Annotated in this window: 68 protein-coding genes, 1 tRNA gene and 1 other RNA gene; 11 read left to right on the top strand and 59 right to left on the bottom strand. The window is 60.7% G+C overall.

What is annotated here, in order from left to right:
* The first annotated feature begins 92 nt into the window (after positions 1-92).
* The gene (locus CKO11_RS07040; RefSeq protein WP_223635210.1) at positions 93-299 is read left to right on the top strand and encodes a cold-shock protein; all 207 of its coding nucleotides are present in this window, start codon (positions 93-95) and stop codon (positions 297-299) included.
* 111 nt (positions 300-410) lie between these two features.
* On the opposite strand, the gene CKO11_RS07035 is transcribed toward CKO11_RS07040, so the two are convergent.
* From CKO11_RS07035 to purU, 5 genes are all read right to left on the bottom strand, one after another.
* The gene (locus CKO11_RS07035; protein WP_223635207.1) at positions 411-686 is read right to left on the bottom strand and encodes a helix-turn-helix domain-containing protein; all 276 of its coding nucleotides are present in this window, start codon (positions 684-686) and stop codon (positions 411-413) included.
* Positions 687-843: 157 nt separating this feature from the next.
* Positions 844-1,173 carry an arsenate reductase family protein gene (locus CKO11_RS07030; RefSeq protein WP_223635204.1) on the bottom strand — a complete coding sequence of 110 codons (330 nt, stop codon included), beginning with the start codon at positions 1,171-1,173 and terminating at the stop codon, positions 844-846.
* Positions 1,170-1,853: an ABC transporter ATP-binding protein gene (locus CKO11_RS07025; protein ID WP_223635202.1), complete on the bottom strand. Its 684-nt coding sequence runs from the start codon at positions 1,851-1,853 to the stop codon at positions 1,170-1,172. Before CKO11_RS07025 ends, CKO11_RS07030 begins: the two co-directional genes overlap by 4 nt.
* On the bottom strand, positions 1,846-3,138 hold the full coding sequence (locus CKO11_RS07020; protein ID WP_223635199.1) for a lipoprotein-releasing ABC transporter permease subunit: 1,293 nt from the start codon (positions 3,136-3,138) through the stop codon (positions 1,846-1,848). The genes CKO11_RS07025 and CKO11_RS07020 overlap by 8 nt, the downstream gene beginning before the upstream one ends.
* A gap of 271 nt (positions 3,139-3,409) precedes the next feature.
* Entirely contained in the window at positions 3,410-4,294 is an 885-nt protein-coding gene (purU, locus tag CKO11_RS07015) for a formyltetrahydrofolate deformylase (RefSeq protein WP_223635196.1), read from the bottom strand.
* A 247-nt stretch (positions 4,295-4,541) separates the two neighbouring features.
* Between purU and CKO11_RS07010 the strand changes: the two genes are divergently transcribed.
* Together CKO11_RS07010 and CKO11_RS07005 are read left to right on the top strand one after the other, a co-directional pair.
* Positions 4,542-5,135 (top strand): L,D-transpeptidase, encoded by a 594-nt coding sequence (locus CKO11_RS07010; protein ID WP_223635193.1) that lies wholly within the window; start codon positions 4,542-4,544, stop codon positions 5,133-5,135.
* A gap of 348 nt (positions 5,136-5,483) precedes the next feature.
* A tRNA-Met gene (locus CKO11_RS07005) sits at positions 5,484-5,560 on the top strand.
* A gap of 232 nt (positions 5,561-5,792) precedes the next feature.
* Here the strand turns inward: CKO11_RS07005 and CKO11_RS07000 are convergent.
* The 53 genes from CKO11_RS07000 to CKO11_RS06740 all read right to left on the bottom strand — a co-directional run bounded on the left by CKO11_RS07000 (position 5,793) and on the right by CKO11_RS06740 (position 44,283).
* Complete coding sequence (locus CKO11_RS07000; protein ID WP_223635190.1) at positions 5,793-6,413, bottom strand: histidine phosphatase family protein; 621 nt, start codon at positions 6,411-6,413, stop codon at positions 5,793-5,795.
* Positions 6,410-7,039, bottom strand: a complete 630-nt coding sequence (locus CKO11_RS17615; RefSeq protein ID WP_223635187.1) for a hypothetical protein — start codon at positions 7,037-7,039, stop codon at positions 6,410-6,412. The genes CKO11_RS07000 and CKO11_RS17615 overlap by 4 nt, the downstream gene beginning before the upstream one ends.
* On the bottom strand, positions 7,036-7,857 hold the full coding sequence (locus tag CKO11_RS06990; protein ID WP_223635184.1) for a hypothetical protein: 822 nt from the start codon (positions 7,855-7,857) through the stop codon (positions 7,036-7,038). Before CKO11_RS06990 ends, CKO11_RS17615 begins: the two co-directional genes overlap by 4 nt.
* Positions 7,827-8,294: an NUDIX hydrolase gene (locus CKO11_RS06985; protein ID WP_223635181.1), complete on the bottom strand. Its 468-nt coding sequence runs from the start codon at positions 8,292-8,294 to the stop codon at positions 7,827-7,829. The genes CKO11_RS06990 and CKO11_RS06985 overlap by 31 nt, the downstream gene beginning before the upstream one ends.
* Before the next feature lie 300 nt (positions 8,295-8,594).
* Positions 8,595-11,102 carry a hypothetical protein gene (locus CKO11_RS06980; protein WP_223635178.1) on the bottom strand — a complete coding sequence of 836 codons (2,508 nt, stop codon included), beginning with the start codon at positions 11,100-11,102 and terminating at the stop codon, positions 8,595-8,597.
* Positions 11,102-14,500, bottom strand: a complete 3,399-nt coding sequence (locus CKO11_RS06975; protein WP_223635175.1) for a phage tail protein — start codon at positions 14,498-14,500, stop codon at positions 11,102-11,104. Before CKO11_RS06975 ends, CKO11_RS06980 begins: the two co-directional genes overlap by 1 nt.
* Positions 14,497-14,937 carry an NlpC/P60 family protein gene (locus tag CKO11_RS06970; protein WP_223635173.1) on the bottom strand — a complete coding sequence of 147 codons (441 nt, stop codon included), beginning with the start codon at positions 14,935-14,937 and terminating at the stop codon, positions 14,497-14,499. The genes CKO11_RS06975 and CKO11_RS06970 overlap by 4 nt, the downstream gene beginning before the upstream one ends.
* A 2-nt stretch (positions 14,938-14,939) precedes the next feature.
* Positions 14,940-15,467, bottom strand: coding sequence for a hypothetical protein (locus tag CKO11_RS06965; protein ID WP_223635169.1), 528 nt, complete (start codon positions 15,465-15,467; stop codon positions 14,940-14,942).
* On the bottom strand, positions 15,464-15,889 hold the full coding sequence (locus tag CKO11_RS06960; RefSeq protein WP_223635166.1) for a hypothetical protein: 426 nt from the start codon (positions 15,887-15,889) through the stop codon (positions 15,464-15,466). The genes CKO11_RS06965 and CKO11_RS06960 overlap by 4 nt, the downstream gene beginning before the upstream one ends.
* On the bottom strand, positions 15,886-18,930 hold the full coding sequence (locus CKO11_RS06955; RefSeq protein WP_223635163.1) for a phage tail tip lysozyme: 3,045 nt from the start codon (positions 18,928-18,930) through the stop codon (positions 15,886-15,888). The genes CKO11_RS06960 and CKO11_RS06955 overlap by 4 nt, the downstream gene beginning before the upstream one ends.
* Position 18,931: 1 nt before the next feature.
* Positions 18,932-19,159, bottom strand: a complete 228-nt coding sequence (locus tag CKO11_RS06950) for a DUF1799 domain-containing protein (RefSeq protein ID WP_223635144.1) — start codon at positions 19,157-19,159, stop codon at positions 18,932-18,934.
* A 125-nt stretch (positions 19,160-19,284) separates the two neighbouring features.
* A complete protein-coding gene (locus CKO11_RS06945; protein ID WP_223635141.1) occupies positions 19,285-19,662 on the bottom strand; it encodes a hypothetical protein in 378 nt (125 codons plus the stop codon).
* Positions 19,663-19,672: 10 nt separating this feature from the next.
* A complete protein-coding gene (locus CKO11_RS06940; RefSeq protein ID WP_223635137.1) occupies positions 19,673-20,599 on the bottom strand; it encodes a phage tail tube protein in 927 nt (308 codons plus the stop codon).
* 2 nt (positions 20,600-20,601) lie between these two features.
* Positions 20,602-20,805 (bottom strand): hypothetical protein, encoded by a 204-nt coding sequence (locus CKO11_RS06935; RefSeq protein ID WP_223635134.1) that lies wholly within the window; start codon positions 20,803-20,805, stop codon positions 20,602-20,604.
* Positions 20,806-20,807: 2 nt separating this feature from the next.
* Positions 20,808-21,239 (bottom strand): hypothetical protein, encoded by a 432-nt coding sequence (locus CKO11_RS06930; protein ID WP_076486093.1) that lies wholly within the window; start codon positions 21,237-21,239, stop codon positions 20,808-20,810.
* Positions 21,233-21,664 (bottom strand): gp436 family protein, encoded by a 432-nt coding sequence (locus CKO11_RS06925; RefSeq protein ID WP_223635131.1) that lies wholly within the window; start codon positions 21,662-21,664, stop codon positions 21,233-21,235. The genes CKO11_RS06930 and CKO11_RS06925 overlap by 7 nt, the downstream gene beginning before the upstream one ends.
* On the bottom strand, positions 21,664-21,966 hold the full coding sequence (locus CKO11_RS06920; RefSeq protein WP_223635128.1) for a Gp49 family protein: 303 nt from the start codon (positions 21,964-21,966) through the stop codon (positions 21,664-21,666). Before CKO11_RS06920 ends, CKO11_RS06925 begins: the two co-directional genes overlap by 1 nt.
* Positions 21,967-22,035: 69 nt before the next feature.
* Positions 22,036-22,263 (bottom strand): hypothetical protein, encoded by a 228-nt coding sequence (locus CKO11_RS06915; RefSeq protein ID WP_223635125.1) that lies wholly within the window; start codon positions 22,261-22,263, stop codon positions 22,036-22,038.
* Positions 22,264-22,327: 64 nt separating this feature from the next.
* Positions 22,328-23,284 (bottom strand): major capsid protein, encoded by a 957-nt coding sequence (locus CKO11_RS06910; RefSeq protein WP_223635122.1) that lies wholly within the window; start codon positions 23,282-23,284, stop codon positions 22,328-22,330.
* An 11-nt stretch (positions 23,285-23,295) separates the two neighbouring features.
* Positions 23,296-23,640: a hypothetical protein gene (locus CKO11_RS06905; RefSeq protein ID WP_223635119.1), complete on the bottom strand. Its 345-nt coding sequence runs from the start codon at positions 23,638-23,640 to the stop codon at positions 23,296-23,298.
* A 12-nt stretch (positions 23,641-23,652) separates the two neighbouring features.
* Positions 23,653-24,768 (bottom strand): hypothetical protein, encoded by a 1,116-nt coding sequence (locus tag CKO11_RS06900; protein WP_223635115.1) that lies wholly within the window; start codon positions 24,766-24,768, stop codon positions 23,653-23,655.
* A 271-nt stretch (positions 24,769-25,039) separates the two neighbouring features.
* Positions 25,040-25,594: a phage virion morphogenesis protein gene (locus tag CKO11_RS06895; protein WP_223635112.1), complete on the bottom strand. Its 555-nt coding sequence runs from the start codon at positions 25,592-25,594 to the stop codon at positions 25,040-25,042.
* A 103-nt stretch (positions 25,595-25,697) separates the two neighbouring features.
* On the bottom strand, positions 25,698-27,206 hold the full coding sequence (locus tag CKO11_RS06890) for a PBECR2 nuclease fold domain-containing protein (protein ID WP_223635095.1): 1,509 nt from the start codon (positions 27,204-27,206) through the stop codon (positions 25,698-25,700).
* A gap of 65 nt (positions 27,207-27,271) precedes the next feature.
* Positions 27,272-28,648, bottom strand: coding sequence for a DUF935 domain-containing protein (locus CKO11_RS06885; protein WP_223635092.1), 1,377 nt, complete (start codon positions 28,646-28,648; stop codon positions 27,272-27,274).
* The gene (locus tag CKO11_RS06880) at positions 28,645-28,872 is read right to left on the bottom strand and encodes a hypothetical protein (RefSeq protein WP_223635089.1); all 228 of its coding nucleotides are present in this window, start codon (positions 28,870-28,872) and stop codon (positions 28,645-28,647) included. The genes CKO11_RS06885 and CKO11_RS06880 overlap by 4 nt, the downstream gene beginning before the upstream one ends.
* A complete protein-coding gene (gene terL, locus CKO11_RS06875) occupies positions 28,872-30,530 on the bottom strand; it encodes a phage terminase large subunit (protein ID WP_223635086.1) in 1,659 nt (552 codons plus the stop codon). The genes CKO11_RS06880 and terL overlap by 1 nt, the downstream gene beginning before the upstream one ends.
* Entirely contained in the window at positions 30,527-31,030 is a 504-nt protein-coding gene (locus CKO11_RS06870; RefSeq protein WP_223635083.1) for a DUF1804 family protein, read from the bottom strand. Before CKO11_RS06870 ends, terL begins: the two co-directional genes overlap by 4 nt.
* Positions 31,017-31,277, bottom strand: a complete 261-nt coding sequence (locus tag CKO11_RS06865) for a hemolysin XhlA family protein (RefSeq protein WP_223635080.1) — start codon at positions 31,275-31,277, stop codon at positions 31,017-31,019. The genes CKO11_RS06870 and CKO11_RS06865 overlap by 14 nt, the downstream gene beginning before the upstream one ends.
* Entirely contained in the window at positions 31,274-31,786 is a 513-nt protein-coding gene (locus CKO11_RS06860; RefSeq protein WP_223635077.1) for a hypothetical protein, read from the bottom strand. The genes CKO11_RS06865 and CKO11_RS06860 overlap by 4 nt, the downstream gene beginning before the upstream one ends.
* Positions 31,786-32,718, bottom strand: a complete 933-nt coding sequence (locus CKO11_RS06855; RefSeq protein ID WP_223635074.1) for a glycoside hydrolase family protein — start codon at positions 32,716-32,718, stop codon at positions 31,786-31,788. Before CKO11_RS06855 ends, CKO11_RS06860 begins: the two co-directional genes overlap by 1 nt.
* 73 nt (positions 32,719-32,791) lie before the next feature.
* Entirely contained in the window at positions 32,792-33,160 is a 369-nt protein-coding gene (locus CKO11_RS06850; protein ID WP_223635071.1) for a helix-turn-helix domain-containing protein, read from the bottom strand.
* Complete coding sequence (locus CKO11_RS06845; RefSeq protein WP_223635068.1) at positions 33,144-33,812, bottom strand: hypothetical protein; 669 nt, start codon at positions 33,810-33,812, stop codon at positions 33,144-33,146. The genes CKO11_RS06850 and CKO11_RS06845 overlap by 17 nt, the downstream gene beginning before the upstream one ends.
* Positions 33,812-34,189: a hypothetical protein gene (locus CKO11_RS06840; RefSeq protein WP_223635065.1), complete on the bottom strand. Its 378-nt coding sequence runs from the start codon at positions 34,187-34,189 to the stop codon at positions 33,812-33,814. Before CKO11_RS06840 ends, CKO11_RS06845 begins: the two co-directional genes overlap by 1 nt.
* On the bottom strand, positions 34,189-34,404 hold the full coding sequence (locus tag CKO11_RS06835) for a hypothetical protein (protein ID WP_223635062.1): 216 nt from the start codon (positions 34,402-34,404) through the stop codon (positions 34,189-34,191). The genes CKO11_RS06840 and CKO11_RS06835 overlap by 1 nt, the downstream gene beginning before the upstream one ends.
* A gap of 100 nt (positions 34,405-34,504) precedes the next feature.
* On the bottom strand, positions 34,505-34,954 hold the full coding sequence (locus CKO11_RS06830) for a phage protein GemA/Gp16 family protein (protein ID WP_223635059.1): 450 nt from the start codon (positions 34,952-34,954) through the stop codon (positions 34,505-34,507).
* A complete protein-coding gene (locus CKO11_RS06825; protein ID WP_223635056.1) occupies positions 34,951-35,169 on the bottom strand; it encodes a hypothetical protein in 219 nt (72 codons plus the stop codon). The genes CKO11_RS06830 and CKO11_RS06825 overlap by 4 nt, the downstream gene beginning before the upstream one ends.
* A 1-nt stretch (position 35,170) precedes the next feature.
* Positions 35,171-35,980, bottom strand: coding sequence for a hypothetical protein (locus CKO11_RS06820; protein ID WP_223635052.1), 810 nt, complete (start codon positions 35,978-35,980; stop codon positions 35,171-35,173).
* A gap of 105 nt (positions 35,981-36,085) precedes the next feature.
* Positions 36,086-36,158: hammerhead ribozyme type II (locus tag CKO11_RS06815), an RNA gene on the bottom strand.
* Positions 36,158-36,439 carry an HU family DNA-binding protein gene (locus CKO11_RS06810; RefSeq protein WP_223635049.1) on the bottom strand — a complete coding sequence of 94 codons (282 nt, stop codon included), beginning with the start codon at positions 36,437-36,439 and terminating at the stop codon, positions 36,158-36,160. Before CKO11_RS06810 ends, CKO11_RS06815 begins: the two co-directional genes overlap by 1 nt.
* A gap of 73 nt (positions 36,440-36,512) precedes the next feature.
* Positions 36,513-37,163 carry a DUF3164 family protein gene (locus tag CKO11_RS06805; RefSeq protein ID WP_223635047.1) on the bottom strand — a complete coding sequence of 217 codons (651 nt, stop codon included), beginning with the start codon at positions 37,161-37,163 and terminating at the stop codon, positions 36,513-36,515.
* A complete protein-coding gene (locus CKO11_RS06800) occupies positions 37,156-37,347 on the bottom strand; it encodes a hypothetical protein (RefSeq protein WP_223635044.1) in 192 nt (63 codons plus the stop codon). Before CKO11_RS06800 ends, CKO11_RS06805 begins: the two co-directional genes overlap by 8 nt.
* Positions 37,340-37,567: a hypothetical protein gene (locus CKO11_RS06795; RefSeq protein ID WP_223635041.1), complete on the bottom strand. Its 228-nt coding sequence runs from the start codon at positions 37,565-37,567 to the stop codon at positions 37,340-37,342. The genes CKO11_RS06800 and CKO11_RS06795 overlap by 8 nt, the downstream gene beginning before the upstream one ends.
* The gene (locus CKO11_RS06790; RefSeq protein WP_223635038.1) at positions 37,560-37,925 is read right to left on the bottom strand and encodes a MarR family transcriptional regulator; all 366 of its coding nucleotides are present in this window, start codon (positions 37,923-37,925) and stop codon (positions 37,560-37,562) included. Before CKO11_RS06790 ends, CKO11_RS06795 begins: the two co-directional genes overlap by 8 nt.
* Positions 37,916-38,515 carry a hypothetical protein gene (locus tag CKO11_RS06785; RefSeq protein WP_223635035.1) on the bottom strand — a complete coding sequence of 200 codons (600 nt, stop codon included), beginning with the start codon at positions 38,513-38,515 and terminating at the stop codon, positions 37,916-37,918. The genes CKO11_RS06790 and CKO11_RS06785 overlap by 10 nt, the downstream gene beginning before the upstream one ends.
* Positions 38,515-39,282: an AAA family ATPase gene (locus tag CKO11_RS06780; RefSeq protein WP_223635032.1), complete on the bottom strand. Its 768-nt coding sequence runs from the start codon at positions 39,280-39,282 to the stop codon at positions 38,515-38,517. The genes CKO11_RS06785 and CKO11_RS06780 overlap by 1 nt, the downstream gene beginning before the upstream one ends.
* Before the next feature lie 29 nt (positions 39,283-39,311).
* Positions 39,312-41,537, bottom strand: a complete 2,226-nt coding sequence (locus CKO11_RS06775; protein ID WP_223635557.1) for a Mu transposase C-terminal domain-containing protein — start codon at positions 41,535-41,537, stop codon at positions 39,312-39,314.
* Positions 41,538-41,542: 5 nt separating this feature from the next.
* Positions 41,543-42,010 carry a hypothetical protein gene (locus tag CKO11_RS06770; RefSeq protein ID WP_223635029.1) on the bottom strand — a complete coding sequence of 156 codons (468 nt, stop codon included), beginning with the start codon at positions 42,008-42,010 and terminating at the stop codon, positions 41,543-41,545.
* A 1-nt stretch (position 42,011) separates the two neighbouring features.
* Positions 42,012-42,851: a ParB/RepB/Spo0J family partition protein gene (locus CKO11_RS06765; protein WP_223635026.1), complete on the bottom strand. Its 840-nt coding sequence runs from the start codon at positions 42,849-42,851 to the stop codon at positions 42,012-42,014.
* 22 nt (positions 42,852-42,873) lie between these two features.
* Complete coding sequence (locus CKO11_RS06760) at positions 42,874-43,071, bottom strand: hypothetical protein (RefSeq protein ID WP_223635023.1); 198 nt, start codon at positions 43,069-43,071, stop codon at positions 42,874-42,876.
* Positions 43,071-43,274, bottom strand: a complete 204-nt coding sequence (locus CKO11_RS06755) for a Lar family restriction alleviation protein (protein WP_223635020.1) — start codon at positions 43,272-43,274, stop codon at positions 43,071-43,073. The genes CKO11_RS06760 and CKO11_RS06755 overlap by 1 nt, the downstream gene beginning before the upstream one ends.
* Positions 43,274-43,555: a hypothetical protein gene (locus tag CKO11_RS06750; protein ID WP_223635016.1), complete on the bottom strand. Its 282-nt coding sequence runs from the start codon at positions 43,553-43,555 to the stop codon at positions 43,274-43,276. The genes CKO11_RS06755 and CKO11_RS06750 overlap by 1 nt, the downstream gene beginning before the upstream one ends.
* A gap of 129 nt (positions 43,556-43,684) precedes the next feature.
* On the bottom strand, positions 43,685-43,993 hold the full coding sequence (locus tag CKO11_RS06745) for a hypothetical protein (protein ID WP_223635013.1): 309 nt from the start codon (positions 43,991-43,993) through the stop codon (positions 43,685-43,687).
* Entirely contained in the window at positions 43,990-44,283 is a 294-nt protein-coding gene (locus CKO11_RS06740; RefSeq protein ID WP_223635010.1) for a helix-turn-helix domain-containing protein, read from the bottom strand. Before CKO11_RS06740 ends, CKO11_RS06745 begins: the two co-directional genes overlap by 4 nt.
* 112 nt (positions 44,284-44,395) lie before the next feature.
* Here CKO11_RS06740 and CKO11_RS06735 point away from each other — a divergent pair, with 112 nt between their 5' ends.
* Positions 44,396-45,187: a helix-turn-helix transcriptional regulator gene (locus CKO11_RS06735; RefSeq protein ID WP_223635007.1), complete on the top strand. Its 792-nt coding sequence runs from the start codon at positions 44,396-44,398 to the stop codon at positions 45,185-45,187.
* A gap of 76 nt (positions 45,188-45,263) precedes the next feature.
* Positions 45,264-45,680 (top strand): hypothetical protein, encoded by a 417-nt coding sequence (locus CKO11_RS06730; protein ID WP_223634989.1) that lies wholly within the window; start codon positions 45,264-45,266, stop codon positions 45,678-45,680.
* Positions 45,681-45,697: 17 nt separating this feature from the next.
* On the opposite strand, the gene CKO11_RS06725 is transcribed toward CKO11_RS06730, so the two are convergent.
* The gene (locus CKO11_RS06725) at positions 45,698-46,000 is read right to left on the bottom strand and encodes a hypothetical protein (RefSeq protein ID WP_223634987.1); all 303 of its coding nucleotides are present in this window, start codon (positions 45,998-46,000) and stop codon (positions 45,698-45,700) included.
* 693 nt (positions 46,001-46,693) lie between these two features.
* Between CKO11_RS06725 and CKO11_RS06720 the strand changes: the two genes are divergently transcribed.
* From CKO11_RS06720 to CKO11_RS06695, 6 genes are all read left to right on the top strand, one after another.
* Entirely contained in the window at positions 46,694-47,572 is an 879-nt protein-coding gene (locus CKO11_RS06720; protein WP_223634984.1) for a hypothetical protein, read from the top strand.
* Between the two features lie 277 nt (positions 47,573-47,849).
* Positions 47,850-49,145, top strand: coding sequence for an extracellular solute-binding protein (locus CKO11_RS06715; protein WP_223634968.1), 1,296 nt, complete (start codon positions 47,850-47,852; stop codon positions 49,143-49,145).
* A 61-nt stretch (positions 49,146-49,206) separates the two neighbouring features.
* Positions 49,207-50,163 (top strand): carbohydrate ABC transporter permease, encoded by a 957-nt coding sequence (locus CKO11_RS06710; RefSeq protein ID WP_223634965.1) that lies wholly within the window; start codon positions 49,207-49,209, stop codon positions 50,161-50,163.
* A 4-nt stretch (positions 50,164-50,167) separates the two neighbouring features.
* A complete protein-coding gene (locus tag CKO11_RS06705) occupies positions 50,168-51,010 on the top strand; it encodes an ABC transporter permease subunit (RefSeq protein WP_223634962.1) in 843 nt (280 codons plus the stop codon).
* Complete coding sequence (locus CKO11_RS06700) at positions 51,010-52,083, top strand: sn-glycerol-3-phosphate import ATP-binding protein UgpC (protein ID WP_223634959.1); 1,074 nt, start codon at positions 51,010-51,012, stop codon at positions 52,081-52,083. The genes CKO11_RS06705 and CKO11_RS06700 overlap by 1 nt, the downstream gene beginning before the upstream one ends.
* Positions 52,080-53,060: an endonuclease/exonuclease/phosphatase family protein gene (locus CKO11_RS06695; protein WP_223634956.1), complete on the top strand. Its 981-nt coding sequence runs from the start codon at positions 52,080-52,082 to the stop codon at positions 53,058-53,060. Before CKO11_RS06700 ends, CKO11_RS06695 begins: the two co-directional genes overlap by 4 nt.
* The last annotated feature ends 591 nt before the right edge of the window (positions 53,061-53,651 follow it).

Below are 53,651 nucleotides of genomic sequence, written 5' to 3'. Positions count from 1 at the left end.
TACCGCTCCCTCTTGGGGCAGCCGGGGAATTGAAAGTCAGGGCTGCACGTCTCGCGGCAATGAAGCCGCGGGATTACTACGAGGAGAGAACTATGGCTACCGGAACCGTCAAATGGTTCAACACCACCAAGGGCTACGGCTTTATCGCCCCCGATGATGGTGGCAAGGACGTTTTCGTCCATATCTCGGCAGTTGAACGCGCCGGGCTGAAGTCGCTGAGCGACAACCAGAAGATCAGCTATGAACTGATCTCGGGCCGCGATGGCCGCTCGTCGGCCGGTGAGCTGAAACTGCTCTGAACGGCGGGTAGTGTCGTCGAAGGCCCGCGGCGCCCACGCGGGCTCTTCTTTTAGCTATTCGTTTGTTCCTTTTTGAGGCTGGCCGGTGCCCTGCTGGCCAGCCTCATTCTTTCAATCTTCCAGATCGCCCGGGCTTAGCCCCAGCGCGCGCGCCAAGACGGAGATTTCCTCGGCGCTAAGGGGATGTCTGCGCGCCTCGGCGGCGGTGATCGTCACCGCTGAAACCCCAGAAATTTCGGCCAGATCTTGCACGCTGAACCGCGCCGCACGGCGCCATGCCATCAAGGGAGAGGCCCCTGCATTCAGCCAGGCCACCTGCGTCCAGTAATCCGGTTCTACCGCGGTTCGTTCTACCCGTTCGGGCAGGCGCGCTTGCAAAGCGGTCATCGTGCCTCCTGCACGTCCCCGGCTTGGTGCAGGGATCATGCCTCTGATCATGCCTCTTGCGGACTATGATAGAGTTAAGACAGTCCCGAAATTTGTTGGAATCGCGGCGTTTTCAGGGTTAACGCCCCATTTTAGTCCGTTCGTTTATGCAAAGCGCCTATGCGCTGCGCAATTGCGTGGCCTGTGCGTCCTTCGTCCAGCCCAGCGTCAGCCCATTGCCGCGAATGACCGGGCGTTTCATCAATGTCGGATGGGCGGCAATCAGATCGGCGACGGGCAAGGCGCGCTCTTCTTCGGACAGTTTGCGCCACGTCATCGAGGCACGATTCACAAGCTTGTCGCCAAAGGCCGCCTCGAATTCTGCAATCTCTTCCGCGCTGAGGGGCTCTTTGCGCACATCGCGCAAGACCGGGTCTTTGCCGGCCTCATGCAGCGCGGCCAGCGCCTTTTGCACGGTGCCGCAGGTCTTGATGCCGTAAACGATCATGTCGCCTCCACCAATTGTCCGTCGTCCAGCCGCAAAACACGGTCCATCCGTGCGGCAAGTTCAAGGTTATGCGTCGCAATAAGCGCCGAAAGCCCGGTGGCGCGGACTAGTTCCATCAGCGCATCAAAGACCGTGTCGGATGTCGCTGGGTCAAGGTTGCCCGTCGGCTCGTCCGCCAGCAAAAGGGCAGGGGCATTGGCTAGCGCTCGGCAAAAGGCCACCCGCTGTTGTTCGCCGCCCGACATTTCGGAGGGCCGATGCCCGGCGCGTTCGGCCAGTCCCACGCGGGCCAGCAAGTCGCGCGCCCGCGCCTCGGCCGCCTTGCGGGGGGTAGCATTGGCAAGTTGTGGCAGCACGATGTTTTCCAGCGCGGTGAATTCGGGCAGCAGATGGTGGAATTGATAAACAAAGCCAAGCGCTTGCCGCCGCGCTGCCGTGCGTGCACCGTCTTTTGCCCCGGTCATATCTTTGCCGTTCAACATCACGCGGCCCGCATCGGGCGTGTCCAAAAGCCCGGCAATATGCAAAAGCGTGGATTTCCCGGCACCAGAGGGCGCCACCAGCGCCACCACCTGCCCGCGCGGGATCACCAAAGATGCCCCCCGCAGCACGATGATTTCATTCGGCTTACCGCGATGATAGCCCTTTTCCAGACCGTCGAGCCGCAACACCTCATTCATAGCGCAGCGCCTCCACCGGGTTCATGCGTGCGGCGCGGCGCGCCGGGAAAATGGTCACGATGAAGCTTAGCCCCAGCGCGAGCCCGACCGCACGGGCGACATCATAGGCTTGCAGCTTGGCGGGCAGTTCATAAATGCCCCGGATCGACGGGTCCCACGCGCCGCCACCGCTGATCCAGTTTACCGCTGACATGATGCCGTCGATATTCAGCGCCAAAAGCACCCCTAGCCCGACGCCAAGCGCGGTGCCAATCACGCCCGTAAATGCGCCACACAGGAAAAAGACCCGCATCACCGCGCCCTCGGTCAGCCCCATGGTGCGCAAAATGCCAATGTCGCGGCCCTTGTTTTTGACCAGCATGATCAGGCCCGAGGTGATGTTCATTGTCGCGATCAAGACCAGCACCGACAAAATCACGAACATCACATTGTCTTCCATCGTCAGCGCGCGCAAAAAGCTGCTTGACGCATCGCGCCAACTCCACAGCATTGTGCCTGCGCCCCCCGCTTGAAGCAGCGCCAAGGTGTATTCATCGACCTGTTCAGGGTCTTTCACCATCACCTCGATTTCATCGGCGCCGCCTTCGCGGTTGAAATAGCTTTGCGCCTCGGCAAAGGGCATGTAGATCCGCGTGCGGTCGATGTCCCAGCGCCCGGCGGTGAAAATATAGACCACCTCATAGGCATTGACGCGCGGGCTGGTCCCGAAGGGCGTTTTTACACCATTGGGCGAAATTAGCTTGACCTTGTCTCCCAAGGTCACCCCCAATTCGCGCGCCAGCTCAGAGCCCATGGCGATGCCTTGGCCAAAGCTTTCCAGATCGCCCACCGCCTGCGGCGATTGCGCGACGCGGGGAATGGTTTCAAGATTTTCGCGCGTGATCCCATAGACTTCGGCGACATTCGCCCGCTCGCCCCAGGTTGCCATGACTTGGCCGCGAATAAGCGGCGCGGCGCGGGTGACGCCGGGAATGGCGGCAATCTTTTCGGCACGTTCGGCATAGTCGGCCATCAGGTTGGAATAGATGCCGGTGCCGGGTTCGACCTCCATCTGCGCGGAATACACCGTCACATGGGCATTCGAGCCCAAGATCGTATCGACAAATTCGGCCCGAAAGCCCGCGCGCACGGCCAGCGTGATGATCAGCGCGGCAACGCCCAGCATGATCCCGATGAGGGAAATCCATGTCATCACCGACACGCCGCCCTCGGCGCGGCGCGCGCGCAAATAGCGCCAGGCAATCAGGAATTCAAAGCCGGAAAACGGCGCGGTACTCTTGGCCATGTAGGGCGCTCCCAAAGGTGGGCGCAAGCTGGCCCGGGGGCGGGTAAAGGTCAAGGGCGGTGGTGGTGTGCCCCGATAAAACCGGCGCGAGCGGGGTAAAGCAGGGCAGGGCACGCGGCCCCCCCTCCGCACGCAGAGCATTCAGACGAAGGTGAAGGGGCGAAACGGCTTTGCCTTCGACTTTGTTGAAATATCCCTGGGGGGCTGCAAAGCAGACGGGGGGCAGAGCCCCCCGCGCGGTTGATCTTTGCGCTTGCGCGCCGGGCGCCTATTAGCCCATCCGTTCCGAGGTGTAGCCGCCGGGCGAGGCGGGGAAGACCACGGTCTTATTGCCATTGATGAAGGTGCGGTGCTGCACATGGGCGTGGATCGCGCGGGCCAGCACCAGCGCCTCCACATCGCGGCCAAGGCTTACGTAATCCTCGGGGCTTTGCGCATGGGTGATGCGGACGGTCTCTTGCTCGATGATCGGGCCTTCATCAAGGTCGGCTGTCACATAGTGCGAGGTCGCGCCAATCAGTTTCACGCCGCGCTCATAGGCTTGCTTATAGGGGTTCGCGCCTTTGAACGAGGGCAGGAATGAATGGTGGATATTGATGATCCGCCCCGACATTTTCTGGCACAGCTGATCCGACAGGATCTGCATATAGCGCGCCAGCACCACAAGCTCGGCACCCGATTCCTCGACCACCTCCATCAGCCGGGCTTCGGCTTCGGGTTTGTTGGCCTTGGTCACTTTGATGTGGTGGAAGGGAATGTCATTGTTCACCACGACCTTTTGATAGGTCATGTGGTTCGACACCACGCCCACAATCTCCACCGGCAGCGCGCCAATGCGCCAGCGATAAAGCAGGTCGTTCAGGCAGTGCCCGAAATTCGACACCATCAAAAGCACCTTCATCTTGGCGCTGGCGTCGCGCATCGCCCAGTCCATCTTGAATTCGGTCGCGACCGGCTCAAAGCCTTTTTGCAACGTGGCCAGATCGGACCCGGTTTCCGACGCGAAGCTGACGCGCATGAAAAACTGCCCGGTCGCCAGATCGTCGAACTGGTTCGAATCTGTGATGTTGCAGCCATTGTCGGCAAGATAATTGGCGATTGTGGCCACGATCCCGCGGGTCGTGGGGCAGTTCACCGTCAGCACATAGTCGGTCATTAAGGCTCCCTTTCGTCGCCCCCGGGCTGCGGGGCGTTGCAAGCATATTCACTGCCGATTGCGAAAGCTCCAGCCGGGATGCGACGACGCGCGGGCGAAAAACGTCAGTCACGGTGTCGTAAATGCGGTGCCTGTTTCCGATAGTGGAGCCGCGCCGCCCCGCCCCGGGAACCCGGCGCGGCCTTTTGTCGTTGAGTGGATAGGGCCGCTTTGCTAGCCTGATTTGACCGTGACATCGGAGAACCGCATGGACCGCCGCACTTTTCTTGCCAGCTTTGCCGTTTTGCCGCTGGCAGCCCAAGCGCGTCGCGCGCAGGCCGCCCCCGCCGCCGAGGCAGAGGGCATGATCGCGCCGCAGCCGAAATGGCCGATCGCGCCGCAATTTTACCCCACCCCGGTCGATGTGAAACCCGATATTGCGGTAGGCACGATCATTGTCGTGTCGGAAAAATTCTATCTTTATCATATCACCGCACCGGGCAAGGCGATGCGCTATGGCGTGGCGGTTGGCAAGGCAGAGCTGAAATTCCGTGGCCAAGCGGTTGTCGGGCGCAAGGTCGAATGGCCAAGCTGGAAGCCGACGCCCGAGATGATTGCCCGGTCCCCCAACACCTATGCGAAATATGCCGATGGCATGCCGGGCGGGCCCAAGAACCCCTTGGGCGCGCGGGCGCTTTATCTTTATCAAGACGGGCGCGATACGGCGATCCGCATTCATGGCACGACGGAGCCCTCGTCGATCGGGCATGCGGTCTCCAACGGGTGTTTGCGGATGGTCAATGATCATGTGATCGCGCTTTACGATGCGGTGGCGCTTGGCACGCCGGTGACGGTTTACTGATGCGGCTTTGCGCGGTCCTATAGCCGAACTGGCCGTGTTCGACGCTTTCATCGAAACGCGCGCGTGGCAGGTGGCCGCGATCCTCTGCCGGGACGCTTAACCGGACGATTTAGGCCAAGGCCGGTCGCGCGCGGCGCGGTTTGATATGGCAGGGCAGGGGCCTTTGTCGCGCGGGTCTAAGCCGAATGCCGCATCATGCCCCCCGCCGCAAGCCAAGCCGCGCGCCCAAGGCCTTGGCGGTTTTGGCCTGCCAGATGGCCCCTGCGGCACCGCCCCTTCTGAGTGGTGCAGATTTTGCCGATTTCACCCTTGACGCCCCGCGCGGCATCGCTTAGTCACCCCGCCAGTGGCTAGGTAGCTCAGCAGGTTAGAGCACGTGACTCATAATCACGGGGTCGGGGGTTCGAGTCCCCCCCTCGCCACCAAATAAAACCAATCCCTGATATCGTTAAAAATTACACATCGCTGATGTGTCTGTAGCGCGCGACCAGCTTCCGGACGGAATCGCACCAGCTTCCGGACGAAAATTTTTCCGAGCGGGCGATCCTGACGGCGGGACGGGCGTTGCGCGCCACGAAGTTTTGCAGAGCGTGCCACACTTGTTTGCAGCATAGCGGTTTCGGTGACGCACCCTTTGAACGGGGGTAAAGGCTCTGTTCAATGGCGGTTATAGGTCGAAGACATCTGCATGACCCGCTCCCATTCAACGTGGAAGGCCTCGCAATAGTCAAACGTGATGGACTTGTAAGTTGGCATCAAGGGTGTGATGCCGGAACTCAGGTGTTTGAAGAGTATCATGTGTGATGTCGTACACACGATCAGGGCGCTCGCGGTGGTTAGACGAAGCGGCGAAAGTACGTTTTCAACGGCGCTGACGGACCTACGCATGAAAGCAGTGCCATCTTCCAGTCCATATATGTTCAGCTCTGAGAATGAGGCCGCGCCGCTTCTCCATCGATCCATGTGCGCATTGTCTTCTGGGTATCTAACGCGGGCCTCATCGATGGGCACCCCGCTCAACCTCCCCAGAGAAATCGAATGAAGGCCATCGACGAGCGTGCAGCTGGCTCCCAGCTTTTGGGCCGCGATCTCTGCAGTCTGCTTCGTTTGCGTATGGGCCGTGTGGAAGACGTGAAACGGATCAGCATCGGCGCAAAGCCGTTCGCCCAACATTTCTGCTTGAGAAATGCCCGACGTGGTGAGCTCTGTCCCATCGCCGCCGGGTATTCCGATCAGGTTTTTACGGCATTCAGCGTGCCGCGCAAAATGGACAATCATCGCAAAATCTTCGCTGGTGCCCCGATATAAACGCCGGGCGCGGTGATCGATTTTGTCACCGCAGTAAGGGAACCGATCTTCGTTCCACCCACCACCCTGCATAGGGGATTAACGACTGCCCCCATCCCGATATGGCAGCCTGCTTCAAGCGTACTCTCTGCCCCGATGTTACACCCTGAGCCGAGTGTGACGTAGTCAGCGATGACTGCGCAGGCACCTATCGTGCAGTTGGATCCTATGATGCAATGCGCGCCAATCTGGCATTGCGGTCCGATCACCGCGCCCGGCAGAACAATGCTCCCCACCCCTAAAGTGGAACCTGCCGCAACATGTGCGCCGGGGGAAATGATCGCCGCACATGGGGTTAAACGTCCGTCCAGAACCGTCGATATCCTGAACCGATCCTCGGTCCGGCCAATTGCTACGATACCAGAACTGGTCCGCAGTATTTCTGCGGTGTCAGCGCTTTGCGTCCCAACAAGCAATCGCACGCCCTCGACGGGGCTAGTGGTCTTGCGATCATCCACAAATACCAAGGGAGAGAGGCCAAGGTTCTCAGCGACGGCGTGAACGGTCACTCCGAGCGATGAAGCCCCGATGATGACCAAACCGCAGGGATCAGTCACTGGATTGATCCGCTCGCGATAACCTCATCGGTGGTTCGATCGACACCGCTGAACGAAAACTTCAGCAAGCACCACAACCCATCACCGGGAGCATCGAGAAAGCGCCTCTTGTTATTCCGAACGTATCTGACGGCCTCTTGGGTTCCCATACCGCGTAATCCAAAGGCCAAGAGAACGGGGCCGCTCGTCGCAACGTCTGGATCAATTCGTTTCGTGTATAGGATCAGCGCGTAGTCTGTCTTCACGTAGTTATCTTCAAGTTCGGCGGACAAATCCTGTCCATCATATCGAAGGATCGCTTTAGAGGCGCCATGCAATGGGCTGGTCTTATCGACAAGCTCCAAAGAAACTGGCACCTGCGCACTAAATCTCGCGATCAAAGATCTGGAAAGAGTGTTGGCTATTGGGCCTCCGAGGCAGATCAAGCCAGATTCCGTAAACTGATGAAGGGTTGGATGTTGTTGGGGGGTCACCATGACCGTCTTGATCCGCAGCACATCGAGCTCCGAAATGATATCGGAATACGCCTGAACGTCCGTCAAGCTCACCTTCGCCAAGCTTCCCGCGCTGCCTTCCTTTGCGACAATCGCCGTCCTGACGCATCGTCCTGGTGCGGATGACGCGAATGGTTTCCAAAAACGCCGCTCGAAGCGGAAGTCATATCTATCCTTAAGCCCGCGGGCAAAATAACCCAATACGCCGAAAATTGCGGCAGCGATTACGCCCGTCGCGATGGATGATGCGCATATGTAATCTATGAAACTCTCAATGGACACTGCTCTAAGTCCTACGGGTTGGTGAAAGACCTTTTGTTGCATGCAAGGCGTTCAATTGCGGCGACGGTCGGCGCATGGGTAATGGCACCGCTGTTGATCTTCGCCAGTGCTTCTTCCATGGAAGTCAGCACGACACTGCTCGAGAGATGAGGCGGGATGGTCGCCCGAGCGACAAAGATATGTGTTTTGTGAATGGACACAGATAGATCCATGTCAAGTGTGAACAGATGCTTTGGCTTCGATGCTTCAAGCCCGGTTTCCTCCATGAATTCGCGGGCGGCCGCTTCGGCAGGCGCCTCTCCATCCATGACCTTGCCGCCCGGGAGCTCGATGGTTTCGATCGCATGAACAGAACGAAACTGTCGCACAAGTATGATCTGGCCGATGTCGGTCAGGCACGCGAGGCAAGCCGATTCAGGAAACCGGTAAACTGTATCTGATTTGATCTTGTGCTCGACCACGACTCTCTTTGCCATCATGTTGATCTCCTTGAATGTCGATGAGTTCGTCGCCGCTCGCAAGCGTTTGCTGGTCGGCAGAGGTGGGTAACAGCTGTTAAGGCAGGGGTGACATTCTTCGCGAAGAACCCTGCCAAACGTTCAAGGCAACGTTCGCTTCACAGCGAACGGGATTTGGGTCTCGGCGCTGATTTGCCTCATCAGATGCGCGGATCGCGCAAAAGGGACAAGTTGTGGCGCGCGAAGTCGTCGTTTTTGTCGGAGGGGGTTGCCGCCCCCTCTGGCCTCCCTTGAGGCCGCGATCCGAAGCTCGTGTGTTTCCTAGAGGATGTTCAGATCGCGGAACACGCGGCCAAGCATGTTGCCGATGACCGTCTTGGTGGCGCCTGCGTAGTGCACGCCGTCCACTGTCAATTGGGGAGCAATCTCCCCATCAGCTGTGGCATCCAAGTCTGCCTGCGTGGGGGTGAGCCCGGCGTCATCCAAGCCATAGCTGCTGACGATGGTGGTGCCGTCCGCCGCATAGATGGGGGTTGCGAGATACTCTCGCAGGCTCACAAAATAGCGCCCGAAGGCGGTCCGCATCGCTGCCTCATAGGCCGCGCGCTCCGCCGCAGACCCGGTGGACATCCCGATGATCACGTTATGCGACGCCCCAGCGTGGGCGATCATCATCTTATGCTGCCACACTAGGTCATCGACATCTGCATAGCCCCCATTCGTCCCCATGAAGATGATCTGGATGCCGCCGTTGCGATGCATGTCATAGGCTGTCCGGAGCGCGGTCGGGCGATCAATGACCACCTCAGACCCGGCCGCCGAGCGGGTGAATGTCCAGGTGCCGTTCTCATCGGCGTAATTGGCACCGGTCCACGCCAATGTGCCCTCAACATCCCCAATCCGGCAGGGGTTAACATGCCCGGAGCCGCCTTGGAGCAGGGGCGTCGCTTTCGCGCCAGAGGCCGTTTTGATGCCCCAATCCGCAGCCCGCGAGGCAATCAGGACCGGTGTCGTGGCTGCCGGGATCGTGATGTTATTGACCACCATCGCATCTGCACCTTGGCGGGCCATGATTGTTCGAGATGTTTCTCCGCCCGTGCCCGCATTGTAGACCGCAAGCCCCGTGAGCGTTTCAAGCACGGCCGTCCACCCGCCCTGAGCTGTCAGGCTATCCCCCCAGCACGTGATGTATGTATCTGCGGCAGCACCAGACTTCAGTTCGGCCACGTCGGCCTGCAAGGCGTCCACGTCAGCCTGTAGCGCATCCACCGAGGGCAGCTTCGAGATACTCCCCGCTTCCATGTCGCCTTCGACACCGCTGGTGGAGGGAGATATGTCCAGACAATAGACGCTGAATTGGACAGTGTCCGTTTGCAATTGATCGTCAAAGGCCACGATAAGGTAGCCCACCTGGTTCCGGCCCGCCGCGGCGTAGAAGGCCGCCGCGTCGGCATAGTCGATGTCCACCGTGGCCTGATAGCCATTGCCTTCATGGAGCGTCAAAAGCGTGCTTTTGTATTGGGCAACGGATCCGTCTTCGGAGCCCCAGGCCGGGCCGGAGGTCCAGCGGACATACACGGCAGTTGCCTTGCCGTCGCTCTTGACAAAGGCCCGGTACGTCTTGTCGGCCGCCTGCGTGGCGTAGTCGTCAAACAGCTTGGTGCGGAAGTAGCTGTAGCCAGAGGCGGAGACGTTGGACAGGTCGAAATCATAGCCGATATTCACCGTGCCCGAGCCGTTTTGTCGGCTGTAGGTTTTCACGAGGGCGGCGATCGAGCCGCTGTCGAGCTTGGTGAAGCCTGCCGCCCCAAGGGGAGCCTTCGGTTGCAGAACCGCTGTGGCCACCTCAGCCGTTTGCAGCGCCTCGCCCAGACTCTCTACCAGGTCCGGGGTGATCTTGTTTGCAATGACATCCAGAGCGCTGTCAAACCGAGGCTGCATGGTCCATGTTGCTGTGGCAGCGTTCACCGTCGCGTAAGCCGCAGCCCAGTAGCCTATGGTGACATATAGGTAGGATTGCGCCGCATAAACTGACGTCTTCCCGGCCGCTGTGATCGCATCATAGAGGTTGAGGCCGTCCGCCTTCAGGTTCGCCACGTTCAGCGCCACGGTGTTGGGGCCCGGGTACCAAGACACCTGATCGGTGACGATGTAGGCGGTGTTGGCGCTTACCCCAGCCACCACCGTCAGATTTAGGGATAGCAACTTGTCGAGGTCAGACAAAGCCGCATAGGGGATTTTGAGGTGCACACCAAACCACGGCAGTGACCCCGTGGCTGCGGCGGTCTTGGTGATGGTGATCGGCGATCCCACTGTGCCTTTGGTGATCGTCACGCGGTCGGGTGTGATGGTGGCCAGGTCGTAACCGGGCGCATCCGGGTTGATCGTCTCATATCCTGCGCCGCTCGCGGTCATTGCTGTGCCTGCGGGCGCATTTCCAGAATCGATATAGTCCTTGCTCGGATAGGTCGCTGCAAGCACCGATGTCGAGGCGTCGATCCGGCGATATTCGCGGAACGCGACGTCGCCCGAACCGGCCACTTTGAAATAGGCGCCATCTGCCACTGCGGCGCGGCCGGTCGCCTCGTCGGGATAGGTTGCAGAGTTGATGACCGCAATATCCCGCGCGGCGGCCGCCATCTCCTCGACCGACTGCAAATCTGTCATGGTTGGCAATGCGGCAATCTGTTCGGCCAAAGGCCCGGTGCCTGCCAGCTGGGTCGATAAATCCCCCATCGTTTGACGGCCTGTCGCTCCGTCACGATTTACGAGGACTTCGTCAGCAAGCGCGGCGGCAGGCAGGTCAGTTGTCGTGTAGCCGGTGGGCATCAGAGGATCTCCAAGGTGTAGGGGCCAGAGACGGGACCGGGCGCGCCATTGCTGTTTTGCGGCTCGATCCAGACGTAATGGGTGCCAGCACTCAGGCAGGCAGCGGTTTCGAGATAGGCGGTGACATCATCGACCAGGCCGTCGAAATCGGCGCTTGCACGCAATTCGAGCGTGTCATTGCCGGTCACCGCCTGAATGCGATCAGTGGCCGGGCCATTGGCGTCGATCACGGTTCCGGGCCGGTCAGAGCCGCCCGTCAGATAGGGCTGCAGGCTGCCCGCCGTGCGGCCGGTGACACTCAGGCTGAGGCGATAATACTTCCCGGCCTGCGCAGCGAGCGGTTGCGCCAGCACATCGGCGGTGCCCGCAGTATGGGCCGCTACGCCATCGGCGATCGTCCAGCCCGCATCGGCCGTCCAGGCGCCCGCACTGCTTGCACTGTCCATCGTGCCCCCGATGATCAGGTTCTCGCGCGTGGTATCGCCCAGCGTGGTCGAATAGGTCTGACGTTGTGCCACGGTGATCGGCGTCCCGACGGCATCGGTTTCGCGGTCCAGCGTCGAGATTGTCGAGCGGTAGATCTGCACCGCCGTGGTGGCGGCATCATCGCCTGTGGCGAACTGGATCAGCGCCCCCCCCAATAGCGTGGTGATCGAGATCGCCGCGCTGTCAAGGGCGGCGGGCAGACCGGCATCATCGGCCCCCACCGTGATCCCCACCTTCGCCGAATACGGCCCCGTCACCCCCGTCGCGCTGATCCCCGCCGCGCGCACTTCCACCAGCTCACCCACGGCATAGCTGTCCAGATCGCCCCCACCATTGGCGGCCGGAATGGTCAGCACGGTCCATGAAGCAGCCCCGCTGAGGCGATGCTCAAGCTGATAGGCGGCCGTCGCCACCGCGCCGGACCCGGGCTCAAGGGCATAGGTGATCCGGTTTGCGACGTCCGTGCCTTCCAGACCGGATACCAGACGGGCAAACCGGGGTGCGCTCGGTTGCAGCAGGTTTTCATCGATCTCGGCACCAACCCGGCTCGACCACGTTGGGATCTCGGTCGCGGCCAAAATCGTATCGATCTGCGGCGCCGCATCGACGGTGCGCAGGATCGCGCACATATCCTCGGTCGCCTCTACCCGCGTCACGATCTGGCTGTAGCTTTCGACCGCCGCAGGCCCGAAATGCACCAGCGCGCCGACCGAGGGCATCTCTCCGGTGCCTGGCAGCGTCAGGATCGAGGTGGCCCGCGCGTCCGTCCTGACGGTGCGCACGACCGAGGTGCCGATCGTATCGGGCGCGTCGTAGGCGCGAAACCGGATCGCATAGCTCTCGCCCGCGACCATCTCGACCCGCTCATCGATCTCGACCAGCGCGCCCTCGACGCGGGTCACCCGGGCCGCGACCTGCACGCGGCTGATCACATCATGGCTCAGCGCCACCAGATCGCCGCGCGTCACGGCGCGCAGCGCACCCGGCTGGGTCACCTCATAGCTGTCGGGCCGGTGCATCGTTTCAAGCTGGCGGCGCCGCGCCTCACGCCAGACCTCATCGGCATAGACCTTTCCGGGCAAGCTCAGCTGCTCGGTCAGCGTGATCTCCCCCTCGTAGCCGGGCCAGCGCACTTGGCGCTCGGTTTCCTTGTAATCGTTGCCCGCGTCCTTGAATTTGACCACGAAGGCATGCGGCGGGTCGATGTAATTGCGCGACCAACTGAAGGACCAGCTGTTGCGCGGGTTGATGTGATCAACGACCAGCGTGTTCACCAGTGGCCGGTCGATCACCACGCCCCATGACAGGCCATCGTGGCGGGGTGTGGCTCGCCCGGCGCCTGCGATCTCGGTCAGCACATCGCGCAGCGTGGTGCCCGCTTCTTCAAGCACGGCGTTATAGGTGAGCCCCTCGGCCGCGCACCATGCGGCCCAATCGGCAAGCTGATCCAAATCGATTCCGGCATCGGCCACAGCCTTCGGATTAGAAGCGTGCTGCAGAACCGCGCGGTATAGCGCGGCCGGGTTTTGGGTCGCGCGTGCCACCCAGCTTTCGGTTTCGGCATCCCAGTCGCTGCAAATCCGCGAAACCAAGCAGTTGAAATCGTCCAGGCTGCCATTGAGCTGGTGGGTCGCCTTGATCCGCAGCGCCACCAGCGCCAGTGGGCGCGGATAATCCAGCGGATATTCCGGCCGGATCGTCTGCAGCGCGGCCCAAGAGGTGCGCTGGCTGATCTGGCTCGACTCGGTCTCATCGGTCAGCATGGTCAGCCGCACCTGCCAGCGCCCGCGCGTCGCAAAGCTCCAGCTGTGCTGACGCCAAAACGCCTCGGCTTTCGCGGCGGTAATGTCGAGCACCGTGACCTCTTGCCATTCCTCCGCTTCGGCCAGGCGATGCTCGATCCGCACGGCAACAGAATGGGCGCGCCGCCGCCCGTCATCATTGAACCGCACGAGCCCCGCCGAAAAAGACAAGATCACCGAGGCACCTGCCGCATCGGGGCCGGTGGTGCGCACGACCGGGGTTTCGATGCCCGGTGCATTGACCCATCGGGTCATCGGGATCGGGTCACCGCCATAGAGGCTCGGCTGTAGGTACTCTTCTTCGACCTGGGTGACTTCGCCGTCATCGTCACGCGGCAAGGGGCGCGTCAGCTCTACGCCTATCTGCTCCTCGACCACTTGGCGCGGATAGAGGCTGACGGGCAGCTCCCCTGCGATCCCGTAGCGCAACTCGGTCTCGACCTCATCGTATTCGGCCAAAGAGGTCTCGCCCAACCGCATGTCGTCGATCGAGAGTTCGCCTTCGCCCAAGCAAAAGAGGGCGCGGATATATTGGTCATCGCCCACGATCTCTGTATAGGGCGTGGCGGCAAAAGGCGGGGCAAAGCGCATCGTGCCCAGCACCACCGGCACCGCCGCGCCGGGATCGTAGCGGTTTTTCCAGCCGGTGATCGCATAGCTGTCGCGTTGTTCGTCGGGTTTGGCCGGGGGGATCAACGCATTGACTAAGAGCTGACCAACAATCGAGAACCCCGCGACTGCCAGCCCCCATTGCCAGCTACCAACCGCCAGTTCGGGGAACAGAAGGCCCGTCAGCGCAACGGCTGCAATCGACACCACGATCGACAACACAGAGCGTAAGGCGCCTTCGCCGGGCACGACCCGGATCACCACCCGCACGCCCGGGCGCGGACGGGCCAGCGCCCACAATTCGCGCGGCACGATCTGAGTGCCGTTATCCGTCACCAAGGCCACACGCGTGCGGGCCAAATCCGCGTCACGCGCCATGGGCAGCGCCTTCGCAACGATCTCGGCCACGGTCAACCCCTGCGGCACCTCAAACGCCCGGCGCCCGGTGCCGGGGTCGAATTGCGGTGCGGCCAGCACATGGATCGGCGCCATATTCGTCATCGCGCCGCCTCCGAGATGATTTGCACAGGGCGTTCAATGGGGCTTTGAACATGCCGCCAATGCCCGGTGAACCGATGGGCCCAGGGCCCGCGCCGGTAATCGGCAATCACCGCCTGCGTCTGGCCGATATGGATCATCAGCCCGTGCTGGATCACGATGCCCAGATGGGTGGAAAGCTTGCCACGGCGAAACACGGCCAGATCGAAGGCTAACGCCGGGCCGGTCACCGGCACCCACAGCGGCGAGCATTTAGCCCCTTCGATCAGGGCGGAGATTTCGCCATGCTCTTCAACCGAGCCATAGCCGAGGTAATCAGGCAGCGTGATGCCCAATTCCTCGCGATAGATCACGCAGGCTAGCCCCCAGCAGTCCGCACCTTCGGCGCTGCGGCCATGGTCACGGTGGGGAATGCCGATATAGCGGTTCGACCAGCCCATCCTTACCTCCAAAGCCCGGGAAAGCGCTGCCGGGTCATCCGCCCGGACGGAAAATGCTCCAGCTCGATCTCGTCACGCGACAGCGCCAGGGTGATCTCGGCGGATGTGCCTTCCGCCACGGTGAGCCGCAGCCCGTGCCATTCCGCCTCAATCAGATCGGGGGTGTCCGCCAGCACCACCGCCAGCGCCACCGTGGGCTGGCTGGTAAAGCTTCGCAGCAGCTCGATCATTCGCGCATCGAGGTTTTCCAGCACGAGTTGCGCCTGTGCGGGCGCATCCTCGGCATCGTCGGGCAGCACGGCCGAGGCGACGATCCACAAATAGGGATCAGCGTCAGGATCTGCGCCGCGCCACGTCGAGCGCGTGCCATACATCAGCGGCTCTTCCGAAACCCGGGCCGTATTGTCGGTCGACAGCCGGATCGGGGCCTCAAGATCGGGATGCGTGATCTCGATCAGCACCACCTCGATCTCGGCCGAGACCGGGCTGTCTTGCGCGAGGCGGGCATTGAGAGACAGGCGCTGGCTCATGGCATCACCACGATCTGACACTGCTTGCGCCACTTGATCTGCTCGACCGATGTCTCAATCGGGGGCGTATCGCCCCAGGCGCAAAGCCATCGGGCGGAGGTCAGGAGAGGAGCGCCCCCCGCTCCGAGCAGCGGCGTGCCGTCGGTGGCCAGCAGCGGCCAGCCGTCCCGCGTCGGGTCGGGCATCCAAAAGAGCGAGGCCCCCTGGGCGCAGTCTGTTTCGAAGAAGGTGTCGAACACCGCGCGTTGATGCGCGGTCAGGATCATTGACAGGGTGACCACCTTCGCCACCGCCGAAAACCGCCGCCGATAGCCGGGCGGGCCACTTTCGAACCCGCGCTTGCGCCGCGCATCCTGCGGCTGCAGCTGATAGCTGTCGCGCTCCGGCCGAGGCAGGTCAGTGGGCCATTCGGGATAGCTCATCGATCAATCCCCGCTTCGCGCAGGCCATAGACCTGGCGCAGGGTGCGGCGTCCCTTGCCGCCTTTGGCCGAAAGGCCGGTGGCCAAGGCATCTGACATCGTCAGCGCGTAGCGGCGGCGGCCCCGGCTATCCGTGACCTCCTGCACTTCGGCCTCTACCTGCGCCGACGATTGATTGACGATGGTGATCACCGGACGGGCATCGACGGGTGCGACAGCGCCATTGGCAGGGGCGCCGCCGCTCAGGATTTGGCGGGTCAGATCGGCGGGCACGATGGTGCTTGGCCCGGTATATTCGAGTTCCGGCCCGTTCTCGCCCACGATCCGCAGCCCGCCATCATGCCGCCCACCACCGGCAAAGCCGGGGATGCCAAGCCCCGAGAGGATCGAGCCGAAGAGCGTGCCGAAAATCCCGCCGCCAGAGGCACCGCCCTGCAGCGCACTGCCGAGGGCCTGGCCGAATTGGTCAAACCCGGTCCCCATCGTGCCCAGCTGGCCCGTGGCAGTGATAGTCGTGGTCCCGAACTTGGCCATTGCCGCCTCAGCGGCTGCGAGGCGTTGCTGCCAGCCATCAGCTCCTGCCGGGTTAGCCAGCGTATAGCCCTTCGGGCGCTCAAAGCCCGCAAAAGCGGCCGTCGCATCGCGCACATTCGTCGACGCCAAGAGCCGCTTCATCGGCCCACTCTCTGAGGTCATCAGCTCATGCCAGGCGAATTCGAGTTGGGCATTGACGTTCCCAAGATTGCTCTGGCCACCAATGAAGTCGAAAAGCGCCCCCTTGCGGTCGTTGTGTTGAAAAAGCCCAAAAGCCTGCCCAAAGTCCCCGACATTTGTCGGGTCAAAGGAGCTTTCGCGGCTGACATTGCCCATGATCCCGGCGATTTGGTGAGGCTGCAGCCCCTTGTTCGTAAAGAACTGCCACACCTGCGATTGCACTGCATCGGACCCCGCCAGCCCACCCGTCGGGGCTCCTGAAAGGTTTGCCGCGCCAAAGCCCAACCCGCCGTTGATGATCACCTGCGCCGCCGTGACCGTCATCGCACCCACCGATTGCGAACTGACGCCCGTGACCTCGAGCGGCCCCGCTTTGCCCGTCAGCCGGTCCCAGATCCCGCCCAAGCCCCCCACATCGGACATCGTCGCGTAATCCGCCCCGAAGATCGCATTCTTGAGAGGGTTGGTGACCGCAAGTTCTGTGAACATGCCCTCGATCTCGGTCGCCATGGCTTCAAAGGCCCCACCGACGTCGCCCTGTTTGAGTGCATCGAAAATCCCGTCGATGGCGTCTTCACCCGCAGACCGCACCGTGTCCCAGGCATCTTCGACGCGCTTCAGGTTTGCTTCGGCTTCGGCTGCGGCGATTGCCTGTTCGCGCACCTGAGCGGCGAGCCCGCTTGCCGGGTCCAGATGCATATCGCGGATCTGCATCTCCGCTTCGTAAAGCGCGAGAATACGGCGGCGCGCTTCTTCAGCCTGACCAATCAGGCTCAATTCAAGCTGCGTTCTGGCCAAGGACTCGCTTTGCGTGCGCAGATAGTCCTTGCCAGCAGCGAGCGAGCCAAAGGGATCAACGCTTTGCAGCCCTTTCGCCACATCCCAAAGCTCGAGCAGCTTATTCTTGTGCTCTTCGGTCGTGTCGAGCGTGCGCAGCTGCGCTTCAAAATTCTGACGCTCTGCCTCGATTTGCAGCCGCTTCACTTCAAGGCTATCGGCACCATATTGCAGCGTGGCTTCGCCGATCCGCCGCGTCATTTCGAGATCGTCTTCAAGGTCGAAGGGCGCGCGGGTCTTTTCTAGCGTCTTCATCACGTCATCAAGCAGATCGGCGAGCTTCTGGCCCTTTTCCGCCGCCGTCTCAAAGGGCACGTCGATGCCGGATTCCGCGATTTCCTTGGTTAGAGCGCCGATTTGTTCTGTCGTTCCCTCCAGTATGCGTGCATGGATGGATGCTGTTCCGACAGATGTGCCAAATTTCGTCGCAGCTTCATTTGCACCATCAGAGTTATATTCGGCATTTGCCATCGCTTCGGCGATGCCCTTTGCCGCTTCGATCTTGCTTTCGAACGTGTCGGCCATCTCGAATTTCTGGATCGCGGCACTGACTTCTTGCGCGCCGCGCGCCGTCAGGTTGAACTGCTTTTCGAGCGTTCTGGAATCGACAACACCAAAATTGAAAACTGAATGCATATCGGCGACCGCTTCGCCAACAGACTTGATTGAGGCGCGCACTCGTTGCGCGGCCTCCATTTGAGCCAATTGGAGCAATGCGATATTCAGTTCACGCGCAGCACGGGCGCCGGAGCCGAAATCTGCGGCCAGATCTGCCGTGCCACGTTTCGCTTCTTTCAGCGCAGCCTTCACAGCACTGGTGGAGCTTTCCAGATTTCCGAGAGCCTGATCGAGCGTTTTGGCTTCCTCGCCCGTGTCGAGCAGCCATTGCACAGCGGCGGTGCCAAAGCCGATCACCGCCATCGTGGCCAAGGACATCGGGTTCAGCATGCCCATGAAGGCACTGCGCAGGGCTGTGCCTGTCGCCATGCCAGAGGCCCGCATTTGCGTGAAAACCTGTGTCACCTGCGTGCCTTGCTGCATCATCAGCATCATCGGGTTTTGACCCGCCATCGTCATCATCGCGATGTCGTTAAGCTGGAACGACAGGTTCGCAGCATAGGCCGAAGCCGCCCCTGCAGAGGGCGCCCGTGTGCCCGGCGTGGGTTGGTGCCTCGCTCCTGTGCCTGAAGCAGGTTGCGCCCCCGAGGGGTAGGGCATCTGCGTCGGGGCAAGCCCCCAGCCATATTGTGATTGCTCATAGGCAGCACGCGCAGCTGCTTCTGCCTCGGCCACCTCGTTCGCGGCGCGGGCCGCCGCGCGTTTCGCATCGGTGTTTTTCAGGGTGGCGGCGGTATCGCTGGCAATAGCGCTGGTGGCGGCTTGCGTGTCGGCCTTCAGCTTGCCGGTGGCGGCCTGCACCTCGGCAGCGGCTGCCTTGGCGCTAGAAGCATCCCCCCGAAACAGCATCTCAAAGACCAGCGGTCCGCCCATCTCACCGTCCCTCGAAAGCGTCGATCGCAGCGCGTTCCATCAACTGCAGATCGCCAAAATTCACGTCGTCGTATTGCTTGCGGCGCAGCACCACATCAGCTCCGGCGTAGTCCAGGCTCAGCCAGTGGCGCTCGCCGTCGGACTGCCACCGCCACTGCGATGAGAGGTCGAGAAAGGCACAAAAAGTGCGCCAGTTGTCCTCCCAGACCTCAATCGACGCCTCAGCCACCGGCGCTGTCTTGACATCTGCCCCCATCGCCGCGAATTGCGCGGCAAGACCGGGTGTCAGCTGCGTGGCTTGGCGCGGATCGGTTCTGCCCAGCCGCGCGAGGATCCACGCCCGCGCGGCTGTCGTCAGTTTCCCGCTTTCGCCTCCTGACCAAAGCTCGCTTCTGCGATGGCGCGCATGACGCCCGTGCGAAACCAAGGCAGGCCCACGGCATCATCCAAGCGCGCCTGCGTGAAGGGCACATCCGCGCCTTCTTCGTCGACGATGCCACGCCAGCTACGGCAGACCGCGCGCATCTGCTCCTTGTCAGCTTCGATCCGCTCGCGGTCCGTGGTCAGCGCCGTATAGCGCTCCTGATGGTCAAGCACCGCCTCGCGCGATTGCGCCTCGAACTGCATTTCAAAGCTCTGTTCGACGAATTGGCCTGCGTTTTCCGGGTCGGGCATGCGCACTGTCACCGGCCACCAGTAGAGATGCTTTTTGACCATCACGAATTTCGCCATCTCAGCCTCCTCAGCGCACGGTGATCGTCAGCTCGTCACGGCCCGCGACGGGACACAGCGCGATGGGCAGCGAATAATTCACGATATTGTCGGTCTGGCCTTGCGTCGGTTTGCCGATCTCGACCGCCGGGGCGGAGATTTCCACGATCTTGCCTGCGGTTTTGCCGTGCACCGCAGACAGCGCGCCGCGCGTGCGGGCACGGGCCAGCGCGAACCAGTCGATCGTGGCAATCTTGCTGGCGACCACAACGGCGGTGCCCGACGCCTTGCGATCGGTGATCTTCATCTCTTCCTCGCCGATCAAGAAGCGTGGCGTGACCGTATTGCCCAGATCGATCGACAGGCTCTCCGCCGGACCCGAATAGCCGTGCAAGGCGAGCGTGGTGTTGGCCGCCGAGACCGGATCGGGTGTGGTCCAGCCGGTCATCGCGACCGTTGGCATCGCCACATCTGCAACCGCGCCAAGCATGCCGGTGTAGCTGAAGCGGAATTTCGGGATCTGTTTGGGCACAAGGTTCAGTGAAACATTGGCCCGCCCGCCCACAAAGATGTGCTGCACCCCGTCCGAGTTGAAATAGAGTGTCCCGCTTTCTTGGTCGGCCTCAACGATCGTGTAATCCACGCGGGTTCCTGCGGTGACCACCTCGGCAAAGCCGCAAGCACGCAAGATCGAGCCGTATTTCGGCACGGTCCCTGCAGCGCCCGCCCCTGCAATTTCGATATCGAATTCGATCTTGCCGTATTCAGCCGTCAGGATTTCGCCCTGGTTGCCCATGTAGGGCAGCATCAGATCGCGTGTCGCGGCGGTCGCCTCGTAGGGCGTGAAACTGATATTTGTGGCAATCAGTGCATCGGCCGCAGCCGGGGTGGCATCTGTGCCATAGGTCGCCTCGATCTTGTGGAGCATGGCCAGCGTCGGCCAACGGCGGGAAGTCATGGTCAGCGTCCTTTCGCTTTCGCCGCCTTGGCTTTGGCGGGTATGTTCGTATCGGCGGAGGTGTCAGATGAGAGGGTGCCCAGCGCATCTCCCTCCGCCGAGGGGGGCTTCGCATCGGCCTCAATGGCCTCGGTATTTTCTTCGCGCGCCATCGCGCCGGTTTCGGGATCTCGCAGCCAGCGGCCGCCTTGAAGGGGCTGAGTCATCGTCAGGCTCCTGTTAGGAAACGGGTGGTTGCCCAGGTCTGGACGTAAATGCTGACGCCCGTCGTCACCGGGCTTGCTTCGCCGCCGATCAGTTCGCAGGGGCTGGCCGTACCGGGCAGAATGTGGCCGGCCAGCGCGGCCTCGATGTCTTTCTTCAGGGCATCAAAGACGATGGCGCGATCTGCTCCCATCAGCTGGTCGTATTGGCGCACCACAATGCCCACCGCGAATTGCGCCTCGACCTGCTGGCGAAACCCGCCGCTCATCAAATCTTGCGGTTTGGCTCGCTCACGCCACGGCATGATGATCGCGGTGCCATGCTCGACAAGGCCCGCGCGGGCCGCGAGAACATCGATGTCCTCGGCGATCTCGACACCGGCCCAAGCGGGTTTGGGCAGTTCGGCCTGCAAATGAGCTAGAATTTCGCTCAGCATGAGCGCCACCCCGCCAGTTTGGTGGGGGTAAAGACCGGAGCGGGGTGCACAGCCATCACGGTGGCGTCAGAAACCACAGGCGGCTCCGCCCCGGCATCAACTGGCAAGGTGATCAGGCCGCGCGAAACATCCTTCAACGCTGTGATCGCATCCTTGTAATCTTGCGCCACATGCTCGGGCGCGCCGTTGCGGTGCAGCGTGTAGCGGGCGATGCCCACCGCCCAGCCATTGACAATCGGCGGCACCGAGGCGAGCGGCAGGGCATATTTCTTGCCGATGTAGCCGTTGATCGTGTCGTCAGCATTGGAAAGCGCGGCTGCGATCACGGAGGCATCGACAACCCCGTCGCGGTCACGGTCCGCGATCTGGCGCAGTTCTGCTTCGCCTGCGCGGTCGATCAGATCCTCGAGCGTGGCGTAGGTCATCACTCGGCCTCGAAGATCTGCTGTTTGAGACGATAACCCTCAAGCGCCCAGATCTTTTCGCGCGCGTTGCGAAACGCGATGTCGCGCCCGATCTCGGCGTCAAAGTTCTCAGGAGAGGCCGACGCACTTTCTCCGGTAACGCAGAAGCCATTGCGCAGGGTCAGGCATGCAACGGTCAGAGTGGTGCCGGGGAACCGATGATAGTCTGCTTTGGCAATCGCAGCATCGATGTCGGCGGGCGAAAGCCGAGGAGCGTTGAGGCCCTTGCTCTGAAGTGTTTTCTCAAGCTCTTGGTCGTTCATCTCTTCGATCTTTCAGAAGGTTTTTGGATGCGCGGGCCGGTGACCGCCCCGCGCGCGGGCAAAGGCTCCTCAGACCTTCGCCTTGCCGCTGCCCGCCTTGCGCGTGGTCTTTGCGGCTTGGGGAGGATCGTCGACGACGATTTCGGGATCTGCGGCGGGCGCATCCGGGGCAATCACGCCTGCCGCCAAAAGCTGGGCGCGTTCGGTGGGGGTCACGGTGATCGTTTCGCCCGGTTTTTTGAAAGCGCCGCGCAATTTCGCGGGGCCGGTCAAAACCACTTCGGTTTCGTCTGCCATCTTCAGCTCCTGTCGGTTTAAGCAAGCGGGCGGCGCACCGCCCGCTCCTAAAACCGACCGCCGATTAGGCTGCGGCCGCGCCTGCGTCTTGGAACAGGAACCCGCCCTCGGCCCCCGTCAGGATCACACGCCGCTCAGAGGTCGTCGGGTAAATCCAGCTGTCGCAGTCACGCTCGAAATAGGGCTGCTGGACCTGCGGATAGCCGGTCAACTCGTAGGTGTAGCCATAAGACGGCACCTGATAGCTTTCGCCGGTCATCGGCACATAGGCCAGAACCGCGTCATTGCCCCAAACATCACTAGCGAGCGCGTCATCGGCGGCATTTTCCGGCAACCAGACGGCTTTGCCGACCACAACCCGCGCGACGTCGAAATAAGCCGCCAGCATTTCCGTGGTGATGCTGTCTTTGGAGGTAAATTTGAACTGCTCTTTCACCTTCGGATGGTTTTTCAGCGCAGTGAAGGCTGAGGGGCCAAGAACCAGCGTGTTCGGATAGCGCCCGATCGACCGTCGCACTGCTTCCTTGCCCGCATCCACATCCGCGACGGGGTCCGAGCTATCCGACGTCCAGCGGTCCGTGGTCGTAAGCGCCACTTTGTGGTTCGCGTCATAATTGGCCGCGCTGCGCGCAAGTTGGGCGGCGGCATATTCGTGACCCAGATCGATTACGTTCAAGACCATGTTCACGGCTCCCGCGCCAAGATCGACGCCCGGCACCGAGGTGGCTTCTTGCTGATGTTCGATCGGGACCAGCCCTTCGAGCGCATCTTGCACAAGCGACACCGGATCCGAGGCGTAGCCGTATTGGACGCGCTTTTTCTTGGCACCCGGCGCACGGCGGGTGTTGAGCATGCGGAACGCTTCTTTGCCGAACTTGATCACGCGCATCGCGCGGTTCGGGATCGGAACGCGCGGAAACAGCACTTCGGAGATGTACTCCGCATTGCGATAGCCACGGGCATGGGTGGACAGGATCGGATCGACAACGGCCGCAGTCCGCTGGTTCAAAGGTTGGTTCATGGGATCGCTCCTCAGCGGATCAGGATTTGAACGAATTCCCCATCGGCAGCGGCCGTCAGGGCTTCAGCGAAGATGTTGGTGTCGGTTCCGGGCACAGCCGTGCGCACACCGCCGCCGGTCGCGGTGCAGAGCGGCGCACCCTTGACGATCGCACCGACGGCGGTGACGGTTTCGGTGCCAAGCGCGGTCAGCGCGATGTCGAGCCCCACTTCGGTGGCGGGGTTTTGCGCGACACCTTTGACAGGCTGATCTTCGGTGGTGATTGGCGTGTCGCTGAAATCGACAAGATCACCGGCATTGCAGACGGCCGTCATCGAAGCCGTCAGCGACAAAATGGAGTGATAGGTCCGCAGCATTGGGATCTCCGATCAGGACACGGTGCGCACGGCGGTGAGATAATCCGTGCCGGGGTTGGCGCGCTGATAGGCCAGCGCTTTTTGATGGGTGGCCAGCGCCGCGCTATCGACCGACTTGCCATCGGCCGCAAAGCTTGCGGGCTTCGCGGCGTCAGGATCTGCGCCGAGATCGGTCTCGCCAAACTGGACGATCTTCGGCTGGGCCGAGAGAATGTCACGCAGCGCTTTGGCGAGATCGATCTGTTGGCCGCCTTCGGCAAAAGCCACCGTGGCGCCTTTCGGCAGGGCATCGAGCACGGCCACGGTCTGATCCTTCGAGGCAGGCAGAAGCTTACCATCGGAGACCAGGGCCTCGGCGAAGGCGGCGTTTTCATCGTGGGCGGTTTTGGCTTCGCGCTCGGCAATCGCCTTTTCGCGCGCAGCAAGGTCGGCTTCGCGCGCAGCGAAGGCCGGATCGGGCTGAGACATGGGCGGATCCTTTTCAGGTTTCGGGGTAGGGGGTTTGGGTTCGGCAAAGGTCGACGGCGTCGGCGTCGGGGTGATGTCGATCTCCCCCAGCCATTCGAGGCGGTAAGGCGGCAGCGCTTTGTCGGCATCTTCCATGCCGAATTTCTCGATCAGGAAATCGCGCAGGGTGCGCAGCACAGAGGCGGTTTCTTCAAAGCCCCGCTCTCCGAAAGTCGCGGTAAAAACCGCATCGGCGGACCCGGCGAATTGCGCATTGCGCAGCCCCGAAACGGCGGGCGCAGCGGCGCCCAGAAAGCCGACATGCTTTGGATACCAAGTGCCGGGGACGGGGTTATGCGCCTGCCCGGGCGAAAAGAAGGCCATGGAAACCTTCTTAAAACGCCCGCCTTTGACCAATTCGGCGAACTGCGGCTCGATTTCGTCGAGATCGGCCAGCAACCGCTCGGCCTGGGCATCGTAATGAAAGCCTTTGATCCAGCCATAGGCCGGGGCATCGGTGTCGGGGTGGCCCACCACGATCGGCGCCGGAGCCGTTTCGGGATCGTAGGCGTCTGCGATCGCGCGCAGATCGCCCGCGGAATAGGTGATCGGATCGCCCGCCATCGGCGTGAAGGTGCCGGGGCGAAAAACCTCGATGCGCGCGGTGATGGGTTTGCTCATGTGTCCGTCCTGCTGATGACGGAACACCCTTCGCATGGGCCGAAACGCAAAACCCCCGGACAGGTGTCCGGGGGATGCGCGTGGTGGCTTGGTCTGGGGGGATCATAGGCGGGGGGAGCGCGTGATCGCAACGTCATTCTGCGGGCGGGGATCAAATGCCACGAGAGAGCGATCCTAACGGGGGCTTAACGGGGGATGTCTGTGCTTTGCGGGCATCCAGCCCAGAAACGTGAAAGAGCCGCTCAGCGACGAAAAATCAGCGCCTTCTTTCTCATCGCGAGAGCCAGTCCTCCGCATCTTCCAAAATACCCAACTCATCCTCGCGCGAGATCCCGATATAAGGGCGCGCGGGGATTGTGATCGTGTGCGCCTTGATCGGTACATCGCGTCCGCCTTCCTGCGCACGCTTGGCAAAGCGGCGCCCGACCATATAGCGGCTGCTTTCCGGTTTCTGGATTGTCCCGCCCAGCTGATGGATCGCAGCATAGACCTTCGGCGAGCCGATCCGCACATCTTCGGCCGAGGCAATGTAGTTGATCGAACCCGCAAGCGATGAGCCTGCCATGCCCTTCGAGTTCGAGCGCAGGATCGTCAGTGGCAGTTGGCCGCGCTTTTGGCGCTGCTTGATCGTGCGCGGGGCAAGCGGCGTCCAGGGCGCGCCGTTTGGATCGGTTTCGCTTTCAAACCGATCCCGTGTCGAGGAAAGCAACCGTTCGCCAACCGAGGCATAGAAGGGGTGGCGATTGTCCATCCGCGCCAGCAGGTCACCCAGCGTTTCACGCGCCGCCAGATCCTGAAGCTCTACCTGAATGCTAATCCCTGCCATCGTTGAAAATTCTCCTCGATCGTGCTATTGTTCCAATGTCGTCAGGGGAGGCGGTGTGTGCCCTCAAACCCCTGCCGGTGTGGCGGCTCAAGCACCTGGGCCGCTATTTTCTTTTCCAGATCAGCTTCCCGTTCCTCTGCCGCTGGATATAGGCAAAATCTGGATGCGAGCGGTTCAACGGGCCATAGCCGGTCACCGGAAACCAGATCTTCCGGCCAAGCTCAAAGAGGGCAAACACCGGTCGTTCCGGGTCAACCCGAATGTAACGCCGCACCACTTCATAAAGGAATTCGCCCGGGTGCTCCGGGTCGGGGATGGCGCGCAGGGACAGCCAGATTTCATCCGGGTCCATCAACGTTTCCGCGAGCAAAAGCGCATGATCGCCGTGCCCGCGCTTGACCGCTTTCCACCCCCCGGTCCGATCTTTGAACAAGTCGTCCGCGATCAGGATCCGCGCGCCAGAGACGTCGGTCCACAACTTTGACGCGCCGGGTTCTAGCCCGAACTGCCGAAGAAAGGCGTTTGCATAATCTTCAGGGGCAAGGTCGGGAGCCATCAACTCGGCGTGGAACGGGCGGGCGCGTTGGCGTAGATCTTCGATCGTATCCGGTTCGTCAACCGAGATCACCGCAGCCTTTGGCTGGGACGGTGTTTTCAGCAAACCGGCTATGTTGCTTGCCTGCTCGACCGGTTCAATCAATTCGCGATGGAAGGCGCGCTCCCATGTATCACCGGGCATGTAATCCCAGCCGTAGCCGATCCCTTCGGGCAGATCGGTCACGATGCCCGTCGTTTTATCGAGGTGCTTGCGCAATATGATCTTTGGGGCCTCATCAGGCCCGCTTTTGCCCATGCGCCGCAAATCGCCGCGTGAAAGGGTGCGCACACCGCAACTGCAAGCCCAGTCATTCGGCGGGAAATGCACGTCCCACCAAGGGTCGTCCCACTTTAAAACCAGATTGTGCCATGCCTCATGCTCGGGACGGGGGTTAAGCGGCACACGGGTTTCGCCGTGGCGGTATTGCCAATAGGGGCGGATTTTCACCATATCCGGGTCGCGCATCTGGCGCAGGCGGCCTGCCATATAGCTTGTGCGGATGTTCGTCTCGAAGATTGTGCGGATGCGCCAATTTCGCCCGCCATTGTAGGACCAGCCATATTTCTCGACGAGCCGGTCGAACTCGGATGCGAAGGCCTTGATGTCATAGGTCTGCGCGCCGTCGATGATGGCCTGCTGGAACTCCTCGAGCATCGCCATATCGGTGACACCGGCCACCACGAAGGCGCGATCATGGTCGCTGCGCATCGCATCGGTCCAAGCGTGGGTCGGTTCGCCTCGCTTCTGGGTCAGAAAGTCGATTTGTTCGCGAAACTCCTGACGGGTTAAATCTGGCTCGGAAAAAAGCGTATCGTCGCCGTCAGCAAAGGCAGCCTCGCGCCCCTCGAGCGCGGCGAGCTGCATCGCTTGGGCGAACAGGGCGGCCAGCGCATCCGGCGTCCAAGTCGCTCCAAGCGCAAGCACCGCCTGCGCTGCCGCGTCAAAATCGACGGCTTCTCGGAGCGCCTTGCGAACGGCGACGAGGCGCCGCGTGAAATGCCGCTCGGCGGCCACGATTGCCTGATCGGTGATCCGCGCGACCGCCCCCCCGGGCTCAGCAAAGCAGACGTGCCGATGCGTCAGGCTTTTTTTTTGAGCGGGCGGGCGGCGAAGGTCGGATCGCCGCCCACGAACGGATCCGGCGCAGCCGGGGCCGTGCCAAAGGCGTGGCGCGCCTCGACCAGCGCATCGAGCGTCTTGTCGCTCAGCCGGTTGGCGATATCGAAGCTCAAGATATAGTCGCGCGCGACGTCGTCATCTTCGAACCGCGCCGATTCCGCGACCACGGTGCGGATCGTCTTCGCCGTCACCTCATCGGCTTCGGCTTGGGCTTTTTTCGTCTCTGCGACCGATTTCTGGTTCTCGGGGCGCTCCCGCCAGATTTTCGGCACGGCTGCACCGGGCAGGTTATACTCGACGATCCAGGTGATCAGCTGGTCGGTCAGTGTGCCCGAGAGCAGATCACTGTCGCCATCGGCCAAAAGCTCGAGCATCTCCTGATGCACTTCACCAAGCGCCCTGTTCCCGCCGCTCTCACCGACCTGCGTCGTGAGCGTTTCGCCCGTCGTGGCAATCGAGATCTGCCGGTCCCAATAATTTAGGAACTGTTCATAGGTCACGCTGCCGGACCGACTTGCTTCAAGGAATTCGGCATCGGTGCCGATCGGCACCACCACCGCCGAGGCGGTGCGCGCCTCGGTCAATGTGTTCAGAAGCTTGCGCTGCTCTTCAGGCAAAGACCCGATGGGCGATTTGCCGACGATGGTCGGCCCAGCAAATTTCTCAAGGAAATGCAGCCAGAAGGTGATCCCTTCGCGCTTGAAAAGCACCGGCCAGAACAAGCGGCTGCCCAAGCCCAGACCATAAGGGTTTTCGCCCTTCACGCCGACGCGATGCACAATGAATTTGCGCTCGGGCAGTTCGATCCCTTCCATCATCGCCGTCCAGGTCAAAAGCCGGGGGCGCCACTCGGTATCAAAGGCAAAGCGGCGCTGGTCGATCGACTTGATCTTGACCGGCTTGATCCGATTCCCCTCGCGCCGCCAGATGATTTCGCTCACTGCAAAACCTTTCAGCGTGGCATCGAGCAGATCTTTGCAAATCTGGTCGAAGGGTAGGGCGCTGATCATCTCTTCAACGAGATCAGCCGCATCCTTGTCGATCGGGCGTTCCCCGCCCGGATCGACCTTCCAATCGCGTGAGATCAGCGCGCCTTTGCGCTTTTCGAGCATCGCCCCGGCATGGGTATCGCGCTCGATCTCATCATAGATCTTGAGCCCTTTGCCACCGCCCTGCTGGATCAGCGTGTCGTCAGCATTCTGCAACACCCCGGAAAAGAACGGGATGGTGATATCGTTGCGCGCATTGGCGATCAGCGTTTTCGCCTCGGCAGGCAGGTTTTTGCGCGGTTCAGTCGCGAAGGCGGACGGTTTGGCTTTACGGTTTCGGCGGCTCATCGCGCGTCCCCTTCTTCAATGCTGGCGAGAATCTGACGCTCGACCGCATAGGCATCTGTCCCGTCGAGATACCAAGGCTGATGCCTAACAAGATGTTCCTTGCCGTCATGCATTGTTATGACCAGAACGCTATCGCTAGGGCCGAACGCGTAGTTGCTACGATCCCACTCCAATGAGGCAACGAATGCGGGGTTGATATGGAGATCTTTGTTGATACGGATCATCACCGACCTCCCAACCGATAGCCGCCCAGGCGGTCGCCCCCGGTGGGCGTGCTCGCTGTCAGCATATCCCCGCCGCCGCCGCCCTTTCCGGCGTAAAACAGGGTGTTTTGCCAAAGCATGTCGAGCGTATCGGGCCCGTCATCATGGTCTCCGTTCGGCCATTGCTGCAGCTGGTCGATCAAGGTGCGTTGCGCCGGGTTAAAGCGGATCAAGCCCGCCAAGACCGGAGGCTGAAGGCGTTCGATGCGCAAATCCTTGTCGGTCGATGGCGTGATCGGCACCGCCGAAATGCCCACACCTTCCTTCGCAGCCCGCGTCATCAGCTCGGTGCGCAGGAACTCCTGAAACTGGACGGTTTCAACAAACCACATCAGCGCGCGATATTCGCGCTGGAGCGCAATCGTGTCGGAGATGATCACATCGGGCAGGCGCTTGCGGATCGAGGCCTCGACCACATCCATCCGGCCTTCCATGCGATCAAATCCGCCGATCAAGATTGCCGAAGGGTCGCGGCCCTTGCTTTTCTTGCCAAGGCTGGGGTCGATTGCCCCAAAGAAGATCCAGTCGCGCAGCGGCTGCACCCAATAGGTCAGATCGCCAAACGGGTTGCCCTCGCTGATTGGTTTGTTCTGATACTCGGTCTGGAAGGCAGCATGATCGGCCGCGCGCTCAAGCATCAGCCAGACGAGCGGCTGGACCGAGGGCCAGTTGATCACGGCGCCCAGATCCATCTCGGCCTTGTTGCTGGTGTAAAAGGCGCGCGCGGCCTCTTCGCCATCGTTGTGATAGGTTTCTTCGAACTGGTCCCAAAGGTCCATTCGGTCGGGGAATTTCACCACCGCTTGGAACTCGGTCACGTTCCACAAGGGCGCTTTGGCCGCGCGCACGATCACGGCGTCGAAATGCAGCACCGTGCCGACCCAGATCACATCCATGCTGCCATCGGGCGGCCCGACCTTGAGCGCGGCACGATAGATCCAGTTCCAGAGCTTCTTGCGCTGTTCGGGGCTGCGCACCTGTTCATCGTTCTCGATGTCGTCAAGAAACAGAAGATCGGGCCGATAGGGGCCGTGGCGGCGCCCCCGGATTTTCTTGGCCGCGCCCAGCCCCTCGACGCGGATATTGTTGCGTGTAACGATCTCCCCCTCGCGCCAAAGCCGCCCCGGGCCGAAAGCGTCAGGAAAATCATTCTGTAAACGGACGTTCGTGGTAAGCTCGGCCTTGATCGCCTCGATCAAAAGCGCGGCTTGCTCGTAAACGTCGCAGACTTCGATGATGTAGCGCTTGAGCCCGCGCGCGATGCAGTAAAGCGCAAAGCCGAGCGACAGGTGGGTCGATTTCGAAGCCCCACGCGGCGCGATGAAAAGATCGCGCACACCCTTTTCGGAGGCGAGGATCTCAGGCACGCGCGCGAAGATATGCTGGTGAAACAGGCTGTGCTCGCCCTTCACATAATGGGGCAGATAGGTCTCCATGAAGAACTGAAACCCATCGGGCTCCGCGACCCTTGCCAAGCGCGCTTTCTTTGCGGCGAGATCGGGCGAGAACGCCTCGACATTCAATTCGATATGGCGCGCAAAATCGCTCGCCATTTCCGCGATCTTGTCGCGGAAGTCCTTCTTGCTGACAGCGGCCTTCAGCTGCGGCCGCCGTGTCATGACGTGTAGATCTCGGCCAGCCGCTCACTGAACGGCTCGATGATCTCAAGGATCGCGGCCGAGTGTTGCGGGAAGTTTTCGCGCACGAACTCGAGCATCTTGCCCATGACATCTTGCGCCACGCCGAGTTCCGAGATCTTGGGTGCGAATTTCTTGGCGGAAGCCGCCATCTTCGTCATCGCATCCGAAAGCGCGACGAGCATCGAAACCTTTTCGCCGGTTGAGTGATCGCCCGATTTGATCTCTTCCAAGATCTCTTGCGCTTGGATCATGAAATCTTCGACGACAGTGGAAACCACCGCCTCGACGCCTTCGCCCGCGATCACATGGGCCGTGCGGGCGCGATCCCAATCGTCGCCCTCTTCTTTGGCGCTTTTCTTCCAGCGCCCGACGGTGCTTTCCGAAACGCCATAAGCGGCCGCAATGGTGGCGGCTGTGAAACGGCGGAAAACATAGTCTGACCGGGCCTTGCGGCGCTTTTCCTCATTACTGCGCGCCATTGAGCCCTCCAGAGACAACGAAAGTGATTGCAGCGGCAACGAGGCCGCCGAGAATGAGCCGGATCAGCCAGGTGATGCTGGACCGAATGGAATCGAGCTTATCTGTGGTGTTGTTGCGCCATTCCGCCATCGTGGCACCGTCGAGTTCGATCTTGCGGATCCGCTCTTCATGCCCATCGAGGCGCTGGTGCGCCCGGTTCAAACTGTCTGCAAAATGGCTGGGCATATGGCTTGGGACGTCGGTCATTTTCCGCTGCCCCGCCATTTCGTGACGGCGTCCTTGATCGTGTGACCGCCCATATAAAGGCCCATGTAGAGCCCGGAAATTTGCACGAGCTGATCGAAGGGCATCTGCGGCAGGTCGATCTTCGCGGCGGCGTTGACGATGTGGACCACGATCACGTTCCACAGCCACAGCAGCCCAAGCAGATACATGCCCGCCGGGCGCCACGCGCGCATCCAGATCGGCTCGCTGGCCTCTGCGGCAAGCTGTGCGCGCTGGAGTTCAATACCTGCGGCGTAGAGCGCGATCAGTTCCGGGCTACGCTCTTCGACATCGCGCAGCGCCTGTGTCACCAGCGCGGGCTTTTCCACCGCCGCTTGGTCGAGTTGCTCAACAGGTACGCCAACCTGCTCTGCCACTGCGCCCAAGACATCACCGGCCAACTGGCCCGCACCGTCGCCGAACTTCTTTGCAATGATCCGTTCAACGACTTTGAGACCGGCCGAACCGGCAAGAGTTGCAAGTGCAGACATCAGAAGCTCCGAAGCAGGGCGGCCAATCGGGGCGCGCGGGTTGTGAGTTTGACCGCGATCACGTCGCGGTATTGCCAAGCACGCCACAGCACCCAGAGCGCAATGACACCAGCGACCGCCCCGATCACCCAAGGTTGGGCAGAGAGCCAATCGGTAAAATCTGAGGTGCCTTCGGGCAGCGTGAGGCTGGCGGCGGTCGAGCCGGTTGCCCCAACCGCAGGCGTTGCTGCTTTGGCCTTGGCAGCCGCGTCGATCCGGCGCTGAAGTGTGGACAGGGTAGCGCGGCCGATCAGGCCGTCCGGGGTGAGCGCGTGGTCAGACTGGAAGCGACGCACCTCGGCCGCATCGATCATCTTGGGATTGCCGCCAACCTTATAGCCGAGCGCCGAGAAAGCCCCCATCGCCTCAAACTTCTCGTCAACGGTCATCTTCAGCATCCACCGGGCAAAGCCGATTGATTTCGAGGTAAACTCCTGCGTGAGGACGGGATATTCGGCATCAAACAGGATCAGCAGCTCGCGCTCGCGCCGCTTGACAAGGCCGGGCAGCACCTTGCCGCCGCCTTTGTTCCAAAGCCGGAATTTGGCTTCCACGGCGGAACGCGCGGCGCCGTGGCGCCACAGCTTCACCCAGCTTGCGCGTTTGATCGCGCCGGTATTCCAATCAAACAAAATGCCTGCATCAAAGGCATGCTGCGCGGCACTTGGCATGGCACCTGCCACGCGCGGCTCATAATTGCGCGCCAAAGCCTGCTTCGTCAGCGCGCGCGATTGTGCCTTGGTGATCACCATGCCCGGCTTAGGATCAATCACCCCCGACGCGGCGGTCAGCCCTGGGCCGATCGTCCATTTGCCTGCCGGGCAGCGATAGGCCTTCAGCACCTCGCCTTCTTCGAGGGTGAGTGCCTCGATCCCTTGCTCGCTTGTTTGCATTTCTTGCTCCTCGCGCGTTTCCCCACCCCTGACACGCGCGCGAAAGCAAAACCCCCGGACACAGGTCCGGGGGTCAATCGTTAGGAAAGAGAGGGAGCTGATCTGGTGGCCGGTTCGCAAGCCGCCGCACATGGCGCTGCGAAATTCCAAGGGCTGCGGCGATTTCGCGCCGCCCGCGTCCGGTCTCGGCCAGCCTCTGCACCTCGAGCCGCTTCTTGCCAGCCCGACCGTGCGGCACGTAAAGCCGCTGGCCCGACAGGAAATGACACAGATCCCGCGCACGCTCTTCGCCAAAGGCTTCCACCAGGGCGGCTGACGGCTTGCGGCGCGGAAATTCGACCTCCTGCCCGCCGAACTGTTGCATGAGAGTAAGCACCACGCCAAGGCCGAAAGTTTCGGCCACATCGACGAGCGATTCGGGCACGTCAAAGTTGCGGGTCATCGTAGTCTCCGAGGCGAGTAAGGGAGGATCGGCAGGGCGGTATCCATTCTAGGCGTGTGTGCGGGGGGACCGTAAGGGGCAATTTCCACACCAGCCAGCTATAGGCTGTGGCTGAGGTGACGCGGCGTTTCAGCTTCGGGCAAACCGCCCCATCGCGCACCAACCGTCCTTTCAGCATCAAGACACGTTCCGAAAATTGCAGCACATGGCTCGGGGGAGTGACCGAAAACAGTGAGGTCCAGCGGCTTTTCCCTTCGATGAAGGTTGAGCGCACAAGCATCGCCACACCGCAGCGGCTCGTCTCAAGCGCCCGGCTGATGAATTGCTCCGCAAGCCGAAATGGTGGGTTGGTGATCGTCCAATCCACGACTGAGGGACGCGGCCCAAAAAGATAATCCTCTACCAAGAAACCCACGCCATAATCGTGCACATCGGATGCTCGAACCGCCCCGAACACTTCGCGCAACGGTCGCACCATATGCCCCCGGTTCGCGGCAGGCTCACGGCAATAGCAAAACGAGAGATCGTCTCCCTGAGCCAGAATCCATTCGCATAGCGCGCGCGTTGCCCAAGGCGGCGTCGGGAAGTCGTCAAGGCTGTCATGCGGCTCGGCGCGTTGGGCCATGACGGCAGCACTGGTGTTCGCAGCCATCACACAACATCCCAGGTGATAAGCGTTCCGCGGAATGTGCGAATCAAGCCATGCTGCATCACCCAGAAGCCAGCCATGTCGAACGAGGCCTCGAAGCCATCCGCCACCGCAAAGGTATCAAGATCATCGATCGCCGCCCCGCAGACTTCGATCGCCGCAATATTGCCTTCGAGATCAAATTCAATGCGGATCGGGTCAGCACCGAGGCAGCGCACATCCGGGATGATTTTCTGGCAATGCACCGTGCGCATCCCCGTGAAAAGCTGGAGCATCTCTCCAGGGCGGGCATGGCGCTTGCGCTGCCCTCGGATCGTCTGGCGTTTTGAGCCATCGACGATCTTCGGCGCGAAGCGCTTCTGAAAGGAATAGGCGACCATCAGAGCAACACCTCCAATTCGCGGGCAATTTCTTCCACATGGATCCCGGTATCCATGTCTTTTTCGCCTGGCCCCCTGACCCAGACGAATTGCCCATCGCCATTTCCAGTGCCTCCGATTTCCATCAGCGGGCTGCGGTTCAGCACCACCTCAAGCGCCTCGACAATCGTGGCGATGCGCTGGTGGATCGGCATGTCGGGGCGCAGGCCGCTCATTTCAGCCCCCAGAACACGGTGGCGGTGATCACGATCATCGTGCCCGGGGCGGCGACGGTCAGCCAGTAATGGGCGCGCAGATAGTCAAGCACGAAGGTCATCATTTCCGATCTCCCTCCCTAGGCAATTCAGTGGGGATGTTGTGGCGTTTGCACCAAGCCTGCAGGGCCTCGATCACGGTGCTGATCTGCTTGGCGTCGGTCATCCGGTCGATGTCGATCGGCACCGCGCCCCAGGCGGCGCCATAGCGGGCGCGGATGAAGGCGTTGAGCCCCTTCGCGCCTGCCACTTTCACCACCCCCGCCTTTTGCAAGAGCCCCCAAAGCACATGGCAATAGCGCACATCTGCCCGTTTCGCAGGCGCGCGCTTGCCGCTTGTTTTGGAAAACCCCAAGCGCTTCATTTCGTCAAGAACGGCGGTTTTCTGACGATCGGACATCACCTTGAGCGAGGCCTTGCCGGTGACGCGGTTCAGCATCGCGCGGTAATCATCCTCGGCCATGCCGAGCTGGCCCTTGGCGATATTGATCACTGCATTGAGGTTGGTCACTGAACACCTCCCGCATGCGCTTTGAGAATGGCGACCTCGATCTGATCGGCCCCGAAATTCGTCGGAGCCGCCTCAATATGAAACACAGCGCCTGTGCACATCGTCACCCGCAGCGCCTTGTAGCCGCTAGGCTTCGGAGTGGGCCCGGTGACCCACTCCATCGCCGCGACGAATTGTGGGTTGATATGAACGCCGAAATCGGTCGAGATCATCATGTCAGGCGGCCCCGGCGCGGGCACGCAGCACCTGCAAAAGCTGCGACTGCTTTTCGATCGTCAAACCGTCGGGCGTCAGCGCGATGAAGCGCGCCTTGGCCTTCCCGAATTCGACGCCAAGAGCATCTGCGATGTCGGCCATCTGCCGGCCACTGGCCAAGGCTTCAACAAGCTCAAGATCGCGCTGCGCGGTCCAGCCGTCGCGATAGCCGAGCTTGCCGAGCATTTCGACGAGTTGACGCCACCAAAACGGGCGCTGCTCATTCTCGGCAGCTGAAGCTGGTGCAGGGGTGTCATTGGCCATTGGCTCGGGAACAACGGCATCTTTCTTTTGCTTTCGGCTCCAAGCCCCGTATTTGCCCCGAAGCTGCGGCATGGACACACCAAGCGTCTCAGCCACATCGCTCATCGTCGCCCCGCCTTGGATCGCAATAAAGGCGCCGTCCCAATCATTCTCGGTCGGTTCGGCCTTTGGGGCTTCCGTTTGCTTAGCGGCGGCTTCCGCTGCCACATCCTTTTTCATTGAATCCACAATGGCATCCAGAAGCTTGTTCGCGTCGATTTGCCGACCGTCAACTTTTTGCGCAGGCATTGTCGCTTCGCCGTGGGTGCCTTCGCATTCGAGCTCAGCCGATGCCGCCGCGCGATCTTTCACCAACGGCACCGGGTCACGCGATGCGCTTTCACTCTCGATCGGCCACGCGCCGTCATCATCACCAAAATCATTGGCCGCGTCTTCTTCCACTGCATCCTTAAAGCCCGGAACGCTCGGTTCGCGCAGGCTTTCAAGGTCGTTGAGGCTTTCGGCCACGGTGGCCGCCAGCGTCTGGTCGTAAAACAGGGCCACGCGGAACGGTTTCAAAACGCAAAGCTCCGTGCTTCCGTCGGCCAGGTGCTTCAAGGTATACATGCCATTCTCCAGCTGCTCATCAGGCCCCGGCCACCACGCCGAGACGACGTCCCCCGGTCGCCCGAGGGGCGTTTCGCGTCAGGATTTTTTCGGTTTCGCGGGCTTGAATGCCAAATGCGTGCTGGCCGGGATCTCGACCTCCGCGCCCGTGGCCGGGTTGCGCCCCATGCGGGCCTTTTTGTGCCGTTGTTCGAAAGATCCGAAGCCGATGAGTGTCACTTTCGACCCAGCGGCGGTCTGGGTGCCGATTTCGCCAAGCGTGGCGTCGAGCATGTCCTTGACGTTGGTCTTTGCAAAACCGGTATGCGCCGCGACGGCGTCGATCAGGTCAGATTTCGAAAAAGTGGTCGTTTTCGCCATAGGTCTCTCCTGTTTGGCTTGGGTGGGTCCGCGAGTGGCGGGGGGACCGGCCGGAGTGGGCGGCCGGGAAATCTCAGGCTTTTGCGAGGTCGATCGTCACCGAAGTCCACGGCGCATCGGGTGCGCTACGCATCTGGATCCGGTAATAGGTTTTCGAGCCGACGACACGGATCGCCTCGCGGATCGCGTCCATCGCGCGGTTCCAGCGTGTGTCTTCCACCTCGAGGCTCAACATTGTGAACAGAAGGGCCCGGTTCACTTGGCCTTCTTTATCGGTGTTGAACGTCTTGGTGATCAGCGCGCGGATTTCCGGGCGGCTGTCGGCTGACCACTCGTTCAAACATTCATCGAGTAGCGCCTTGCCCACTTGCAGCTCGGGGCCGAAATCCATCAAATCGTTGACGCGCACCTCGATTTTCATCAGCCCGTCATGGGTCTGATAGGTGCGATTGCCTTTCGGACCGCCCTTGGTGAGACCATATTGCTGCTCGAGAATGGCGTCGAAAGCGCCAAGATCCTCGAACGTATGCTCTTTGAAGCGCTTGACCTGCTCGCTCAGCGCCAAGGCAAAGCCCATGATCTTGCGAACGGTTTCATCTTCAAGAAGGTGCTGTGGCTTGATCAGTTCCACAGGCATCAACGCGCCCTTGGCATCGGCCATGTAGGGCTTTCCATTGACCTCAACGATGCCCGTGGGCACCGCAGCGGGGGAGAAATCAGACATTTTGGGGTTCCTTGTTGCGGGTGGTGGTTTTGCGTTTGCGGGGAAATAGGTGCTGAACGGCTTTTGTGATCGCAGCCGAGGCGTCATCGAGATTGACATCGTCGACGCCGCGTTCGTTTCTCAGGATCTGGGCAACGAGGATGATGGTTCCCTCGTCGATCGAGATGGTGAGCTCCTTAGCCATGATCCGGCTCCTGAGTGTTTGGGGTGGTAGTGAAGGTGAATTGGGGCATCGGCGCGCCGGGGTAGATCGGCGTCAGTCCACAATCGGCAAGCAGGCAGGCCATCGCCTCGATCTCCTGAAAGCTGACCATGGTGATGCCTCGAGGCCCCCAAAGATCGATCTTGCCAAGGCCGGTTCCGGCACGGGTCACGATCTGTTCCGGGGTCAGACAATCAGACATCGTCGCCTCCTTTCAGCGGGTTGATGGGGCAAGCGCGGCACGCGCCCCAATGACGAAGTTTTTCGGGGTTCGAGGTGGACATCGGTGCCGCGGCGAAGCGACGGCAGTCCTCCGCCGGGATGCCCCGGCGCAGGTGAGGGCACATCATCTGATCGCGATAAAGCCGCATGACCGCCGCGCCATGCTTGCGCGTCACCAGATCAAGGCTTTTGGCCGGATAGGTGCCGTTGATCAGCATCGAGACGGAGGGGCGCGGCATGTCGACCTCGCGTGCGATTTGCGCGATGGATTTGCCCTTTGCCTTCTCTGCGCGGAGCAGTTCGACCCATTCAGGCGGCGGCAGATCGATCAAAGGCATGGCACGGCCTCCCCGATCGCGATCTCTGTGCCGGTATTGAAATCGAACAGCACCTTCTGACGCGGGCGATAGACCGGGGCCAAAGCTCCTGTGTTCTTGATCAACCGGAACCGCTTGAAACCGGGCGAGGTCGGTTTCGTGCCAACGACCTTAGATGGGAGGTCGATCACATAACCCGCCTTGATCAGCACTCGCATATAGTGGCGAAGATTGTAGCCGGGATCGGCCTCGCCGCGCTCGGCTGCCGCGATCACTTCGCCTAGGGTAAAGATGCCAAGCACGCGCATCGCCTTCCAGGCGCGCACCCGGAACGTGTCGTGTTGACGGCGGATCTTGCCATGGGCCCTCGTCGGGCCGGATTTGATCCGAAAGCCAGAGCGCACCTGGATCAAGCCCCGCTCAGACAGTCGGTATTCACCGGGTTCGCTATGGCGATCCATGAGCCCGTGATCTGCCAGCTTCACCGCTGCACGGATGATTTGCTCCTTCGAGTAGATCATCGTGTTGCACAATGTTTCGAGCCGGTGTGTTTCACCGTCCATCAGCACATCGATCAATTCATTTGGAACAGTGCCGGGAGCGAGCCGCATCAGTAGGCCCCCGGAACAGCCACCGCAGAACCGGTGTTGCGGTTATGCATGATCACTTGACCGGCCATGTCCGCAACGGTCACGCCCTCGCCAATGTCATCGAGGCGATGGCCAAAACGTTCAATATAGCCGATCGCCTCGACCACTTCGCGATTGAAACCGCCGCTGGCGCGATGCACGAATTCGACCAGATCCGGAGCGACCGCCACCTCGCAGCGCCCTTCGATCAGCGCTCGCACATCTTCTTGCGTCGCAGGCTCGAACCGGACGCGGCGCGGAGCCCGGCTTTCAATTTGCGGATAGCGTTTGATGATATCGCGCAGCGTGCCCATGCCGACAAGGATCGTCGGGATCTGCAAAGCGTCAGAAATGCCCCGGATCGTTTCCATCACCTCGCGCTTGCCAGCCACAAGGTCGCACTCATCGACGATCCAGCCAAAGGGGCGCCGGGCGATCTGGGCCGCATGCCACTTTTCAAACAGGATCTCGATGACCCGCTCATAACGCTTGGCTTTTGCGCGCGGCGGCTCTTCACCCAGTTCGCGCAGCAGGTTGTGGATGAACATTCCGCCATCCCAGCCAACCTCCGCGCGGATATAAACCGCGTCGTTCTGAGCCTGCCAGCGTGCCATGAGAGAGGTCTTGCCAAGCCCGGGCTTGCCATCGACCACCATCATGCAGGCTTCTTTTGCGCCGCGATGTTCTAAGTCCGCGAGAGACCCAAGGAATTTCCGGACATTCTCTGTCTCGACAAATACGTCTCGCATTTTTTATGCTCTCCTCACTGTCTTGATCGTCAGGCGGCGCCACGTAAAAGCTTTGCAAGGGCATCGAGGTCGACGCCTGACGATCGGAAATATTCAACCGATGCGGGTTGGTTCATGCAGTCGCGCAGGATGCGCATTTGCCCATCTGACGCCTCTGCGGGGTGCTCGACCGCCCATAGGGCCAAATCGAGATCAGTCGCGAACCGGGGCTTTTTCGCCGTTTTCAGCGGCACAGCTTCCTGTACCGTCTCAGGCGCCTTCGGTTCCCGAATGAAACTGGCCACCGGCGCGACCGGCTGCTCCACAATGAGCGGCGCGGCCGCTTCGGCCTCGATGTCGCGCAACTTCGCCTGAACACGCTTCTTGCGGCCCTCAAGACGGGTTTGTTCGACCTTGTCTTGCAACGTGCGCGGGATGAAATCGGTGCGGTTGCCGCCGAAACGAGCCACACAGATCAGTGGCCCTGGTTGGCCGTCATCGGCAATCTCGCGCACCCAGACCCGCTCTGCTTGATTGTCGTCATAACCGACGAGAACCCGCACACCATGATAGGCTTCGAGCCGATCATGGAAGAAGGTGTTGCGGTTCCATTCAACCAGCCCACGGCGTACGACACGCACCTCATAGGGCCGGAACAGATCGTCGATCTCGCCCGGATCGGGCAGGAGTGCCTCAAACCCGTCACGCACATGCGCCGCCCATGCTTCATTCGGGCTCATGTGGCGCAGATTGCCGGTTTCCGGATCTTCAAAGCGGGGCAGGGCGGAGTGCGGGCGGTCGTTATACTCGGCCACGGCGCGTTCACAGGTGGCAAGGAATTCGTCCCAGGGCATCAAAAGCCGTGACTCGCCGAATTCCTTGATATCGCGGCGGGTTTTGCGATGTGCGAACTGCCCCGCCTCTTTGTCCATATCTGCGCCGATATAAGTGGGAAACCGTTTCGAAAGCGGGTTCCAGACTGTCTTGTTGAACCTTTCGATGATCCCTTTGGCTTGGCTGTTATAGGGCAGGGCATGCATCTTCGTGATCGACAGCCGTGCCATCAACCCGCTTGCTTCGGCGTCGAAGGTCTTGTTTTTGTAGCCCGCACCACGGTCGGTATAGAACATCGCGGGAATGCCATTCTGCTCACAGGCCCGGCGCAACGCCTCGGTTACGGCGATCACGTTCTCCTTGCGGCTCACGGCAATGCCGACGCATTTGCGTGTCGCCACATCAAGGATTGAGGTCAGCTCCGGACGCATCGGTAGGCGCGATCGCGGATCAGCGATCTCAGCGTCGAAGGTTTTGCCATCGGCGGTATAAACCGTTGTCGGCAAAAGGTTTTCGGTCGAGCGCTCGATATAGGCCATGCGAGAGCGCAACGTCAGCAATCCTTCGCGCCCCACATTGCGCTCAATGTCATTGAGCTTGTTCTTGAGAACATATCGCACCTGAGAAATCGTCAGCCGCAGGTGTTCCGGCGGATCGGTTTTCAGATATTCGGAAAGGGCTTCGGTCGCGTCTGGTTTTGTTCCGATTGCATAGTGCTTCAAGAACCCGGCGAAACCGGGCGGGATAGGATCAGTCGCTTTCGTGGGGGCAGGCGCCAAAGCGACAACCGCACCAGCGTCACGGGCTTGGAACCAGCGCCAAAGTGACCGTTCGGAAAGCTTAGGCACACCGCCACGTGCCCGCGCATTGGCTGTCAGGATCGTTTCGGCTGTCACGCCAAAGCCTTCGACCATCGGGTCAGGCTTTTGCAAAAGCTTCGCTTCGGCCGGTGTGATGGGCTTGTGATCAGAGACTTTTTCGCTCGCCGCACAACGCGCCAAATGGATTTTCTGCGCCTCTAAGAAGGCTCGGATCGCCCAGGCGCGGCCTTGCCCCTTGGCCACTGCAAAGGTGTCGATCGCACGCGTAATCTCTGCACGGGCCTCGCGTGCACCAACGGCATGCTTGGGCTGATGCGCGGCCCGAAGTGCCGCCAGCTGGCGCTCTTCACGCAGCGCCTGCGCGTTCATGGCTTCCACAACGCAGGTCTTGGCTTCGCGCGCCGCCAGAGCCGCTTGTAGATCGAGGGGTAGGGCCGAGAAATGGTATTCCATCCCACCCCCGCGCCCGGCACGCTTGCGGGCAAGGACACCCGTATTCCAGCCTTGACGCTCGGCGAGGGCACGGAAGTTGCGCTCGCTCTTCGGGTATCCAGCAAGGCCACGGCGACTGACTGCCTCGGCCAGTTCGCGCGCGGTAAACCATTCTTGACGGGTGACCATATCTTTCACCGGTTCACCCTCCGGCGTGCGGCAAGCGCGTTGCGCCGCGCCTGCATTTCTTCGATGTGTTCCTCAAGAAGCCGCTCTTCGATCAGCGCGGCATATTCATCCTCGATCACCGTCAGGCCGAATTCGCCCGGCACAAAACCTAGAAGATCGCGCGCACCGGTGACATGGACCAGCGCGACAAACGCATCGAGCGGGATTCGATGCTCGTCAGACCCCTCAGAGGCCCATTTGTTCAAGATCGCCTCAGAAACAGGGCGGCCAAGATAGTCAGCCATTTCACGAGCGACGCGGGCGCGGTTCAGGCCGCTATCGCGCGCATCGCGGAGTGCATGCGCGATGATCCGCGCGATCTTGCTATCCAGCCGCCCACGCCCGATGACGTCGGCGCTATAGCCGAGAGCCACTTTCGGCGGCTGCCACTCAAAGAGGTCTTTCGTCAAAGGATCACGGTGGCGGGCAGGCATATCAGATCTTCCCCTGCCGCTTAAGCGAGGCGATCACACGCGCTTCATGCGCCAGCAGCACTCGGTCAAGGGTGGCATCGTCGAGTGCCTCGATCACCTTATGCGCGGCGGTATAGCGCTTTTCAAAAACGTCCGGCCGCACCCCGCGCTCAATCAGCACCAGCGCATCCCCTACACCCGCAGCAGCAGGCGGGTTGCTCAGGATCATGTCGCAAATCCGCTCTTGCCGGGCTGGCGATTGCTCCGAAAGCAGCTTGATTTCCGATTGGTTGGTGGCGGTTTTGGTGCCCGCCAAGCGGCGGCGACTGTCGGGCGTCAGGCCCGTCCAGATCTTCACCGCGATTTGGATTGCGCGCTGCGAAATCCCGACCTTCTCGGCCGTATCTTTAGCAAACGAAAAGATTTCGTTTGCTGCGCCTTGCCGGGCTTTGCCACCCGCTACTCCTGCGCGGGTCTCCGGATACAAGCGCTCATAGACCACTTTCAGCTCGTAAAGATGCTGCGCCCGGTCCAGCGCGGTCAATTCATTGCGGCCAAGGTTTTCCAAAACCTCATCCATCCGCGCTTCGTCATTGCTTTGTTCGGCCACCACCCGCGCGGGGATCGCGCTGCGACCCAATTGTTCAAAGGCGCGCAGCCGATGCAGCCCCGCCACCAGCACATAAGCGGGCTGGTCTTCACTATGGGAAAAATGCGGGCGAACGCTGATCGGGTGCATTAGCCCCTGCGCCTCAATAAGGCCCGCTAACGCCGCAGCCCCATCCGGGTCAAAGGCCCTTGCGCGATCTTCGGGCACGCGGATCAAATTGACCGCGATCTCGGTAAAATATTCGGTCGTCATGCCTGTATCCATTTTTTGACCCTTATCGCGCTGGGCTGGATGCCCCGCGCGCCGTGCCAGCCGCCTGTTCAAGCAGCTGGCCGATGATCTTGCTCTCGCGCCCGGCCTGTGCTTGCGCGGCCAACGCATCGACTTGCGCCAGCAACACCAAATGCGCCCGTGCCAACTCCGCGACCTGCGCGGCATTGAGAAGAAGAGGGGCCTGGACAATCCCCACCATCACGTCACCGCCCGATCTGCAGGGCTGGACCGTGTGTTCCAGGCTTCAATCAAGTTGCCTTTGAACCCAAGGCGCTTTGAAAAGACCGAGGGTTTCACCGGGCAGGCATCATTCGGGCAATGCAGGTAGCCATCCGAGGACGTGCCATATAGCTTGGCTTCAACCCCGCAGAACGGACAGGGGGCGAGTTCGGCGCAGGCCATCACGCCACCCTCCCTGCCGCAGCCGGTTCCGCTTCGCTGGTCACTGCAGCTATCCAGTTGCGCACTGCTTGCGCCCGGTTCCGCACCGAAGTGGCGCGAAACCCATAGGCGCGGGCCTCGAAACGATCACCGCGGATCCGGACCTCGCCCAGCGTGGCCGCCAAAAAGGCCGAGACCAGCGCATTTGAAGGCTCATGCGCAAGGCGTTGCGCCAGCGCCAACGCGGCGGCATGGCGTTTGATCCTCGGGCGGGGCGCAGTGTGGAAATGACGGACCATCATTGCAGGCACCTCACGATCCGGTGAACGAACCACACCCAAAAGATGAGCCCGCCAATGAGGGCGCCGGTGATCCACCACCCGCTTGCGAAGCGCGCGGGGGGGATCGCACGCGCCAACTGGCGGCAAAGATTATCCAGCATGGCCCACCTCCGTGATCGGCATCGCCACGCTCACGGGCCGGGCCATCATTGTGGCCACCGCCGCGCGCAGCGCAGCATCTTCACTCACGGCCGTGCGGCCTTCCTGTTCATGTGCCTCGGCGATCAGGAAGCTCTGCAACTTGCGCAGGCTCTGCGCGAGCCGCGAGCGGGTCCAATCATCAGGGCGCACACCGCCCGACAGGATCGCGATCACTTCCCCCAGATCACCCGCCGAGCGCCGAAAACCCTCGGCAGACCCGTCAAGAAATGAGTAGTCTTTGGACGAAATCGGGCTCATGCGGCGGCTCCTTTGTCCGAAAGGCGCGCCGCCTTTTTCCTTGCGATCAGGGCCTCATTCTCGGCAGAAAGGAGCGAGGACTTCCGAATGGGATAACGAGTCGGAAAAAGTTCCGCCGCAGGCACGCTGAGAAACTCGGCAATCGCCTTTTCGGCGGGGCGCGATGGGCGGCTCCAAACGGACCGCATCTGGCTCGGATTGACGCCCTTGAGTTCGGCAAGACCCGTCAGGGTCATGCCAGCTTCTTCGAGGGCGCATTTGATCTGGGCTTTCGTCCAGATTTTACTCATCTGGTTGGCCTCCTGTTGAAAGTCGATGTTGGCGCATCGGCTTTTTTCAGTGTCACGGGTTGCAATCGCAGGCGGCGTTCGTCGTCTGCATATGAAAGGAATAACTCCACAAATGGAGCCGGTCAATCCAAATATGGATGATGCCACGCCTTCGCTCCCAAATGTGGAGGAGGCGCGACTGCGCGCTCGTGTAGCATCGGCAATTACTGCCGGTGGGGGCGTCAAGGAAATGTTTGAAAAGACAGGAATTCCCAAGGGAACAATGGAAAAATATGCGGCGCAGACTTCCACTGCCTCGTTTGTGAATGCCGCGAAGATCGCGGCAGCAGCGGGCGTTACGCTCGATCAGATCGCCTTTTCAGAGGACGATATCTCCAAAAATGGAGCGGGGCGGCGACTGCACGATGTGATTGTCGGCATCTCCGAGAGAGGCCGAAGGGACGAACGGCCTGCAGCACCGATCATTGATTTCAACCAACCGGATTTTGTCAGATTGCCAATTTACAACGATGTGCAGGCCTCGGCCGGGCCGGGAGCTGTCCCGGTCTCAGAGCAGGCCGATGGTGTGGTAGCTTTCACTCGGCGCTTCCTCTCCAATCAGGGCGCGAGGCCGGATCACTGCTCGGTCATCTGGGCGCGCGGAACTTCGATGAAGCCGACGATTCCAGACGGCGCGCTTCTCGTCGTCGATCACAGCCAGCGCGAGGTCGAGCATGGCTGCATCTACGTCTTCAACGTGTCAGACCGTCTATTGGTCAAGCGCGCCCGCTGGCGTCTCGACGGCCGCCTCGAACTCGTCTCAGACAACGCAGAGGAAGGCTATCCGGTCGAAATCTTCGGGGCTGAATCCATCGATCAACTCCGCGTCGTTGGCCGAGTGGTTTATTTTGGGAGGACACCGTGAGCGGACAGAGTAGCTACTTTGCCGATATCATCGGTTTCGGCCAGACGGGTCGAAAAGTAAAAAAAGGGGAAGTCTGGTGATTATCCGAGCAGTTGCCTTCGCTAGCTTAACTTTTATCTGCGCATGTACTTCGCAGGCTCAACTAGACAACACAGCTCCGCAGAAAACTGTTCTGGTCGCCTCAAACTACCAAGCTGTATTCAAACAGCTAAATCGCGGCATGAGGAATTGTGCGGCGAATGCGTTCCGAATAGATGCGCAGTTATATCCTGATCTTGGCCATGCAGAGATCACGCTTTCCGCTGACGGTCTGACCTCTGCTTCACCGTTCCTCTATGCTAAAATCATCCGAGAAGGTGCTCAAAGTTCGGTTCTTGAGCTCAAATCACTGATGGGAATTTCTCCGGAGGGACCGATCGCTTGGATGGAATTCTGGGCCGCTGGCGGAACAGGTTGCCCCGGCTTGAGTTACGCGGAACGTCCTCCTCAATGACCAACCTAAGCTTGGCCTCAGTGTGCTTGGCATAGCGCCAGAAGCACTTTGGCTTCTGCGATGGTTTGGTTCATTTCAACGTTCTGATTCTCTATCATGTTGTCTATGAACGCCTGAAGCTCTTCTCTTCTCGCCAGAGGGACATCAAGCCAAAGCGATGTGATAATTCTTAAAGAGTTGACGGCCATTGCTTGCTCGGCCGTCGCATGGACTGACCTGTTCGCCATCGCAGCGGCGGTATCACATAGGGCACGGGCGTCTTGCGCTGCCACGAATGTAGGGACAAATGTGGATCCGATGATGGCTGCGATTAGTCTCATGATCCTCCCCCCACTTACAATCTTCTCACGCTATCGCTGTATGGTCGGCATCGTAATGCCTCCGCCATGCTGTTAGAAACGGCGGCTAGACATTGATCCTGACACTTTTCCAGCATCCGAGTTTCATCGCGCCGTGATCCTTCCCGTCCGCATAGTATCAGCCTTATTTCATTGGTGATTTGCGAAACTCGGATGCTGATCGCAAAACTCGGACGCACCATCCGAGTTTCTGCCATTGGTCCCGACGAACTCGGATGGTGTTTGCGGCTCTAGGCTTTCCCTGATGGCCTTAAAAGGTTGGTCTCTCAATACGTTATCTCCTGCGCGACTTTGCGCTGCTCTCGCTTCCGTTTCGGCAGAGAATGCGCTCCAATCGCAAGTTTTCTCGGGGCTCTGGTGCCATCACTTGCACTTGCTTTCGTTCGCTTCAGGCCAGTTTTGGCCCTTTATTCCTTATGTTTTCGGGCTGTTACGGGGTGCTCTGTGCCCCGTCGGTCTTTCTGCCAAAGGTAGTCCCCCCCTACAGATTTGGTGGAGATGGCCCATTTTGGGCTTGCGGCTTTTTCGTGCAGCGCAAAACACCGGGGCAGGATCAACCTGACCTGTCTGGGGCATAATTTAAGCGACTGTGACGTTTCCCGCCTTTGCAACGCACCGTCTATTAAACGCAATAAGCTTCAGATGATCTAAACGATGAAATACAAGTATTTTCTTTTACTCGTGCCAGTGCTTCTTATTGCTGTGGTGGAGCTGTCTTTGCGGTTCGTCGGCGTCATCGACTTTCCGCTATATGACGTAGACAACGTGGTCGGCTATGTTCCGCGCGCCAACCAATCCGGGTCTTTCCTCAATCGAAATGATTGGGTGATCAATGATCGCAACATGAGCACCGCGACGCGCTGGGAAGATGGAGAAGACGATCTTCTGCTTGTCGGTGACAGCATTGTGTGGTGCGGCAACAGCTATCGGAGAGAGGATCGTCTCAGCTTCGTGCTGCAGGCGCGCGAGGCTGAAATCGCGCCGCGCAGACAGGTCTGGCCCATCAGTGCGGGCAGTTGGGCCGTGGTCAACGAAGTAAACTGGCTTGAAGCCAACCGCGATGTGCTTGCCGCGGCAGAGCATGTTGTCTTCGTGTTCAACAGTGCGGATTTCGGCGTGCCGTCTTCTTGGCGAAGTTCTCTCACGCATCCGCGTCAGCGCCCGTGGTCTGCACTCGCTTATGTGGTGCAGAAATACCTTCTTTCTCAGGAGGCGCCTCCGACACCGGCAGAGTTGATTGTTCCGCCGCGCGATCCGGTCAAAGCCTTGACGGAGATCACCGAAGGCTGTGATTGCAACTTGCATATCTGGCTGTATCCGACCAAGGCAGAGTTTCTGGACCCACAAGGAAAAGGACAGGCCCTCGAAGGCGGGTTCGCCCCCTTCCTTGCGGCGCTTGGCGACGAGGTGACCGTGCATCGAGTCGCGGATATCCCCGAATGGAGCGTTGACTCCTACAAGGATGGCATTCACGGATCCCCGCAAGGATTGAGAATTTTGGCAGACGCCATCGCAGAAGGCCTGCAAGACTAGAGCGAGGCCGAGATCGTGTGGGGCGGCGCCTCGGTGCCGCGCCTTCTTGATGACAGTTTCAATGACGTGACGCGCGATGTCGTCGATGGGGTCGGGGAGGCGGACGCCCCCTCTGATCGCATTCGGGGCGCACCGAAAGACCGCTACACCTAGCGCAAAGCCCCGGAGTCTCAGGCCGTTACCCAATCGCCGAATTTCATCAACTCGTCACACCAAAGTTAATAGCCCGTTACAGCCCCTGAGCATGGTCCGCCGCGTCTGAACCCCGGAGAGACCCATGTTCAAAACCGTTTCCCTCGCGACACTTGTGGGCGCGCTTGGCGCCACCTCTGCCTTTGCCCAGACTGATATCAGCTGGTGGCATGGCATGGGGGGCCGCAATGGCGAAGTGATCAACGAGATCTCGATGAAATTCAACGAGGCGCAGTCGGCCTGCCATCTGACGCCGCTTTCGAAAGGCACCTATGAAGAGGCGCTGGCCTCGGGCATCGCCGCTTTCCGTTCGGGCGAACAGCCCAATATCTTGCAAGTGTTCGACGCGGGTGCCGCCACGATCATGGCCGCCAAAGGCGCGACCATCGCCGCTGAAGATCTGATCGTGCAAGCGGGCAAACCCTTCAACCGCGAAGACTTCATCGCAGGCGTGCGCAATTTCTACGCCGATGCCGATGGCAAATTCATCGGCATGCCGTTCAACTCTTCGGCGCCGATCATGTATATCAACACCGAGGCGATGGACGCTGCGGGCGTTGAAGCTCCGACCACTTGGGAAGAGTTTGAAGCCGTTGCGCCGAAGCTGAAAGAAGCGGGCTACATTCCGCTGACCGCTTCGCAGTTGACCTGGATGTTCATGGAGAACTTCAAGTCGCGCAACAACCAGCAATTCGCGACCAATAACAACGGCTATGACGGGATCGAAGGCACCGAGATCATCGTCAATGACGACAACACTGTGATGATGTTCGATAAGCTCAAAGAATGGGCCGATGCGGGCCTGTTTGGCTTCTATGGCGCGGGCTGGGTGGATAACCAAAAACCCTTCGAAGAGGGCAAGGTGGCCTTCTGGATCGGCTCTTCGGGCAGCTTTGGCGGGTTGCAAAAAACCGCCACCATGCCGTTCTCGGCGGAATTCCTGCCCTATTGGGATTCGCTTGGCGAAGGCACCCAGTCCTTCATCGGCGGCGCGGCGCTTTTTGCGATGGCAGGCAAACCTGCGGAAGAAAACGCCTGCACGGCGGAATTCTTCAGCTTCCTGACCTCGCCGGAAATCCAAGTCTATTGGCACAAGAACACCGGCTATGTGCCGATCACCACCGCCGCCTATGACATGGCAAAGGCCGAAGGCTGGTATGACGAAACCCCGGTTGCCGAAGTGGGCATCAAACAACTGATGCTGCCGGGCGGCGATTGGAGCAAGGGCTACCGGATGGGCTTCTATCCGCAAATCCGCACCGTGATGGAACGCGAGTTCAACCGCATCTTCTCGGGTGAGGTCAGCCCGAAAGACGCGCTCGACACGATCGAGACCGAGGCGAACGGCCTTTTGGCGAAATTCGCCAAGACCGCAAGCTGAACTGGCCCCCTCCTCCATGGCTCCGGGGGAACCCCCGGGGCCTTCCCATTGAAAGACGCCTATGACTGCTTCGCCGCTTGTCCCCGCGCGCTTGGCTGCCGTGCGCCGCTGGATGGCGCGCCCCGCCGCGCATCCCGCCAAACTTGCCCAATTCGACCGCCCGCTGGCGCCATGGCTTTTTGTGGCGCCGCAGCTTTTGATCGTGGCGATCTTTTTCTACTGGCCCTCGGTGCAGGCGGTGACGTCTTCGTTCTATCTTGAGGACCCGTTCGGCTTTGGCGCGGCCTTTGTCGGGCTGGACAATTACCGGGACGCGCTCGCCTCAAACGAATATCGCCATATCGCCGGATTCACCGCGCTCTTTGCAGCCACGGTCACAGCGCTCTCGCTCGGCCTTGGGCTTTTGCTTGCGGTGAAGGCGGACGCAGTGATGCGGGGATCGGGCGCCTATAAAACCGCGCTCATCTCCGTTTACGCCATCGCGCCGCCTGTTGTGGGGCTGATCGGCATGATGATGTTTGACATGCATATCGGCCCTTTCACCCAAGCCGCCGCGCTGTTTGGATGGGACATGCGGGTGGGCATTGATTACCAAGATACCGCGCTGGCGCTGATCACCGTCGCGGTGTGGAAGCAAATCCCCTACAACTTCATCTTCTTCCTGTCGGGCCTTCAGGCTGTGCCGTCCAGCGTGCGCGAAGCCGCGCTGATTGATGCGCGCTCGGGCTGGCGGCGGTTTCGCGATGTGACCTTGCCGCTTTTGGCCCCCACCGGCTTTTTCTTGCTGGTGATCAACATCACCTATGCGCTGTTTGATACCTTCGGGATCATCGACGTGATGGTGAAAGACAAACCCGCCAACAACCCGATCACGCTGGTCTACAAAGTCTATCTTGATGGTTTCAAAGGCAATGATATCGGCGGTTCCTCGGCGCAATCGGTCATTTTGATGGTGGTCGTGGCCGCGCTGACGGTGGCGCAATTCCGGCTGATTGAGCGCCGGGTGCATTACGGATAAGCCCATGCGACGTTTCAGACCCTTCGATCACCTGATCTTGCTTTTGGGCGCGGCCTTTCTGATGACGCCCGTGGTCATGGCCTTCATGTCCTCGACCCATGCCGCGACCGAAATCCACATGAACGGGCTGTTTCTTACGCCCGGCACCGAGGGACTGGCCACCTATGAAAAGGTCCTCACCCAAAAAGGCGGCTTCACCGGCACGGTGACCGGCACGCGGATGGTGATGAACTCCACCATCCTTGGCCTTGGCTTTGCGCTGGGTAAGGTGGTGGTGTCGATGCTGGCGGCTTACGGGCTGGTTTACTTCCGGTTCCGCTTCGCCACGCCGATCTTTTGGATCATCTTCACCACGCTTTTGCTGCCGCTCGAAGTGCGGATCATGCCCTCTTATCAGGTGATGAGCACGCTGGGCGCGCTGAATACCTATTGGGGGCTGATCATCCCGCTTTTGGCTTCGGCCACTGGCACGTTCTACTTCCGCCAGTTCTTTAAATCGGTCCCTGATGAGCTGTTGGAAGCTGCGCGGATTGATGGCGCGGGGCCGGTGCGGTTCTTCCTTGGGGTTCTGGTGCCGTTGTCGCGCCCGATGATGGCGGCGATCTTCATCATCATGTTCGTCTATGGCTGGAACCAATACCTTTGGCCGATGCTGATGACGACGGATGAGCGGTTCTTCACCCTCATGCGCGGCATCAAGACGATCTTGCAAGTCTGGATCGGCAGTCAAGTGCCCGACTACAACGAAGCCTTTGCCCTTGCGGTGCTGGCGATGCTGCCGCCTTTGGGCGTGGTGCTCGCCTTCCAGCGCCTGTTCATCAAGGGCCTGACGGAAAGCGACAAGTAATGGCCGAAATCCTTCTTGAACACGTGGGCAAAACCTATGCGGGGGGCACGCAAGCGGTCCGCGATGTGTCGCTGTCTGTGGCCGATGGCGAGTTTATCGTGCTGGTCGGTCCTTCGGGCTGCGGGAAATCCACGCTTTTGCGGATGGTGGCAGGTCTAGAAGACATCACCACGGGCACGGTGACCATTGGCGGGCGCGTCGTGAACCGGCTTGAGCCCGCCGAGCGCGACATTGCGATGGTGTTTCAAAACTACGCGCTTTACCCGCATATGACGGTGCGCGAAAATATGTCTTGGGGGCTTAAGAACCGCCGCATCCCCAAAGATGAGATCGCCGCGCGGGTCGAAGAAGCGGCGCGGATGCTGGAATTGCATCCCTACCTTGATCGCAAGCCGCGCGCCTTGTCGGGCGGGCAACGCCAGCGCGTTGCGATGGGCCGCGCGATCGTGCGCCAGCCCGCCGCGTTCTTGTTCGATGAGCCGCTGTCGAACCTTGATGCGAAACTGCGCGTCACCATGCGCGGTGAAATCCGTAAGCTGCAAAAGCGGCTCGGCACCACCGCGCTTTATGTAACGCATGACCAGCTAGAGGCGATGACCTTGGCGGATCGTTTGGTCGTGCTCAATGGCGGGAAAATCGAACAGGTGGGCCGCCCGCTCGACGTCTATCACCGCCCCGCCTCCACCTTTGTGGCCGCCTTCATTGGCGCGCCAGCGATGAACCTGCTTGATGCGCGGATTGAGGCGGGGCATCTGTGGCTCGCGGGCGTTGATTTGGGCCGGGTCGAGGGCGAGGCCCGCGCGGTCACGCTGGGTATTCGGGCTGAGGATTTGCAGCTTTTGCCCACGGGTGGTCTGCCCTTGCGCATTGATGTGATTGAGGAATTGGGCGCGGGCCGCGTGGTGCATGGCTTTGTCGACGACCAACCCCTGTGCGTCAGCCTACCTTCCGGGGCGGAACTGCCGGCGCAGCTGCATCTGGGCGCCGCGCCCGAAGCGTTGCATTTGTTTGATGCGATCACCGGCAAGCGTTTGCCGCAATCGGTGCATAGCAGTGCAAAGGTGCATGCATGATTTTTGAAAAGACCTCGGCGCTTGATGTCCCTACGCAAGCGCTCCGGGCAGATTTTGTCACCTTGGCGCGCGCGGGCGCAGCCCATGAGGACCTGGCCCGCCAGGTGCGCGCTTTCACGCAAGTGGAGTTGGGCGGCACCGCCCCTGACGCGCCGCTCGCGTTGCCGTTGCGGGTGGCAACATGGAACCTTGAACGCTGCCTGTTCCCCGCGCCTTCGGCGCAAGCCTTAGCGGGGGCGGATGTGTTGCTGTTGTCTGAAATGGACTGTGGCATGGCCCGCACCGCGCAATGCCACACGAGTGCCGATATCGGTCAGCGGCTGGGCATGGCCTATGCCTATGGGCTCGAATTTCTGGAGCTAGGCTTGGGCTCTGAGATTGAGCACAGCTTTTGCACGGATGCGTTCAATACGCATGGCTTTCACGGCAACGCGCTGTTGGCGCGTGCGCCGCTCCGCCGTGCATTCATGTTGCGTCTGCCGGGGCAGGGGCATTGGTATGGCGATGCAGGCCAGCCACGTTTGGGGGGTCGTGTCGCGGTGGGGGCAGAAGTTGCCACCACGTCTGGCCCGATCGTGTTTGTCTCCACCCATCTTGAAAGCGCAAGCGATGCCGCCCACCGCACCGCACAGGTCGCGGCCTTGATCGATGCGCTCAACACCCATTTCCCCAACCGCCCGGTTTTGATTGGCGGGGATCTGAACACCGGCAACCACATTGGCGGTGATTGGCGCGCGGAGACGCTGTTTGATCTGGCCCGCGCAGTGGGGTTTGACGTGCATGGCGGCCCAGAGGATCAGACGACCACGCGCCCCAGCCTGATCACCCGGTTCCCCGAGCGGGCGATGAAACTTGATTGGTTCCTGTCGCGTGGGATGCAGCTTGGCGAGACGGTGATTCACACCAGTCTGGATGCCAACGCCCGCCCGCTGTCAGACCACGACCGGTTAGAGACCACGATTGCCGGTTTATTTTAGGTGGCGTTTGGTTTGCTTCGGGTGGGTTTAGTGTTGGTGATTCCGGTGGTTTTGGTGTTTGGCCGGGGTGGTGGTCAAGATTGTGTCGTTTGCTTGGGTGATTTGCGCAACATTCTTTCTTGTCGTGTCTTTCTGTGTGTTGGCGTGGAAAAAGTTTTGAGTGTTGAGGCCAATGAAACAAGGGAGTTTTGGGGGTGTTGGGAAGAAAATTTGGTTTGGGCTGAAAAAAGGGGTTGCGGGTTTTGGCGTGTCTCCGTAAAAGCCCCCTCACCGAAGCGGAACACACCGCAACGGGGCGCCGGACGGGTCGCAAGACACTGAAAGCGAACGAAAATTTGGAGATGCGGTTGGCTAGCGGCGCCAAGGATAACGGGCGCTACTGGTTGATTTTGTTTCCTTGCTCTTTGACATTGATGGATATCTGAAGAGATATGTGGGCGGTTTGGGCGCGAGAGCGACTGCGAACCGAGACATATCGGCGCTCTAGCTTCGGCGATGATGAGCGTAGTCAGCTTCACTGTTTGGCGGCTCCGGTTTCCGGAGACGACAAGCAGATGTGACGATCCCTTCGGGGATCAGATATGTGCAAGG

Source organism: Rhodobacter sp. TJ_12, from assembly GCF_020023995.1.
Classification (GTDB): Bacteria; Pseudomonadota; Alphaproteobacteria; order Rhodobacterales; family Rhodobacteraceae; genus Rhodobacter.
The sequence above is the reverse complement of the archived record's forward strand: the minus strand, read 5'-3'. Positions and strand labels throughout refer to the sequence as shown.

Coding starts and splice junctions, on each gene's coding strand:
- CKO11_RS07040 (WP_223635210.1), top strand. CDS start 93: ATGGCTACCGGAACCGTCAAATGGTTCAACACCACCAAGGGCTACGGC.
- CKO11_RS07035 (WP_223635207.1), bottom strand. CDS start 686: ATGACCGCTTTGCAAGCGCGCCTGCCCGAACGGGTAGAACGAACCGCG.
- CKO11_RS07030 (WP_223635204.1), bottom strand. CDS start 1,173: ATGATCGTTTACGGCATCAAGACCTGCGGCACCGTGCAAAAGGCGCTG.
- CKO11_RS07025 (WP_223635202.1), bottom strand. CDS start 1,853: ATGAATGAGGTGTTGCGGCTCGACGGTCTGGAAAAGGGCTATCATCGC.
- CKO11_RS07020 (WP_223635199.1), bottom strand. CDS start 3,138: ATGGCCAAGAGTACCGCGCCGTTTTCCGGCTTTGAATTCCTGATTGCC.
- purU (WP_223635196.1), bottom strand. CDS start 4,294: ATGACCGACTATGTGCTGACGGTGAACTGCCCCACGACCCGCGGGATC.
- CKO11_RS07010 (WP_223635193.1), top strand. CDS start 4,542: ATGGACCGCCGCACTTTTCTTGCCAGCTTTGCCGTTTTGCCGCTGGCA.
- CKO11_RS07000 (WP_223635190.1), bottom strand. CDS start 6,413: ATGATTGTCCATTTTGCGCGGCACGCTGAATGCCGTAAAAACCTGATC.
- CKO11_RS06990 (WP_223635184.1), bottom strand. CDS start 7,857: ATGCAACAAAAGGTCTTTCACCAACCCGTAGGACTTAGAGCAGTGTCC.
- CKO11_RS06985 (WP_223635181.1), bottom strand. CDS start 8,294: ATGATGGCAAAGAGAGTCGTGGTCGAGCACAAGATCAAATCAGATACA.
- CKO11_RS06980 (WP_223635178.1), bottom strand. CDS start 11,102: ATGCCCACCGGCTACACGACAACTGACCTGCCTGCCGCCGCGCTTGCT.
- CKO11_RS06975 (WP_223635175.1), bottom strand. CDS start 14,500: ATGACGAATATGGCGCCGATCCATGTGCTGGCCGCACCGCAATTCGAC.
- CKO11_RS06970 (WP_223635173.1), bottom strand. CDS start 14,937: ATGGGCTGGTCGAACCGCTATATCGGCATTCCCCACCGTGACCATGGC.
- CKO11_RS06965 (WP_223635169.1), bottom strand. CDS start 15,467: ATGAGCCAGCGCCTGTCTCTCAATGCCCGCCTCGCGCAAGACAGCCCG.
- CKO11_RS06960 (WP_223635166.1), bottom strand. CDS start 15,889: ATGAGCTATCCCGAATGGCCCACTGACCTGCCTCGGCCGGAGCGCGAC.
- CKO11_RS06955 (WP_223635163.1), bottom strand. CDS start 18,930: ATGGGCGGACCGCTGGTCTTTGAGATGCTGTTTCGGGGGGATGCTTCT.
- CKO11_RS06945 (WP_223635141.1), bottom strand. CDS start 19,662: ATGGCGAAATTCGTGATGGTCAAAAAGCATCTCTACTGGTGGCCGGTG.
- CKO11_RS06940 (WP_223635137.1), bottom strand. CDS start 20,599: ATGACTTCCCGCCGTTGGCCGACGCTGGCCATGCTCCACAAGATCGAG.
- CKO11_RS06935 (WP_223635134.1), bottom strand. CDS start 20,805: ATGACTCAGCCCCTTCAAGGCGGCCGCTGGCTGCGAGATCCCGAAACC.
- CKO11_RS06930 (WP_076486093.1), bottom strand. CDS start 21,239: ATGCTGAGCGAAATTCTAGCTCATTTGCAGGCCGAACTGCCCAAACCC.
- CKO11_RS06925 (WP_223635131.1), bottom strand. CDS start 21,664: ATGACCTACGCCACGCTCGAGGATCTGATCGACCGCGCAGGCGAAGCA.
- CKO11_RS06920 (WP_223635128.1), bottom strand. CDS start 21,966: ATGAACGACCAAGAGCTTGAGAAAACACTTCAGAGCAAGGGCCTCAAC.
- CKO11_RS06915 (WP_223635125.1), bottom strand. CDS start 22,263: ATGGCAGACGAAACCGAAGTGGTTTTGACCGGCCCCGCGAAATTGCGC.
- CKO11_RS06910 (WP_223635122.1), bottom strand. CDS start 23,284: ATGAACCAACCTTTGAACCAGCGGACTGCGGCCGTTGTCGATCCGATC.
- CKO11_RS06905 (WP_223635119.1), bottom strand. CDS start 23,640: ATGCTGCGGACCTATCACTCCATTTTGTCGCTGACGGCTTCGATGACG.
- CKO11_RS06900 (WP_223635115.1), bottom strand. CDS start 24,768: ATGAGCAAACCCATCACCGCGCGCATCGAGGTTTTTCGCCCCGGCACC.
- CKO11_RS06895 (WP_223635112.1), bottom strand. CDS start 25,594: ATGGCAGGGATTAGCATTCAGGTAGAGCTTCAGGATCTGGCGGCGCGT.
- CKO11_RS06885 (WP_223635092.1), bottom strand. CDS start 28,648: ATGAGCCGCCGAAACCGTAAAGCCAAACCGTCCGCCTTCGCGACTGAA.
- CKO11_RS06880 (WP_223635089.1), bottom strand. CDS start 28,872: ATGATCCGTATCAACAAAGATCTCCATATCAACCCCGCATTCGTTGCC.
- terL (WP_223635086.1), bottom strand. CDS start 30,530: ATGACACGGCGGCCGCAGCTGAAGGCCGCTGTCAGCAAGAAGGACTTC.
- CKO11_RS06870 (WP_223635083.1), bottom strand. CDS start 31,030: ATGGCGCGCAGTAATGAGGAAAAGCGCCGCAAGGCCCGGTCAGACTAT.
- CKO11_RS06865 (WP_223635080.1), bottom strand. CDS start 31,277: ATGACCGACGTCCCAAGCCATATGCCCAGCCATTTTGCAGACAGTTTG.
- CKO11_RS06860 (WP_223635077.1), bottom strand. CDS start 31,786: ATGTCTGCACTTGCAACTCTTGCCGGTTCGGCCGGTCTCAAAGTCGTT.
- CKO11_RS06855 (WP_223635074.1), bottom strand. CDS start 32,718: ATGCAAACAAGCGAGCAAGGGATCGAGGCACTCACCCTCGAAGAAGGC.
- CKO11_RS06850 (WP_223635071.1), bottom strand. CDS start 33,160: ATGACCCGCAACTTTGACGTGCCCGAATCGCTCGTCGATGTGGCCGAA.
- CKO11_RS06845 (WP_223635068.1), bottom strand. CDS start 33,812: ATGGCTGCGAACACCAGTGCTGCCGTCATGGCCCAACGCGCCGAGCCG.
- CKO11_RS06840 (WP_223635065.1), bottom strand. CDS start 34,189: ATGGTCGCCTATTCCTTTCAGAAGCGCTTCGCGCCGAAGATCGTCGAT.
- CKO11_RS06835 (WP_223635062.1), bottom strand. CDS start 34,404: ATGAGCGGCCTGCGCCCCGACATGCCGATCCACCAGCGCATCGCCACG.
- CKO11_RS06825 (WP_223635056.1), bottom strand. CDS start 35,169: ATGATGATCTCGACCGATTTCGGCGTTCATATCAACCCACAATTCGTC.
- CKO11_RS06810 (WP_223635049.1), bottom strand. CDS start 36,439: ATGGCGAAAACGACCACTTTTTCGAAATCTGACCTGATCGACGCCGTC.
- CKO11_RS06805 (WP_223635047.1), bottom strand. CDS start 37,163: ATGTCTGATTTCTCCCCCGCTGCGGTGCCCACGGGCATCGTTGAGGTC.
- CKO11_RS06800 (WP_223635044.1), bottom strand. CDS start 37,347: ATGGCTAAGGAGCTCACCATCTCGATCGACGAGGGAACCATCATCCTC.
- CKO11_RS06795 (WP_223635041.1), bottom strand. CDS start 37,567: ATGTCTGATTGTCTGACCCCGGAACAGATCGTGACCCGTGCCGGAACC.
- CKO11_RS06790 (WP_223635038.1), bottom strand. CDS start 37,925: ATGCCTTTGATCGATCTGCCGCCGCCTGAATGGGTCGAACTGCTCCGC.
- CKO11_RS06785 (WP_223635035.1), bottom strand. CDS start 38,515: ATGCGGCTCGCTCCCGGCACTGTTCCAAATGAATTGATCGATGTGCTG.
- CKO11_RS06780 (WP_223635032.1), bottom strand. CDS start 39,282: ATGCGAGACGTATTTGTCGAGACAGAGAATGTCCGGAAATTCCTTGGG.
- CKO11_RS06775 (WP_223635557.1), bottom strand. CDS start 41,537: ATGGTCACCCGTCAAGAATGGTTTACCGCGCGCGAACTGGCCGAGGCA.
- CKO11_RS06770 (WP_223635029.1), bottom strand. CDS start 42,010: ATGCCTGCCCGCCACCGTGATCCTTTGACGAAAGACCTCTTTGAGTGG.
- CKO11_RS06765 (WP_223635026.1), bottom strand. CDS start 42,851: ATGACGACCGAATATTTTACCGAGATCGCGGTCAATTTGATCCGCGTG.
- CKO11_RS06760 (WP_223635023.1), bottom strand. CDS start 43,071: ATGGTGGGGATTGTCCAGGCCCCTCTTCTTCTCAATGCCGCGCAGGTC.
- CKO11_RS06755 (WP_223635020.1), bottom strand. CDS start 43,274: ATGGCCTGCGCCGAACTCGCCCCCTGTCCGTTCTGCGGGGTTGAAGCC.
- CKO11_RS06750 (WP_223635016.1), bottom strand. CDS start 43,555: ATGATGGTCCGTCATTTCCACACTGCGCCCCGCCCGAGGATCAAACGC.
- CKO11_RS06745 (WP_223635013.1), bottom strand. CDS start 43,993: ATGAGCCCGATTTCGTCCAAAGACTACTCATTTCTTGACGGGTCTGCC.
- CKO11_RS06740 (WP_223635010.1), bottom strand. CDS start 44,283: ATGAGTAAAATCTGGACGAAAGCCCAGATCAAATGCGCCCTCGAAGAA.
- CKO11_RS06735 (WP_223635007.1), top strand. CDS start 44,396: ATGGAGCCGGTCAATCCAAATATGGATGATGCCACGCCTTCGCTCCCA.
- CKO11_RS06725 (WP_223634987.1), bottom strand. CDS start 46,000: ATGAGACTAATCGCAGCCATCATCGGATCCACATTTGTCCCTACATTC.
- CKO11_RS06720 (WP_223634984.1), top strand. CDS start 46,694: ATGAAATACAAGTATTTTCTTTTACTCGTGCCAGTGCTTCTTATTGCT.
- CKO11_RS06715 (WP_223634968.1), top strand. CDS start 47,850: ATGTTCAAAACCGTTTCCCTCGCGACACTTGTGGGCGCGCTTGGCGCC.
- CKO11_RS06710 (WP_223634965.1), top strand. CDS start 49,207: ATGACTGCTTCGCCGCTTGTCCCCGCGCGCTTGGCTGCCGTGCGCCGC.
- CKO11_RS06705 (WP_223634962.1), top strand. CDS start 50,168: ATGCGACGTTTCAGACCCTTCGATCACCTGATCTTGCTTTTGGGCGCG.
- CKO11_RS06700 (WP_223634959.1), top strand. CDS start 51,010: ATGGCCGAAATCCTTCTTGAACACGTGGGCAAAACCTATGCGGGGGGC.
- CKO11_RS06695 (WP_223634956.1), top strand. CDS start 52,080: ATGATTTTTGAAAAGACCTCGGCGCTTGATGTCCCTACGCAAGCGCTC.